The organism is Pseudomonas sp. LSJ-87 (assembly GCF_032971465.1).
Classification (GTDB): domain Bacteria; phylum Pseudomonadota; class Gammaproteobacteria; order Pseudomonadales; family Pseudomonadaceae; genus Aquipseudomonas; species Aquipseudomonas putida_Z.
In genome coordinates this window covers 1-57,671 of record NZ_JAWJYQ010000045.1, presented here as the reverse complement: position 1 = coordinate 57,671, position 57,671 = coordinate 1, and the positions used below count along the sequence as shown (strand labels likewise).

The 57,671-nt window shown below is 57.1% G+C and carries 49 protein-coding genes and 4 tRNA genes (1 of these 53 running past the window's edge); 14 read left to right on the top strand and 39 right to left on the bottom strand.

Annotated features, from left to right (window positions below; genetic code table 11):
* The 7 genes in view from RYH74_RS22510 to RYH74_RS22480 are tightly spaced (at most 28 nt apart) and all read left to right on the top strand, a layout consistent with a single transcriptional unit that may run on beyond the window.
* Window positions 1-41, top strand: partial view of a hypothetical protein gene (locus tag RYH74_RS22510; RefSeq protein WP_317410169.1) — the 3' end only. The gene continues 673 nt to the left of window position 1, outside the view; 41 of the gene's 714 nt are visible here — the last part of the coding sequence; the start codon falls outside the window, past its left edge; the stop codon is at window positions 39-41.
* On the top strand, window positions 38-1,159 hold the full coding sequence (dbpB, locus tag RYH74_RS22505; protein ID WP_317410168.1) for a DGQHR domain-containing protein DpdB: 1,122 nt from the start codon (window positions 38-40) through the stop codon (window positions 1,157-1,159). Before RYH74_RS22510 ends, dbpB (RYH74_RS22505) begins: the two co-directional genes overlap by 4 nt.
* On the top strand, window positions 1,156-2,454 hold the full coding sequence (gene dpdA, locus RYH74_RS22500; protein ID WP_317410167.1) for a tRNA-guanine transglycosylase DpdA: 1,299 nt from the start codon (window positions 1,156-1,158) through the stop codon (window positions 2,452-2,454). Before dbpB (RYH74_RS22505) ends, dpdA begins: the two co-directional genes overlap by 4 nt.
* Window positions 2,451-3,506 carry a DGQHR domain-containing protein DpdB gene (gene dbpB, locus RYH74_RS22495; protein ID WP_317410166.1) on the top strand — a complete coding sequence of 352 codons (1,056 nt, stop codon included), beginning with the start codon at window positions 2,451-2,453 and terminating at the stop codon, window positions 3,504-3,506. Before dpdA ends, dbpB (RYH74_RS22495) begins: the two co-directional genes overlap by 4 nt.
* A 28-nt stretch (window positions 3,507-3,534) precedes the next feature.
* On the top strand, window positions 3,535-4,239 hold the full coding sequence (gene queC, locus RYH74_RS22490) for a 7-cyano-7-deazaguanine synthase QueC (protein WP_317410165.1): 705 nt from the start codon (window positions 3,535-3,537) through the stop codon (window positions 4,237-4,239).
* Window positions 4,236-4,868, top strand: coding sequence for a 7-carboxy-7-deazaguanine synthase (gene queE, locus RYH74_RS22485; RefSeq protein ID WP_317410164.1), 633 nt, complete (start codon window positions 4,236-4,238; stop codon window positions 4,866-4,868). The genes queC and queE overlap by 4 nt, the downstream gene beginning before the upstream one ends.
* A complete protein-coding gene (locus RYH74_RS22480; protein ID WP_317410163.1) occupies window positions 4,868-5,308 on the top strand; it encodes a 6-carboxytetrahydropterin synthase in 441 nt (146 codons plus the stop codon). The genes queE and RYH74_RS22480 overlap by 1 nt, the downstream gene beginning before the upstream one ends.
* 41 nt (window positions 5,309-5,349) lie before the next feature.
* Here the strand turns inward: RYH74_RS22480 and dpdD are convergent, their stop codons facing one another.
* From dpdD to thrS, 17 genes are all read right to left on the bottom strand, one after another.
* Window positions 5,350-7,527, bottom strand: coding sequence for a protein DpdD (dpdD, locus tag RYH74_RS22475; protein WP_317410162.1), 2,178 nt, complete (start codon window positions 7,525-7,527; stop codon window positions 5,350-5,352).
* Window positions 7,524-8,051 carry a phospholipase D-like domain-containing protein DpdK gene (gene dpdK, locus RYH74_RS22470; RefSeq protein ID WP_317410161.1) on the bottom strand — a complete coding sequence of 176 codons (528 nt, stop codon included), beginning with the start codon at window positions 8,049-8,051 and terminating at the stop codon, window positions 7,524-7,526. Before dpdK ends, dpdD begins: the two co-directional genes overlap by 4 nt.
* Before the next feature lie 10 nt (window positions 8,052-8,061).
* Window positions 8,062-12,522: a protein DpdJ gene (gene dpdJ / locus RYH74_RS22465; RefSeq protein ID WP_317410160.1), complete on the bottom strand. Its 4,461-nt coding sequence runs from the start codon at window positions 12,520-12,522 to the stop codon at window positions 8,062-8,064.
* Entirely contained in the window at window positions 12,522-13,274 is a 753-nt protein-coding gene (locus RYH74_RS22460; protein ID WP_317410159.1) for a hypothetical protein, read from the bottom strand. The genes dpdJ and RYH74_RS22460 overlap by 1 nt, the downstream gene beginning before the upstream one ends.
* The gene (gene dpdH / locus RYH74_RS22455) at window positions 13,261-16,344 is read right to left on the bottom strand and encodes a protein DpdH (protein WP_317410158.1); all 3,084 of its coding nucleotides are present in this window, start codon (window positions 16,342-16,344) and stop codon (window positions 13,261-13,263) included. The genes RYH74_RS22460 and dpdH overlap by 14 nt, the downstream gene beginning before the upstream one ends.
* The gene (gene dpdG, locus RYH74_RS22450) at window positions 16,341-17,243 is read right to left on the bottom strand and encodes a protein DpdG (protein WP_317410157.1); all 903 of its coding nucleotides are present in this window, start codon (window positions 17,241-17,243) and stop codon (window positions 16,341-16,343) included. Before dpdG ends, dpdH begins: the two co-directional genes overlap by 4 nt.
* Window positions 17,243-19,720: a protein DpdF gene (gene dpdF, locus RYH74_RS22445; RefSeq protein ID WP_317410156.1), complete on the bottom strand. Its 2,478-nt coding sequence runs from the start codon at window positions 19,718-19,720 to the stop codon at window positions 17,243-17,245. Before dpdF ends, dpdG begins: the two co-directional genes overlap by 1 nt.
* Window positions 19,720-22,809: a protein DpdE gene (gene dpdE, locus RYH74_RS22440; RefSeq protein ID WP_317410155.1), complete on the bottom strand. Its 3,090-nt coding sequence runs from the start codon at window positions 22,807-22,809 to the stop codon at window positions 19,720-19,722. The genes dpdF and dpdE overlap by 1 nt, the downstream gene beginning before the upstream one ends.
* A gap of 1,040 nt (window positions 22,810-23,849) precedes the next feature.
* A tRNA-Pro gene (locus RYH74_RS22435) sits at window positions 23,850-23,926 on the bottom strand.
* 112 nt (window positions 23,927-24,038) lie between these two features.
* Window positions 24,039-24,395 (bottom strand): MerR family transcriptional regulator, encoded by a 357-nt coding sequence (locus RYH74_RS22430; RefSeq protein WP_003250681.1) that lies wholly within the window; start codon window positions 24,393-24,395, stop codon window positions 24,039-24,041.
* Window positions 24,376-24,678, bottom strand: coding sequence for an integration host factor subunit alpha (ihfA, locus tag RYH74_RS22425; RefSeq protein ID WP_003250679.1), 303 nt, complete (start codon window positions 24,676-24,678; stop codon window positions 24,376-24,378). The genes RYH74_RS22430 and ihfA overlap by 20 nt, the downstream gene beginning before the upstream one ends.
* Window positions 24,679-24,682: 4 nt before the next feature.
* Window positions 24,683-27,064: a phenylalanine--tRNA ligase subunit beta gene (gene pheT, locus RYH74_RS22420; RefSeq protein ID WP_317410154.1), complete on the bottom strand. Its 2,382-nt coding sequence runs from the start codon at window positions 27,062-27,064 to the stop codon at window positions 24,683-24,685.
* A 31-nt stretch (window positions 27,065-27,095) separates the two neighbouring features.
* Complete coding sequence (pheS, locus tag RYH74_RS22415; RefSeq protein ID WP_025338541.1) at window positions 27,096-28,112, bottom strand: phenylalanine--tRNA ligase subunit alpha; 1,017 nt, start codon at window positions 28,110-28,112, stop codon at window positions 27,096-27,098.
* Between the two features lie 109 nt (window positions 28,113-28,221).
* Window positions 28,222-28,578 carry a 50S ribosomal protein L20 gene (gene rplT / locus RYH74_RS22410; protein ID WP_003250671.1) on the bottom strand — a complete coding sequence of 119 codons (357 nt, stop codon included), beginning with the start codon at window positions 28,576-28,578 and terminating at the stop codon, window positions 28,222-28,224.
* A gap of 27 nt (window positions 28,579-28,605) precedes the next feature.
* Window positions 28,606-28,800: a 50S ribosomal protein L35 gene (gene rpmI, locus RYH74_RS22405; protein WP_003250667.1), complete on the bottom strand. Its 195-nt coding sequence runs from the start codon at window positions 28,798-28,800 to the stop codon at window positions 28,606-28,608.
* Between the two features lie 61 nt (window positions 28,801-28,861).
* A complete protein-coding gene (gene infC / locus RYH74_RS22400) occupies window positions 28,862-29,413 on the bottom strand; it encodes a translation initiation factor IF-3 (protein WP_013972005.1) in 552 nt (183 codons plus the stop codon).
* Window positions 29,413-31,335: a threonine--tRNA ligase gene (gene thrS, locus RYH74_RS22395; protein ID WP_013972004.1), complete on the bottom strand. Its 1,923-nt coding sequence runs from the start codon at window positions 31,333-31,335 to the stop codon at window positions 29,413-29,415. The genes infC and thrS overlap by 1 nt, the downstream gene beginning before the upstream one ends.
* Before the next feature lie 338 nt (window positions 31,336-31,673).
* Between thrS and RYH74_RS22390 the strand changes: the two genes are divergently transcribed.
* Both RYH74_RS22390 and RYH74_RS22385 read left to right on the top strand, forming a co-directional pair.
* Window positions 31,674-31,979, top strand: coding sequence for a hypothetical protein (locus RYH74_RS22390; protein WP_075044741.1), 306 nt, complete (start codon window positions 31,674-31,676; stop codon window positions 31,977-31,979).
* Window positions 31,980-32,141: 162 nt separating this feature from the next.
* The gene (locus tag RYH74_RS22385) at window positions 32,142-32,354 is read left to right on the top strand and encodes a cold-shock protein (protein ID WP_003250656.1); all 213 of its coding nucleotides are present in this window, start codon (window positions 32,142-32,144) and stop codon (window positions 32,352-32,354) included.
* Between the two features lie 222 nt (window positions 32,355-32,576).
* Here the strand turns inward: RYH74_RS22385 and RYH74_RS22380 are convergent, their stop codons facing one another.
* On the bottom strand, window positions 32,577-32,897 hold the full coding sequence (locus RYH74_RS22380) for an I78 family peptidase inhibitor (protein WP_003260961.1): 321 nt from the start codon (window positions 32,895-32,897) through the stop codon (window positions 32,577-32,579).
* A 276-nt stretch (window positions 32,898-33,173) separates the two neighbouring features.
* Between RYH74_RS22380 and RYH74_RS22375 the strand changes: the two genes are divergently transcribed.
* A complete protein-coding gene (locus RYH74_RS22375) occupies window positions 33,174-33,386 on the top strand; it encodes a hypothetical protein (protein WP_003260960.1) in 213 nt (70 codons plus the stop codon).
* Here RYH74_RS22375 and RYH74_RS22370 read toward each other — a convergent pair.
* The 7 genes from RYH74_RS22370 to RYH74_RS22340 form a co-directional block, all read right to left on the bottom strand.
* Window positions 33,358-34,359 (bottom strand): nucleoside hydrolase, encoded by a 1,002-nt coding sequence (locus RYH74_RS22370; RefSeq protein WP_317410153.1) that lies wholly within the window; start codon window positions 34,357-34,359, stop codon window positions 33,358-33,360. The two genes, RYH74_RS22375 and RYH74_RS22370, sit on opposite strands and share 29 nt — an antisense overlap.
* A 156-nt stretch (window positions 34,360-34,515) precedes the next feature.
* On the bottom strand, window positions 34,516-34,914 hold the full coding sequence (gene rbsD, locus RYH74_RS22365) for a D-ribose pyranase (RefSeq protein ID WP_317410152.1): 399 nt from the start codon (window positions 34,912-34,914) through the stop codon (window positions 34,516-34,518).
* Entirely contained in the window at window positions 34,911-35,819 is a 909-nt protein-coding gene (gene rbsK, locus RYH74_RS22360; RefSeq protein ID WP_075044737.1) for a ribokinase, read from the bottom strand. Before rbsK ends, rbsD begins: the two co-directional genes overlap by 4 nt.
* Before the next feature lie 15 nt (window positions 35,820-35,834).
* On the bottom strand, window positions 35,835-36,857 hold the full coding sequence (locus RYH74_RS22355) for a LacI family DNA-binding transcriptional regulator (RefSeq protein ID WP_317410151.1): 1,023 nt from the start codon (window positions 36,855-36,857) through the stop codon (window positions 35,835-35,837).
* A 4-nt stretch (window positions 36,858-36,861) separates the two neighbouring features.
* Window positions 36,862-37,857, bottom strand: a complete 996-nt coding sequence (locus RYH74_RS22350; RefSeq protein ID WP_015269786.1) for an ABC transporter permease — start codon at window positions 37,855-37,857, stop codon at window positions 36,862-36,864.
* On the bottom strand, window positions 37,854-39,407 hold the full coding sequence (locus tag RYH74_RS22345) for a sugar ABC transporter ATP-binding protein (protein ID WP_317410150.1): 1,554 nt from the start codon (window positions 39,405-39,407) through the stop codon (window positions 37,854-37,856). The genes RYH74_RS22350 and RYH74_RS22345 overlap by 4 nt, the downstream gene beginning before the upstream one ends.
* Window positions 39,408-39,428: 21 nt before the next feature.
* Window positions 39,429-40,385, bottom strand: coding sequence for a sugar ABC transporter substrate-binding protein (locus RYH74_RS22340; RefSeq protein WP_075044734.1), 957 nt, complete (start codon window positions 40,383-40,385; stop codon window positions 39,429-39,431).
* A gap of 407 nt (window positions 40,386-40,792) precedes the next feature.
* Here RYH74_RS22340 and RYH74_RS22335 point away from each other — a divergent pair, with 407 nt between their 5' ends.
* Window positions 40,793-41,881 (top strand): asparaginase, encoded by a 1,089-nt coding sequence (locus tag RYH74_RS22335; protein ID WP_075044731.1) that lies wholly within the window; start codon window positions 40,793-40,795, stop codon window positions 41,879-41,881.
* 74 nt (window positions 41,882-41,955) lie between these two features.
* Here the strand turns inward: RYH74_RS22335 and RYH74_RS22330 are convergent, their stop codons facing one another.
* The 5 genes from RYH74_RS22330 to RYH74_RS22310 form a co-directional block, all read right to left on the bottom strand.
* Window positions 41,956-43,467 carry a CoA-acylating methylmalonate-semialdehyde dehydrogenase gene (locus RYH74_RS22330; protein ID WP_317410149.1) on the bottom strand — a complete coding sequence of 504 codons (1,512 nt, stop codon included), beginning with the start codon at window positions 43,465-43,467 and terminating at the stop codon, window positions 41,956-41,958.
* Window positions 43,468-43,623: 156 nt separating this feature from the next.
* Window positions 43,624-43,974, bottom strand: a complete 351-nt coding sequence (locus RYH74_RS22325) for a cupin domain-containing protein (protein ID WP_025338531.1) — start codon at window positions 43,972-43,974, stop codon at window positions 43,624-43,626.
* A 14-nt stretch (window positions 43,975-43,988) separates the two neighbouring features.
* Window positions 43,989-45,371: an NAD(P)/FAD-dependent oxidoreductase gene (locus RYH74_RS22320; protein ID WP_075044729.1), complete on the bottom strand. Its 1,383-nt coding sequence runs from the start codon at window positions 45,369-45,371 to the stop codon at window positions 43,989-43,991.
* A gap of 455 nt (window positions 45,372-45,826) precedes the next feature.
* Window positions 45,827-47,299, bottom strand: a complete 1,473-nt coding sequence (locus tag RYH74_RS22315; protein WP_286101437.1) for an aspartate/glutamate racemase family protein — start codon at window positions 47,297-47,299, stop codon at window positions 45,827-45,829.
* A gap of 11 nt (window positions 47,300-47,310) precedes the next feature.
* Entirely contained in the window at window positions 47,311-48,597 is a 1,287-nt protein-coding gene (locus tag RYH74_RS22310) for a dicarboxylate/amino acid:cation symporter (RefSeq protein ID WP_317410148.1), read from the bottom strand.
* A 226-nt stretch (window positions 48,598-48,823) separates the two neighbouring features.
* On the opposite strand from RYH74_RS22310, the gene RYH74_RS22305 reads away from it, so the two are divergent.
* Together RYH74_RS22305 and RYH74_RS22300 are read left to right on the top strand one after the other, a co-directional pair.
* On the top strand, window positions 48,824-49,741 hold the full coding sequence (locus RYH74_RS22305) for a LysR substrate-binding domain-containing protein (RefSeq protein ID WP_075044725.1): 918 nt from the start codon (window positions 48,824-48,826) through the stop codon (window positions 49,739-49,741).
* Window positions 49,742-49,825: 84 nt separating this feature from the next.
* Window positions 49,826-50,068 (top strand): DUF1654 domain-containing protein, encoded by a 243-nt coding sequence (locus RYH74_RS22300; protein ID WP_075044724.1) that lies wholly within the window; start codon window positions 49,826-49,828, stop codon window positions 50,066-50,068.
* Window positions 50,069-50,082: 14 nt separating this feature from the next.
* On the opposite strand, the gene RYH74_RS22295 is transcribed toward RYH74_RS22300, so the two are convergent.
* The 9 genes from RYH74_RS22295 to RYH74_RS22260 form a co-directional block, all read right to left on the bottom strand.
* Window positions 50,083-50,508: an HD domain-containing protein gene (locus tag RYH74_RS22295; RefSeq protein WP_003260953.1), complete on the bottom strand. Its 426-nt coding sequence runs from the start codon at window positions 50,506-50,508 to the stop codon at window positions 50,083-50,085.
* Window positions 50,509-50,765: 257 nt separating this feature from the next.
* Window positions 50,766-51,335: an SPOR domain-containing protein gene (locus tag RYH74_RS22290; protein ID WP_025338525.1), complete on the bottom strand. Its 570-nt coding sequence runs from the start codon at window positions 51,333-51,335 to the stop codon at window positions 50,766-50,768.
* A gap of 126 nt (window positions 51,336-51,461) precedes the next feature.
* Window positions 51,462-52,577, bottom strand: a complete 1,116-nt coding sequence (locus RYH74_RS22285; protein ID WP_317410147.1) for a glycosyltransferase family 61 protein — start codon at window positions 52,575-52,577, stop codon at window positions 51,462-51,464.
* 33 nt (window positions 52,578-52,610) lie between these two features.
* The gene (locus tag RYH74_RS22280) at window positions 52,611-53,570 is read right to left on the bottom strand and encodes a hypothetical protein (protein ID WP_410903181.1); all 960 of its coding nucleotides are present in this window, start codon (window positions 53,568-53,570) and stop codon (window positions 52,611-52,613) included.
* Between the two features lie 43 nt (window positions 53,571-53,613).
* Window positions 53,614-53,688 (bottom strand): hypothetical protein, encoded by a 75-nt coding sequence (locus tag RYH74_RS26585; RefSeq protein WP_350059728.1) that lies wholly within the window; start codon window positions 53,686-53,688, stop codon window positions 53,614-53,616.
* Between the two features lie 421 nt (window positions 53,689-54,109).
* Window positions 54,110-55,480 (bottom strand): oligosaccharide flippase family protein, encoded by a 1,371-nt coding sequence (locus RYH74_RS22275; RefSeq protein ID WP_274120234.1) that lies wholly within the window; start codon window positions 55,478-55,480, stop codon window positions 54,110-54,112.
* A gap of 168 nt (window positions 55,481-55,648) precedes the next feature.
* Window positions 55,649-55,725: transfer RNA gene (locus RYH74_RS22270), tRNA-Val, on the bottom strand.
* A 202-nt stretch (window positions 55,726-55,927) separates the two neighbouring features.
* A tRNA-Val gene (locus RYH74_RS22265) sits at window positions 55,928-56,004 on the bottom strand.
* 202 nt (window positions 56,005-56,206) lie between these two features.
* Window positions 56,207-56,283 (bottom strand) — tRNA-Val (locus RYH74_RS22260).
* A gap of 203 nt (window positions 56,284-56,486) precedes the next feature.
* On the opposite strand from RYH74_RS22260, the gene RYH74_RS22255 reads away from it, so the two are divergent.
* Window positions 56,487-57,671: FAD-binding oxidoreductase (locus tag RYH74_RS22255; RefSeq protein WP_317410145.1), on the top strand; the 1,185-nt coding region annotated here is incomplete at its 3' end.

The window sequence follows — 57,671 nt, the reverse complement described above, 5'->3', positions numbered from 1 at the left end:
GCGACATCAAATGCCAGGACAGCATAGAGAGCAAAGCATGACGAGCGAAAATGCGATTGTGGTGCGTGCACTACGCACCACTCAAGGCGACAACCTTGATGTGTACGCATTATTCATCAAAGGATCTGACCTGGTCCGGATTGCTGACATCACCCGCCTTTCTCGCGAAGATAGTAGCCCCCTCAAGGGCTTCCAGCGCCCCGAGATTAAAAACCATGTCAAAGGGATTACCGAGTACCTCAATCAGGGAAACGTGCTCTTCCCCAACGCAATCATCCTGGCGCTGTCACCGGACCTACGCTTCGTTGCCGCACGCGGAAGCAAGCCGACCGGCGACGCGGGGCTTTCGCAAGCGGGTACCCTGACGATCCCTATTAGAGAGGAAGGCTCGAGATCTGCCTGGATCGTGGACGGGCAACAGCGCTCGATAGCGCTAGCGAAAGCAGCCAATTCAGATCTACCAGTTCCAGTGATCGGTTTCGTATCTGACAGCCTGACCACCCAGCGCGAGCAGTTCATTCTGGTCAACAAAGCGAAGCCGTTGCCTACTCGACTGATCAATGAACTACTGCCAGAGACGGGCGGTATTCTTTTGCCCCGCGAACTGAGTGCTCGCAAAGCTCCAGCTGAGTTATGCGGGCTTCTTAGCCGTGATCCTAACTCTCCTTTCTATAAACTCATAAAGCGCTCGTCCGAGCACAATTGCAAAGCAGTTATCACTGACACTGCTGTCATCACGATGATCCGGAACAGCATTAGTAATCCGCTGGGGGCATTGGCTCCGTACACCTCTAGCAGAGACGGTGCAGCTAACGTTGAGTCCATGTACCACCTGCTGACGACTTTCTGGCGAGCAGTCCGCGATACGTTCCCAGGGGCGTGGGCACTTGAATCTAAGAACAGTCGCCTCATGCATTCAGCAGGGGTAATTGCCATGGGCGTTCTTATGGATCGGATCTACGCCAAAATCGGAGGGCAGCGCGAGACCTACGATGCCATACTAAATGAACTGAGCAGAGTAGCCCCCTACTGCGCATGGACATCAGGTCAGTGGCCGATTATTAATGCCCAGTGGAATGAAATCCAAAGCACCCCCCAAGATATCAAGGTACTGCAAGAAACCTTGATCCGCCTCTATATGACCAGCGCTCAACAATGAAATTCTTATACGCCGACACCCAAGACTATGTAGACCCGGACTACGACTTCATCAACGATCGAAATGCGCCAGGCCGTAAGAGATACTGGGATGACCGCTATGCGCACGAAATGATGTCTCCTATCCCTTATGACGGACTATTGGTTTCGATGAGCGCTGTGCGGCCCGCAAACGGGGTCGCTAACTCAAAGGTTCGGTATTCAACTTCCGAACAGCAGCGTTTCTTGAGAGAGGGTGTGCGCAAATTTCTACGACTCGATGGCGTCCAGTTCAAAGACACTATGGTTTTGGGCGACTGTGGGGCTTTCGCCTATGTAGAGCATCCGACCCCTGCGTATAGCCCAAGCGAGGTAGTAGAGTTCTACTCAGATGCAGGATTCACCCACGGTTGCTCGCCGGACCACATCATATTCGACTGCGACTCCAGCAATCCTCCAGCGGAGAGTCAGTCGGAAGATGTGCTGTTCCGGTACGAAATCACACTAAAAAATGCGCAAGAATTTCTGCGCCTGGTGAAAGAGGCAGGATGGCCCTTTGAGCCTCTAGGGGCAGTGCAGGGTTGGTCTCCACAGAGCATGGCGAGCGCTGCCAAACAACTAGAAGAGATGGGATATCGCTACTTGGCAATCGGGGGGTTAGTTCCTCTAAAGGTCGATCAAATTCACGAAGTTCTGAAAGCGCTTCGTGCGACCCTTAAGCCAGAAACAAACATTCATCTCCTGGGCTTTGCCAAAGCTGAAAACATACATGAATTCACTGGATATGGCATTACCAGCTTTGACTCAACGTCCCCCCTCATACGCGCATTCAAAGATGCAAAATGCAACTATTACATGGGCACCACAACAAGCAAACTGGATTATTACACCGCCATCCGCATCCCTCAGGCGATTGAAAACCCACGCCTTATGCAGGGAATAAAAAAAGGGACGCTGAGCGCAGAAGAACTACAAGAAAAAGAAAAATCGGCATTGTTAGCAATCCGTGAGTACGACAAGGGCCTGCTCGACTTCGACTCAACCCTAGGAGTGCTAGTCGACTATCTCCGGCTAACACTGTCGGGATCGATATCATCACCAGCGGAAATGGAAAAAGAAATAGCAAAACATATCCGACTGATCTCACCCACACTGAGAGATAAGCCGTGGCAAAAATGCCAGTGCTCGATTTGCCAGTCAACTGGCATCGAAACCATTATATTTAGAGCAAGTAACAGAAACAAAAGACGCGGGTTTCACAACCTGGGCGTTTATCACCGCCACCTTCAGAAAACTCTGGAATCTTCGAAACAATGATCTATCGATTCAAGGGTGTGCGCGCCCAACAGGCATCCGGGCATGACGTATTTTCTTTCGCGGCCACTCCAAATGACATTTTAGAATTTTCTGAAATTGAGAGAGTCGGACGCAATGAAGACGGTCATCTTAAGGGTTTTCAGCGCCATCAGGTTGCCTCGCACATTAGAGATATTCGGGACTACCTTCAACGCGATGATGCATTGCTCCCTAACGCGATCATCTTAGCCTTTCTAGATGGAGTCACGATTAAAGACCTCGGCGAAGGCATCGTAGAAATCGTAATTGAGACTACTGATTCCAAGCCAGGCTTTGTGGTTGATGGCCAACAACGACTCAGTGCCCTTGCGACGATGGAAAAGCCTGGGTTCCAGGTGTTCGTATCTGCATTGATTTGTAAAGACTACAACGAATTACGACAACAGTTTGTGCTCGTTAACAATACGCGACCGCTTCCAAAGTCACTGATTTATGAACTTCTACCAACTGTTGACGGCTTGCCCGAACGATTCACCAGTCGCAAATTTGCAGCTCACATTATTGATTTGTTGAACTTCTTACCAAACTCCTCTCTGTTCGGCGAGATCAAGCAACATACAAACCCCAAGGGAGTTTTAAGCGACATGGCGATGCAGAAATTCGTAATGAACTCTGCTAACGACGGCGCCATTCGTAGCTTTATGAAATTCGATGACTTTGAGGGACGCAGCATCGAACTCATCAACAATTTCTTTCACGCAGTGCGCGTGGTTTTCAGATCGGAGTGGGAAGGACTAGCGCCCAGAAACTCACGCTTGAAGCACGGGGCGGGCCTAGTATCGTTGAGTTTCGTTATGGAAATGCTTTACTCCGATCAAGGTTCGGCCAGCAAAGAAGAGTTCATCAAAGGCCTCAAACTTTTGAAACCTCACACCGCATGGACAAGTGGTGAATGGCATATTTCAGAAACTGACCAACGCCCCTGGAACGGTATCCAAAACACTCCTACCGATATCGGACTACTTACGAAGTACCTGACCGAAAAGCTTAAGCACGAACTGAAGCGTCGCTAAGTACACGCCCAGTTCCGAGGATGGGAATATGCATAAAAAAGCCTTAGTTTTATTTTCAGGCGGGCAAGACTCCACAACCTGCCTTGCCTGGGCGCTAGAGCGCTACGAGTACGTTGAGACTATTGGCTTTGATTATGGCCAGAGGCACGAAATAGAACTCCAGTGCCGGATAAACATCTTGCTGGAAATACGTAACAGGTTCCCAAACTGGGCTAAGCGACTTGGTGATGATCACGTAATTGATATCAAATTACTCGGCCAGATCAGCGATACAGCGATGACAGCCGAGAAGAAAATAGAATTTGAGAAGAACGGGCTTCCCAACACTTTTGTCCCTGGGCGAAATCTGCTGTTCTTCACCTTTGCTGCCGCCATCGCGTATCGACGAGGACTTAGCGTACTAGTAGGCGGAATGTGTGAAACGGACTACTCAGGGTATCCAGATTGTCGAGACAACACGCTAAAGTCGCTGCAGGTGTCTCTCGGCCTTGGCATGGATTTACCGTTGGTTATCGAGACACCCTTGATGTGGCTGGATAAGAAACAAACATGGGACTTGGCCAAAGACCTTGGCGGGCTTGGCTTTGTCGAGTTTGTTCAGGAGGAAACCCACACCTGTTACCTAGGCGATCGTCAGCGTCGACATGAGTGGGGATATGGGTGCAATGACTGCCCAGCTTGCGAATTGCGCCGAAACGGCTTCGAGGCATTCCAGCGGGATAACGACGTATGACCTACAGCGTTAAGGAAATTTTCTACACCCTGCAAGGAGAAGGACTTCGAGCGGGCCGGCCAGCAGTATTCTGTCGCTTTGCTGGGTGCAATCTCTGGAGCGGCCGGGAAGCCGACCGCTCCCAAGCGGTATGCCAGTTCTGTGACACCGATTTTGTGGGTACAAACGGAACCTTGGGAGGTAAGTACCTGAGCGCGGAGGCCTTGGTCGAGCGGATTAGCTCGCAGTGGCCAGTTGGCCAAGCGCACCGTTATGTCGTGCTCACAGGAGGTGAACCGTTGCTACAGGTCGATGAGGACCTGATCAATGCACTTCATAGCCAAGATTTCGAGGTAGCGGTTGAGACAAATGGGACCATCGCAGCGCCTGCCGGTATCGACTGGATCTGTGTGAGTCCCAAGGCTGGCACTGAATGGGTACAGCAAAGCGGTGACGAATTGAAACTCGTCTACCCACAACCGGGACTGCTGCCCGACACCATTACCGCCAATGACTTCAAGTACTACCTATTACAACCAATGGATGGTCCATTGCAACGGCAAAACACTCGATCCGCAATTGCCTATTGTCAAGCCAATACCAAGTGGCGACTGTCCGTGCAAACACACAAAATATTGGAGATCCGCTGATGTCCACGCCTCCGGTTGCTCTTCCCTCCCCTTCGCCCGCCGCTGAATCCATGCTCAACTCGAATAGCAACACGGTCTGCGAATTGTCGCAGCGGTTCTACTTTGAGGCTGCCCATACATTGAATCGCGGCATAGAGACCGAAAGTAGCCGCCGCATCCATGGGCATACCTATGAAGCGGAGGTAACCGTCGCAGGCCAACCAGATGTCAGCTCCGGCATGCTACTTGACCTAGGCTACCTAAGAAGCGAGATTGCACGTGTTCGCGAGATGCTTGATCACCGGCTACTTGACGAGGTGCAAGATCTGGGGCCGGCCACAATCGAAAACCTGTGTGCTTTTATCCGTAAGCAACTCGAAGATTCAGTACCCAGCCTCTGCGCCGTGATGGTGGAGCGCCGCCTCAGTGGTGACCGCTGCGTTTTGCGCTGGAGGAAATGATGACCTTTTTCAAAATCATTAAGTCCATAATACTCCAACATCTAAATATACTTCCGCTCCACCCCCTCTATAAACTCACGAATGATGCTTGAGGCCCCCTTACCATGCGGATAGATAATATCTCTTCTTGCACTAATCACAGGATAGAACGCCTGATGTTTTGAACTGCGAGATGAGAATACAAAATAATCTGCGGTTTTAGCTAGATGGCACAAGGCTGGCGTAGATGTATGATCGCTGTTGATCTCAACCTTGAGCCCTTTAAAAATAATTTCCAGTACATCCCTGGCGCGGCGCGCGGCCCCCTCAGTGAGGGTGTAGATAGCCAACAATTTGCCTTGTAAGTTAGGGACTGATCTTATCGCTGAGTCGGTATCTGAGTTAGAGTCTTTGTTATCGGTAAAGTCTGGAACTGACTCACCGACCTCAAGAATTTCTCGCATTAGCACAAAGGTCAACTGGCGTACCGCTGGATCCTTAATTTGCCTCCAATGTTTTGCCGCGTAATCCTGTAGCGCTTGCCAGACCTGGCGACGCAATGGCTCAACTGGGCAGGGCGCATCCAGTAGCACATCCACCGACTCCAGCATTTTGGAATACGCTTCAGGCCCTTTATTGACCTCCCATAGCATTAATATCGCGTCGATCAACCTCGTATATTCATTGACGGTGAACGGCTGCGCTAACATCAACTGTGTCAGTTGCGCGGCCAGTGACAGCAATGCTGGATTGACTATGGAATCAAGGGCTAGCAACTCTAACAGTTCTAACCAGAGAACTCCTTGGCAAGTCAAGTCCCGCTCCTCCAACCAATCCAGGAGCAGCGGCAGCGTGTTACGAAGAACCGCCTGCCCAGTAGGCGATCCGGCCTGGATACAGTGAAGCAACTTTTCCGCGCTAAAGGATTCAACTGTCCAATTTTCGCAGTACTCTTGTGCCTCACGCTCCACTCCACCATCTAGCGATTCAGCATCATCCAAGCGCTGAAACCAACTATTCCAACCGCCTAACTGTTCTTTAGAAAAGCGCTTCTGCATATCTTGCCAAATTGCAGTCATCATAGGAAATGATTGCAGCGGTTCAAACCAAGACACAGGCATGGCCTGCAACTGTTGCCACAATTGCTGCAATTCACCTAATGACACATCCAGCGATCGCTGCAGTAACGCTTGTACCGCTCCAGGCCCCTCCTCCTGAGCTTTCGACTCACCGACCACCGTCTGTATATCAACCTCAGGTTGAACTACCTGAACTGATCCTGCCCAATGTAGTAGTTTTCTTAACCAGTCCGAATCGACAAAAACGGGCGCATGCTGCTGAATCTGCACATTCCCCAACACAGCGGCACCAGCAACCCACAACTGCCAGTCTTGCTTAAAGCTTTCGTGAACCTCAAACAGCGGAACTGACATGAATAGCGGGTTTAACGGGTAGCACAAATCAGCCAACTCATCCCTGCTTTCCCCGGCTATCACATCAGTAATAAGCAGCCGATTGAGTCCCAGATGCCCCAGCGCTCGAAGCATTATGCGAACTAGCCGTAACGGTATACGACCGCCGAGTAGACTGGGCAAGCGTGGATGGTTAATAATGTCCTGCCAACGGTCTGCTGAAGCCAATGCCTGCAACTCTAACGATAGCAGGTTAGGCGGACTGAAACCTCCCGAGTTCTTAAGTTCGCCGTAAAAGCGCCAAGCATTTTCGCCATCATGTAGTCGGTAGGCCAACATGAAATCACGCAGAACTCGACCTATTGGCCGTTTAGCCAATGACATAAGTGCGGGACGTTGACGATACAACTGCAGCACATTAGCGAGCACTGTAAATATCCGGTGCCTCTGCTGCTCACCTACCCCGTCCAGCAAGTCAATACGCAACAACCCTGCGGGTGAACGCGCTAGCAATGCACTTTGTCCCTCATTATTTGGAGTGCTGATTAGACCATAACCAGGAGCGGTACCCGCCGTTCCTAAGAACGCCGAAAGTACCTGACGTAACTCCTCCAGCGCTCGGCCGTCCTCAGCCGCTGCGTAGAAACATAATTCCGGAGGTCGACTGTACGGCAACAATAGCGGCCACTGCCCGGCACAAGCACTTTTCAGCAATGGTTCCAACAAACGCTGATGCGGTTGCGGGTATTTTCCGGCAATTACTTTTTCTGGATCGATCTTATTATCGACCGAGAAAAACGGTTGCAACCAGGCCGGCACTTCGCTCATAAACACGCCTCGAAGCGGTAATAATCTTCAAACTCCAGTAGCGCTTCGGAAATTATCTGAGGGTTATTTGTCAACATGACGTGCTCGTCGTTGCGATTTGTACCGCTCCAAGTGTAGTTCATTGAACCCTTCAAAAAACAATTTTTAGTAAGCAGGCCTTTGGTATGAACCTGATCACTGTACTGGTAACAAAAATCTTGATCGGCAACCAAGCGACCGCTCAGTTGTTGGACAAACCGACGACTGTGAACGTCGTCTCTGGTTACAATCCGCAACCGGCAACCACCGTTAACTGCTCGCGCCAATACCTCATTAAAACCAACCTCTCTACTGCCCCAACCAGGTTCAAGTGCGTCCCACTGCCCGGAACAGTTGTCCAGAACAGGAAAGTCACTCAGCCAGGGTGACACTAGCCATATAGGCTCTGGACGGAGTAATAGACCCGCCATTAACCCGCCAAGTACTTCACGAAACTGTCTACGCCCCAGAGGGCCGTGTAAAAAAATTTGCCGCTGATCAGTCATGCTAAATCTCTTATTGAATGGCCTCAGCCAGTTCGATTCGCAGTACCACACTATCCTGCAACCGAGCCATAGCCCCGATGCGCGGATACAACCAAAGCCCTAAGTGATCAACCGGTTGCAACTGAATCTCAGCAATCAGTTGCGAAATATTGGTGATCTGCGTACGCGGAAGTAGCAGGTCCGCACGCCCTGCTCGGCATAACACTCCGTGCAACTCAGCCAAGTAGCCAGGGGAGAGTTGAACAAGCGGTTCTTGCTCTGCAAACAGAAAACTGCCAAGTAAGCGTTCAGTGGTGGCAACACCGTTTTGGAACGGGTTGTAGTAACTCATCTCAGACTGACGAATGGCATTGCCACGTGGCCACAACAACCCCTGATTGCGGCACAGCCCTTGGAACACCTCAACAGGGGTTGCCTGCTTACCCAGATCTTTGGACGCAAGTGCATGAGCTGCGATATTTAGGGCCCATTCAAGGCCGCTATCAGCCTCCAACGCTCGCCAGGCGCTCAGTAATTCAAACAAGGCTGCGTCAGTGGAGTCATTGCTGCCAGGTCTTAGAGCTCTCGAATACAGCACACTCAAGAAACTGTGACTCAGGGCAAAGCCTTCGCTGAGCAGAAGTCGGTGCAGTTCTGCATTGGCTTCACGGCGGTGCTGCAAATCACCGGCCCCTCGCACCGAGGCTAATGCATCAGCCAGATTACCTCCTGGGACTACTAGCTCCAGCAATTGGTACAGATCAAAATCAATCTGTTCATAGTCACTTGGCTGTAGGCTACGTGCGAGAGTATTAAGAACGCGAAGCGGATCCTCGAAATATACTTGCTCCAAGCGACTTATAATCCCGTTACCCCCAGCCTCCGACTCACTCAACCAGATCTCCAGGCAGTCCTCCAGCCATACCGCATCGGCCAATACCGCCCGCTCATCAACATCCGGCAGCAGTACGCACATTGTTCGCTGGGCTGCGGCAGCGAGAGTGTTGGCTAACAATGTGCGACTCCAGAGAGGCAATTCAGGTAGCAAATCTACATCCACCCACAGTGCACGGGCGCACTCCTGTAGGCAGATGAGCAGATCATCCCGCGCCAGTAACTCACGCAGATCCGCTTGCAACTTTTGCTCTTGCACAGATTCCAACTGTTCATCGGGCTGAAACAAACTCTGTGGAATTTTGCGCAAGCGCTCAATACCGGCAGTCGTGTGCAACCGAGTTAGCGCACTGGTTAATGGTTTAACCTCTGTAGGATCTAGATCAAACAACTCTCCGGCCAAAGCGGCTAAGTAACACTCGGCAATCCAATTTGCCTTGAATGGATCACCACCAAGAATATCTAGTTGATCAACAAGATGACGGAAGAATAACGGGCGGAGTCCACGTAAAACCTGTGGGCTTGCCAACATATCGCCAATCACTTGATCACTAATCTGAAAGCGCAAACGCATGCCATCGACCCACTGCCGCGCACCGATAGCTACAGGTTCACCGCTGCGCTGCCAGTCAAATCTCACCCGGGTATTTTCCCCGTTGGTAAACCGCAAACTGGCATTCGCTGCGGTGCTGAATCGCACCACCTCCAGAGGAGTCATTTGCTGGTGCAAACAGAAGGTCACATCGGTCAGATGTCTTCCCCAACTTCCGACTGGAGGTTCATGCACCTCAGTCAATGACGGCACACGAAACTCGGCTTGCCACACAAATCGCGCGTTGCTTTTCTCAGTTAGATTTAACTTCGGCTCGAGACGACGGGTATAGACGACGCTTGGGCGCAGTACTGTCAACGGGTGAGCAGCGCTACTGCCAACCAGGCCCTCATCACGTAACTGCTCGCCAAAAGCCTCACAAACCTCAAACTCGGACTGCTGGTCGACGCCAGGTTCAGGAACGAAACTTGCTGGAATTAGCCAGTCAGCATCAAAGTTGCTGTCAATGGCATAGCGCTTGGAAATCCGCCCAGGGGCAAACTCGCGTAGAGCTTGGAAAATCGGCAAATCTGTCCACTCGACGCTCGCATCCACACTGCGCACCAAGGCAATAAACAGACTGGGTAAACTCAACTCGGCAAACAGCGCTTCAGGGATAAACTCCGGTAGTGGTGAACTTCCTTTAGCCAAATCTTCCCAGAGTTGGCCATTGGCGCACCAGTCGGTAACCAGTTTGCGCTGCAGAGCAGGTAACAACTCAAGCATAACCGAACGCGGCGGAGTCCAAAGAATACGCAGCAGAGCATCGTTGTCGACATGCAGGGCATCTTTCAAATAAGCAGTAAACTCATCTTGCAGGCTGCCTGGTTGCAGTAGTTGCTCAACTAAAACCAATAATCTCTTGCAACCACTCTTATTAGCCTGAGGCTTTCGCAGTATCGTCCAAACGGCGCCACTGCCTATTTGCTCACTTAGCCAGTCGAGTAGCGCCATAGCTGCTTGCATTTTCTGAATATGGCTGTTGTGTAACGGCAGACCTTGCCGCTTAATTTCTGGGCTAAGCAACTCTTCGTAGCGTTGAAATGCAACTCGATCGCGACCAAACTCGGAAAGGACTACCAACATCCAAGGGCGCATGGTACGAGAGCGACCTGCTCGGCCCTTGCGCTGCAAATATGACGCAACATCACGCGGCGCCTTGTGCTGCAGTACTGCCCCCACTGCAGGGTCGTTGAAGCCCACCTCAAGTGAGGCCGTGGCAACGACAATCTCAGCGTCAGCATCGACTCCTACATCTTGGCTTGATGTACGACCGATTACCGCGCGATCATCCTCACTAAGCAAATGGCCTATGTCAGTGCCCACCCTCCAGTCTTGCCCTAGACGAACACGTTCTAGAGGATGCACCGCTTCCTGCTCATCTACACCCCGCTCATTCTTCGGACCGCGCAAGCTAGCCAGTGTGGGGTGGTGAGGTTTTAGCCCCCACTTATTCGTACGCCATCCTTCGGCATCTGCTAGTTGGTGATAAAGACGATTATTGGCGTCCAAGTCGTCGGTAAAGACGAAGGTTTTACTCCCCCACGTTCCCTTAGAACAGCCCTTGCGGGCATCCAGAATACGCCTAGTTAGCATGCTGGCCTGAATGGTGGTCGATAGCAAAGCAGTCTGTGAGACAGGATCACCACGCAGCACCATCAGGTACTCCGCCCCCTCATCAAACATTTCATCAGGCAACGGTTCAACCAGTTCAACACGCTTTTGGCGCGCCCCGACCAGTTCGGCAAAGAACCGTGCGGCATCGGTCAAGGTTGCAGATAACCCCACAAAATGAGGCCGGCATTGAGCGCGCTTCATCCAACGCCGGAGTAAATACGCCGTCTGAGCCCCACTGCTACCGCCGTAGGTGTGCACCTCATCAAGTAACACTAGCGTCGGCCCCGCTTGCGGGCCGACACCAAAAAGATGGTTACAACTATAATCCCCAAGTTTGCGATTGAGCATCTCAGTGGTGGTAAACAAAATATCCGGCGGGAAATCTGCCTGGCAACGGCGAGTCAACGCCACTTCGTCATCGGCCACTCGGTGCCCGCAGCGATTGCATTTAACCTCTTGCAGGCTGGCAATCCATTCCATCTTTCCGCCGCAACTACTGCTGGAGCAACGCAGCAAGTCAAATGCCAGCCTTGGTTTCTTCGTTTTAAAATCTACCCCAGCCCATTGCCACTCAGTAGGAGTATCACCGTAGAGCGCGCCAATGCGAATCTTGCGCCCAATTCCAGCCTGCATCAGGCCATCGAGCTTACGGCACTGGGTCCATGCCTCCATAAACTGGTCTTTGAGCAGTTCATTTCGCGGATAGATGGCTAGAATCCGCACCCTGGGTGTGTGATTGCCCAACAGGTCTTCAGCGAGCGCCGCTAGTCCTGGCAAATAGAACGACAGCGTCTTTCCACTACCTGTACCGGCACAAACAATGGTGCCGGAGGCATGGGTCTGTCCGTTGCGATGCGCACTGAAAGCCTGCAAAATTCTCGATGTGGCGCGGGTCTGAAAACCGGCCAAATCTAGTGGGTTTCTGGCCGACCCGAGTAATGACTCAATGGCTGCTTTTAAATGTTCAGGGGCATGCATCCCTGACCACTGCAACCACTCAGGCAACAGTTGCGCCGGATCCTGATTGCGTTTGGGGTAACTACGAGGTCGCCGTAAAAAGCGGAAATCCGACACTAGTGTACGAGAGCGATCTATCGGTTGCTTAAGAAACCATTGTCGAAGATTGCGATATAGGTGCGCCGCCTCGCCCATTCTCGTCCGGTAAACATTTGTTAGGCCTTCAGGATGGGGCACCTCGATGAGCATCGCATGCTTACTTAACTCAATCAGCACATCATAGGGATCGTGATCGGGCAGTACCTCCTCCAGGATTGTCAACACCTCATCTTCACTGAAGAAACCACCGGTATCACCCCAAACCAATATATTGGTTTCCAGTTCTTCTAACTTATCCAAGCAAGCGTGCAACTGCCCTAGATTAATCACCATCAGAAAGCTTTCCGACTAACTGTGAACTTTCCCAACAGATCGTGTTCTTGAAGCCACTGAAAAGCCTCCCACGTCATGATGGAAAGTGGTACCTGACCAAGGCTTCCAGGTTGATTAAGCTGGTTAAAAAAAAGACCAACATCTGCCGGAAGATCGAAATTCATCTGATCCCGCAACTCCTGCATGCGTACTGCAAGTTTATTTAACTCTTGGATATTCCACACGGTCTCAGGAATCTGTTTGGCCTCTGCCAAGAACTTCTTACGCAGAGCGACGTATTCCGTATAGAATTTATCGACACCGGGAATACCGCGCTGGGTATCAAGCATCACCTGCTCAACTCGGGATAAGCTATCAAGCTTAGAGGTCCAGGCTTTCCAACAAGATAAGACTTTTTCTTCTAACTGCGTAGTTAGTTTCTCAAGTGCTACCTGCGCGTTATCAAGAGCATCATCCTGACGAGCTGCAGATTTCTTTTGCGACCAAACGCCAATGAATTCGTTAAGACTTCCAATTGCCTTACTGCATTGTTCTTGCAGTTCAGAACTTAACTGCATAAACTCTGGAGCATCTGCCGGCAACGCTCTGAGCACTGCCGTGTTGGCCGCCATAGCTTTGAGGCTACTAGCTACATTGTGGAACCGCTCGTAAATATGCTTACAGTCCTCGATTGACTCGCGGGATTGTCCAGCAGACTGACCTAGCAGGTATTCATTGCGCAGAGTTTTGATCTGTTGTTCAAGCGCAGTCATGACTTTCCTCCCGCAACTCAGTCACGGTTTTTGCCATATCCTCGAGCAGACGGGTAACACTGTCCTGAGACTGCTTCAGAATGTCGCCCCCCCACTTATTATTTTCAGACTCCAACCTTGGCAACACGTAATTGTAAAATTTGCTCCAATCCGTTAGAGCCTTCACTACTTGCTCCAATCGCTGACCATCAAGTTTATTGACTCGCTGCAGTCGCTTAACAACATCCGTTTCCTCACGAAGCGCAAGCAAGTCTTTCACCACCCTCCAACTCTCGCTATCTTTCAAGGCAACCAGCGAAGCCCGCATTTTCTTAGAGCTAGGGAAGTCTGACTGAACTGGATAATGCTGCCCACCAACACTGATATCACGAACTAAGTCAGCCATCTCATCCAGCAACGAACAGAAGACATCTTGTCGAGTGCAACCTTCTAGCACCTCAACAATATTAACTGAAAATCTTAGAGCCTGACTAATTATGCCCCACAACTTAGAAAGTTGAGCATCCTGATTACCCTTGGCGACTTTAAAAGCATTTAGCGCCGAATCCCCGTCCATCCCATGATCATTTGCGGAAACTAGTTTCAACCAGGCTTCACGCTGAGCATCCCAACCATCAAATGCTTGGTCGCGCGCCTGCTTTAGTTCTGGAACAACTGCCGGAACCTCAACTGCACGAACCTCCTCGGCAGTTCTAAGCAATTCATTTAAGCGTTCACGATCATTATTACTATCCGCCAGCAAACCCAGCGTCATCGCCGATTGCAACTGCTTACCTATTAAATTTGGCAAGGCTTGTCGTGCCTCAATCGCTAGTGCCTGCAAAACATCCGGTACCCAACGTGCTGCAAAACTCTGGTATAGAAGATAATCATCAAAACCGCCACGATACTGCCAACCAACGGAAGAGGATTTGCGGTTAAAATACTCATAACGTAAAAATGCAAGCGCCACACCTTGCAAAAAATCTGAAACTCCTGGACTTTCGAAATCCTTTTGAGTGCAGAACTTTATTGTCCAACCCGCTAGGTTACCCATTGCATTAGGCAACTCAATAGGAATCAACCTATTTTTGAGTGCAGGCCTAACAGCAATTCCAATCCACTCACTCCTGGCGTAAAGCTGGTACATCTGCTCTAGGGATTTACGTATATCCGCTGACTCATACTGCCCTAACTTTTGCTTACCCTGAAACCATAACGTTACTGCTTCTTCCAACTGATGTAGCGCTTCATTATCTGGATCTACGTCCAAATCCGCAACTACGCTAACATCTGATTTTCCAACTATTTTTGATGGACTGTATGGTTCAACCGCACCTTGACTTGGAGCAACTATTCCATCCTTAAGAATAGTAACCAAGCCATCCAGGCCAAAAACTTTTGCAATCCGTCGATCAATCTTACTTTGCAAATCTTCAACAGAACGGCACCCGTATCCCCAGATCGCTGCCAATGTTTTGCAACGTTCTGGATTTTCAAGCTTCTGCAAAGTTCCTAACAATCTAGCATTGACCTTAATTCCCGCAAAATCCGCAGGAGGAAACGCATTTGACAAGCATGTTCCGCGATAATCGCTAAGGGTCCGCAAGAGAATCTCGTTCAACACCTGCCGGGGATTAAACTTTAGTTCTTCATCACCTTTACGACAAAAATTATCAGCCAGTGCTTCAATCGCATTACGATTGAAAGGGAAAAGAGGTATCCCACTGGACGCATAACCGAACGCTTTTAAGTCATCGCCACCATCATCGGAATCTGACCAAACTGGAGGCCACGATTCAGACTCTCGAACCAGCCATGAAGATTTCAACGCCTCGCCTCCATAACGGGCGGCATTCAGATAACGTCCGCAAAAATCGATAATCCGCTCTAAGGTCAACTCACGGTCCTGCCCCTGCTCGCGGATATGCCACTCATACTGGGCACGAGTTTTAATTGTATCCTGCCGACGTAGATAACCTTGGTAGCCGTCGGTTACCGCAATAGCCGAACGCAGCGTGCATAATTCCTGCTCACCATCACGTACCGACTCCTCCAGCAGACTATCAATCAGTACGTCCTCGATAGCAGAGATGGCCGCCATATCCTCTACCAATACCACCAGCGTACGATTTTGTTTTCTCAGTGAGCGACGAATCTCCTTGAATAGATCTTGAAAACTGCCACCATTGAATTGAAAAAGATATCCAAAGACAGTACGTGTAGACTCCCCAAGAACCTCGTTAAGTACCCGAGCAGCCCCCTCTCTGGCAACTTGATTAGTGTTCAACTGCGTAGTACTGACACACTGCCGAGCGCTTAGAGACAGATCATCAAGGTTAAAGCTAAAATCAAGATCACCGTCTTTGATCTGGTAATCGTTGCGAATCAGTTCATGATCAGTTGCCCCATGGGTAAGACGACTAGCAAACTGATAAATGCAATGTTCCGGGTTAAGCAGGTTTTTTTTGAAGTTAGAGTCGGTTATTAATTCTGAAAGCCCTCGCCCAGGCAAGGTATAGGTTTGAATATCTCGCAAGCGCCGTTTCTCTTCATCACTCAACTGCGCCCGATACTCTGGGTGCTCACGATAATACTCCATCATCTGAGTCGCATCCTGGTGCAGTTCTTTCAGTTGCTGAGACATGAATGTCAGCAGCAGATCCGCAACTATCCCCGTCTTCAATTGCTCACCAACAGTACTAATACGGTCACGCGCTTGCTCAAACTCCTCCCCCTCAAGCCCTGCCAATAATAGTTCCAGCACCTGACGCAGACTGGCATTTTTTGGAATGCGCACGACATGCCAACTCTGGTAATCAGAGTGCAATTTTAATTTTGCATCCATCCAGCGAATCAGATGGGACTTACCAACCCCTGAGCGTCCAATGATAGGCAACGGTCGCTCTATCGACAGAAAGTGATCAAGCAGATTCTGCTCGTCACAAAGTTCGTCCACCCCTGCGCCGATACGCAACAACTGCATTGGCTCATGCACTGCCAGAAGCACATGTTCTGCCAGTTCTTCAGCCTCTGTACGGATGCACTGGGTGACATATTCAGATTGAGGCCAGTAATTAATCAAACTCATGCCATCACCACTGGAACGTAAATAACATCACTCACAAATCGAGGCACTCCGCCAGGAAGTTGCAATTCCATGCTAGAGGCGTCATCGGAGGCCTTCTCAAAACGCAAACGGAAAGAACTCTCCAAACGAACTAATGCGTGGCTTAATGCTGGACTGACGTGATGATCCTCTCTTGGATGCCAACCTAACTCTTGCATGAGAGGTTCGAGCAAACAACGAAAATGACCACCGTCCAATAGTGGTATTTTCTTGGCCAAGCGTTCAATAAAAACTTTCAATGGTAATTTATTTTCAACTGCAAATAGTGACTCTAAAAACGGCTCGATCGCTCGAGTAGGATCAACAATGTAGCCCGCATCGAAAGGCTCAAGAAATCCCAAAAAATCGCCGTACTGTAAAAAAGTAGATAGCTCGTTGGTGAGATTGAGAGCTTTCTCACCAGGTAACCAGCGATTTACTGCTTCTTGCGCATTACCATTTGTACCAGGCAACACCACTTCTCCACCCATGAAGGTATAGGCCTGCTGCGCCAGCAGACAGGTCATAGCCCGAAAAAAAGGCTCAACCCGCTTGCCATCTAAAAGGGCCTGGTCAGTATTTTTCCTAGCATTACTGATTATTACCTTCAACACTCTGTGCGCTAAATTTCGGTCTGTCGCGTCTTCGGGTACAGAGATCGTGCCACCTTCATCTTGCAACCAAAGCCCTTCCCTCAGCCAAAAATCCAAATTCGACTCAAATCGTTTTCTAGCATTTTCAGACTTAGGTAAAGATTCAGGACGAAAAACCTCCAAAACGTCAATGCGAGATATAGCTTTACCTTTTCGCACCAGTGCTCGATCAATTAGGTTAAGCAACACCAAACTGCCACCTGGGTTGGCATTGTTTACCATCGACATTACTGAGACTCCTGTACAAAACTTTCCAAAAGCTTGCTACCGGGACGGCATTCCCACCACGTGCGATAGGGTGAAGACGGGTCAGCCAATTTTTCAGGCGCAACAATAACTCTTGGGGGATCATAAAAACTCGAAGGCGGTAAATGGGTTTCTCCGGGCATCAGTAGCACCAACTCAACCCATCCCCCCGCACTGTCTTGTGGTTCAAGGGCACACCAGAACGGTAACGCTTTCAAGGCGTCGTCTTGGTACATTTCATCCAGCACTACCCGACTGGCGCGCACAGCCTGAACTTGCCTAGTACGCAGTAAATTCTGCAACCAGAAACGCCAGTTGTGCAGCAACGCCTTAGAGGTAACCCTGGCGTACGACTCAGGTCGATAACGGACCCGAAGCAACTGCGAAGATGGCATCCAACTAGGCATACGTGATGGTTCTAAATCACGTAGATGAAATATATTCCCCAGTGTTGGAGTAAAACTTCCTCGTCCCTGACTGCGACAACCAGGACATCCACCACAACTGCGTTCAGGGGCAATTCCGCTCGGGCGATAAAATTCATCCAACATCCAGCATAGCGGTTGCTGAATGTCTTTTAGCCATCCGGTTAAACGATCAAAACCATCAGCCCTGGCCCTTTTTTCTTGATCACGACGCGGGGCTATCTGCTGTTGCCAAACCTCTGGCGCCAAGTGGGAATCGATAAGAATCTGAACGCCGATACGGCTAAAATAATCCTCAAAATACTCTGTTACAGCCTGCTTATTCTCGGGTGTTAACTCACCCTCGAACTGTGGCGGTTCGGGTGGAGAAAAAAACAGACGTATCACCCCCGCACGCTGCATCAACTGCAAGGTACGCAAATTCCACATTTCGTTACGCTTGCTATGCCGAGGCAGGCCGCGGTGCAGTGCAGATCTAGAAATTGTGAAATCTTCACCACTGACTTCCCTGCTCCCCAACAACATTTTCCAGCGCTCCACCCCCAATTCCGCAGAGATCAACTTCTCTCGCGATAGCCTTCCCGCAATATTCAACTGCCCTGGATGGTAGATAAGCCAAGACCAGCAGGCCTTACCGTCTCGCCCTCCCCGTCCCGCCTCCTGGTAGAACCGATCTAGACTCTCCGGTACCGTTGCATGCAACACCGTCCTCACCCCGGACTTATCCATGCCCACTCCGAACGCGGAAGTAGCAACCATGATATCCAGTTCGTCATTCCGCCACTTGCGGATTAAGTCGTCACGTTCATCTGCAGCGGTTGATCCATAGAACAGACCGACTCTATTAAACCCCTCCACAAGCAGTAAATTCTTCCAGTTTTCAGCCTCTTTTTTCTTAGTGGTATACAGAATAAGTGGCCGAGGTGAATTCCGGAGCACCTCCAGTACAGCAAGTTGATGCTCTGCAGGGTCAGCAGTTTTCAGTACATTGAAATTCGGCTCTGGACGTAAGAAGCCACCATGGATTTCAATCGCTTGCTTGCCTTCCTGGACAAACAGATCCTTAAGCAACTGCAAAGTCGAATCACTGAAGGTTGCCGACATCAGAACTGTACGTAAACCTTTCGGCGAGTGGTCCCTTAACGAGCGAAACAAAGGTGCCAGCAACTGGAATTCTGGACGGAATCCAGCCCCCCAGTGGTCAATCATATGTGCCTCATCGACAACCAGAGCCTCTAGTCGTCCTTCCTGTGCCAACCGAAAAAGCGCCGGCCGGAGTTTGCCAATAGCCAACTCCGGAGAACAAAACAAAATACGCTGATCTCCGTCTTTTAGACGCTCAAGGACTTGCTGATGCTCAGCATCCGCCTGACCTCCATACAAGGCGTAACTTCCTCCATGACCACAATCCGCGCGGTTAAGTACCTCAGCGACTCGAGCAGCCTGCTCCAGCGCTAACCCCACGGTTGGCACAATGGCTAGCACAAGTTTCTGCTTGCCCGCAAACAGGCTCAGTGCATGAATGACGAGAGTCTTCCCGCTACCAGTGGGCAGATTAATGATCAGCGTGCTGTCGGGAGGGGATGTCAAAACTGTGCGTACGGCTGCTTGCTGTCCAAGCCCTTGGTATGAAAGGAACTGCTCATTTTTGAGCCTCTGCCGCAAAGCTACGTCCATTGGCACGGCCTTCAGATAACGACGTTGTCGATGTCCATAAACAGCAAGAGCATCATCTCTCGGAACATCCATCATCCGCACGTAACCGGTCATGGCATCCCGGACTACCCCTGCGCGAGCAAGATATATATTTGCAACAGCATCAGTAGGTAGTCGTAACACAGGATCGATGATGCCGTGCGCCAATGCGCATCCCAAAGCATCCCGACACACCGTCGCGCGATCCGCCGGACCTGATTGAGAATCCTGAAATACCTTTAGTAACCGAATAAAAAACGGTTCAGACAGCACGCTGGCCTCGCCCAGCACGCCCTGGTTCAATAGTGCTGCTTGTAGCGCATTCCACTGTGCTTGCATCACGCCCCCTGCAGCATTTTTTTCGTGCACACTACTACTGCACGCATCGATAGCAGATGCAGTTGCGGCTCAAACGAAAAGATCTTCATTTGAGGCAAATCCGCCAAAGTCTGTTGGCGACTCAAAGACATGATCTCCAAGACCATTCGCTTCCAATGCTCTTCCGGTAACAAGGACTCCAGTTCAGGCCAGACGTCACTGCGTAAATTGATATCTTGAAAACCAGGACTTGATTTGTCGTAAGGCCATTCCAAAGACCTCAACATACTCTCAGAAACTACCAGACTACCATCCTCCGCCAGCCAATGGCTCCGCACTGAAGGCGGCATCATCTCATCGCCACGGAGTTGCTCCAGGCGACTAGCCCCAAGCCTCGTAGCGGCAACCAACCAATTAAGGCGGAAGAATATTTTCGGTGCGATCAAGTTGCTTTTTTTGAGCACGCGCAAAAAAGCACTGGTTGCTCCGCGCGAATCACCAGCGGCCAGTTGATATATGGAATCCACGAACGGCTGACCGTAACGGAAGGGATACACGCCCGTTTTAGCTGAAACCTGCTGCCGCGAAAAACTCATGGGAGCGGTGTATGGCGGGTTACCACTTTCCGGATCAATACCCGTGATGCAACCTTCAATAAAGGTCTTTACGTCCACCAGAGTACGACCGCCACGCTCTGCGGGGTCCAAGCCGAAGCCCAACCTGAACTGCTGCTGCAGATCCCCCTCTAGCCTGAAGTTCAAGCCGCGCGTCATCCAGGCACACATGCGACCAATCTGCTCCTCGGCTACTTCGTCCGCCTCAGAAATTGTTTCAGCGAAGTCCCGTGCCTTGGCGACATCCTCGTCCAGTGCAAGCAATTCTTCCTGTACTTTCACCCGACGACGCTCGCGGTCAAGCAGGCCGCCCTCGCCGCTTAATTGCTTGGCGCAGTCAAGCAATTCTTCATCGCCGGATCGCGCGACGGCCTGCCAAGTCGATTGGAGATACTCCTCCAGTACGTACTGCAAACTGGCCACCGTCTGATTGAACACACCTACCGATGTGTCGAGCAGATCTATCCACCGTCTGAATAAACCATCATGGTCAGACATCAAAACCAAGCTTTCCACAGGTCTGATGCCACGCAAATTAGCGCTGTAACGGTTCAATCGTCCCAGACGTTGTTCAACGCGACTGAACGATCTCGGTAGGCTGTAATGCACGGCGAGTTTCTGCCCCCCATGCAGGTTAAGACCATCTTCACCACCTTGATCGCAAACCAATACCCGTACAGAACCATCCGACAGCAAGAACTGCAAGTCGCGGTCGGAAGCATTGCGCTCGATACCTACAGCCAGAGAGTCAGCAAGCTTAGCGGCAACATGATCCGCGACTACTTCGTCACCGCAGAACACAACCACTTTGCCCTTAGGGTTGTCGGCCAACCATTCTTCCAGACTCGCGATCAAACTCCGATCTTTACACGCCTGCTCGATTGAGGCTTGCTTGGATATTTCGGCAAGAAACTCCCGCTCGGTTGCTTCAAGCGTCGCCGCCAACTCACCGTCGAGCCTATCAGCTCGCTGCTTGACCAGAATTGGGCTGCCCAACAAGTCGTCAACCCAACTCAGGTAATCTCCAGTACTCATTGCCTGGAACTCATCCGGATCCCGACAGGCCTGGCTGCGGTACTCTTCCAGCAACAGATCCAATGGCATGCTGCGTGGTTGTATCGGCCAGCGTTGACGGCGCAAACCAGCCAATCCTGGGAACAACTGCGCGAGATGCCCCATTTCACGGCGATTACGGAGCATGCGCTGATGCAGGCGGTAGTGTTCTCCGAGGTAATGCCGCAAGCCTATGATTTGTTGCTCGCGTTGCTCGCCGCTCTCCTCAGCGAAGAGATCCACCAACGGCATCAAACTGCCGATTCGCTCATGCAACTCCTGATCCTCAGGGAATTTCCCCCGCAGGTCCTGTAGTGCTTGTTCCAATGCGGCGTTCGAGTTACCCGGGGTCAGTGCGCTATACAACCCGCCAAGCCACTCACGCTCCTTGACTCGAGCGATGAAACGCTGAACCCCCGCTTCCGAGATCTCATAAGCTTCGGGACTCAAGCAGTGCAGCAGCGCCAGGAAATTTCTTTCGTTCCCATTCAATGGGGTTCCCGACAACAACAGAGTCACCTCAGCTGCCTGGCAGGCCTCCGCGAGCGCCAAAAATCGGTCATTTGAGTGTTGCTCAGAGGACCAAGCCAACGGCGCCAATTGATGCATCTCGTCTACGACCAACAAGCTAGGCTGGCCACCCTCCCGCAAAGCCGTCACCAACTGTTCATGACTACATACTCGAATCAGCTGTGCCGATCGATGCTTTGTAGACATCAACTCGCCAAGATGAAATCGGCCCTTTAACTCCTCATGCCACTGAGTGACAAGAGAGGCCGGCGCCGCAATTAAAACGTTGGCGTCGAACTTCTTCTGAAGCACGTGCTCACGGATGATCAGTCCAGCCTCGATCGTCTTGCCCAAGCCCACTTCATCCGCTAGCAAGTACTTAGGACATGGGTCCTTAAGGATGCGTCTAACTACGGCAATTTGATGCGGCTCCAACTCTACGCTGCTGCTGGTAATCGCACCGATGGAACGGCAAGCCGCCCGCTGCTCAATATAGGCCTCGAGGAAATTCTGGCGCAGCGGGAAGAAAAAAGGCGCGTCGTTAGCCCTAGCCGCCAGGAACGCCGAAGGATCGAGCAAACCCTGCGCTCCGAGGTTCAGGCAGTAGATTTCATCGATATCGACCACCGCTTGATCGTTATCGTCAGTGCGAAAGATCACCAAGTGCCGATTGAGTGGCCGCGAACCACCGTACCGGCCACGTCGCCAGATGCCTGTCAATTGATCTCGACAATAAACGATTGCTTCCTCATAAAGTTGAGTCTTCCTAACGTCGGCTAGATCAACCTTGAGCCTCCTCGCCTCAGGGTTCAAAGGGGATTCGAAGAAGGTGACCTCGCACTCGCCTCTCTCACGATCCAACCCCGACAGTTTACCAATGCCGGGGAAAGCACTAGACAAAACCAACTCACCGACGTATAAAATCTGGTTCACTTCGTCCCTCTACCAGTATTATTCCCACTTCTATCCGTTTTCTCACCGACGACGTGAATGAGGCCTTGGCCTCTGACCCCTCAAACGTTAATAGGCGCCACTTCTGAGGCCAACTCTTCCGATGGCTCTCACCCTATCCGCTCGCCACACCTGGGTAAAGCCATGTACGGTGTTTTTTTGCCATCATAGCTAGCACACGCCTGCAACCATCACCTGAGCCCCGCAAAAAGGGACGAACAGCCACACTTCTAATCGCCGGACAGGTACACCCTGCCTTGCCTGATCCTTGAATACCGCCAATGTATTAGCAGTATATCCATGGCGCGATTCGCTGCAGGAATCAACAAAATGTAATCCTTTAGGACCTATCCGTATGCGCCTGGCCGTGCGGGTAAACTTTTCGAACAGGTCGAACCACGCTAAAGATGCGCTACTGAAAAGCGGCAGCACGATATGAAATATCTATCACGCCATGAAAGACGGCGCTCCAATGGAAGTTAGTACCGTGAGCGATACTGTGCGTGACGTCAGCGATGCATTGGCATATGGTCAACCAAGCTTTCCATGCTCACACAAAGCTCTGGTAGTGGAATTCAAAAAATCTGCCAAGCCAATCTCAGGTTTAAAATTCGGGGATAGGTATTCCAAATGGTATTCCAATTTGTTCACAGAAAAAATTTCCACTTAATTTTCAGATGGATATAGATCCATTTCAACTCTCCCCGGCAATGAGAACGGCCAGTGGCGCTGCCACCCCATCCGACCTAGACAGCACTCCGGAGTTAAGCGCCTAGGTTCTGTATGAAAAGTCTTGAGACGAAGGTCAGGCAAGGCGAAAACAGCCGAGGAAGCGGAGTTTACGGGTTGTAAATGAGCATTCCGAGGCTGTTTTCAACGCAGCATCACCGAGTATCAAGGCTTTTCGTACAGAGCCTAGTACTCAGGCCATCAGAGCCAAGCTGACTGCACCACCTCGAAGACTGCAGCTTCTACCGCGGAAACAAAAAAGCCACCCGAAGGTGGCTTAGTTGTTTAAATAATGGTCGGGACGGAGTGATTCGAACACTCGACCCCTTGCACCCCATGCAAGTGCGCTACCGGGCTGCGCTACGCCCCGACTGGGCTTTGAAGCATGCTCTCAATACTACCGAGAACGTTGAAGAATGTACCCTAACCTCCTGATAAATGAAAGCTTTTTCTCAAAAAATTTCACTCATCAAAAACCCAAGTCACTTCTTCAACACCACCAACACATCCTCCAACTCGACAATCATCTGCCGAATCAGCTGCTTGTACTGGCTAGACTCATCCTTGGCCTCATCACTGGAAAGCCTCAACCGAGCCCCACCAATAGTGAACCCCTGGTCATAAAGCAGCGCACGAATCTGGCGAATCATCAGCACATCCTGCCGCTGATAATACCGCCGGTTCCCGCGCCGCTTCACGGGATTGAGCTGATCGAACTCCTGCTCCCAATACCGCAGCACGTGTGGTTTTACCGCACATAGCTCACTCACTTCACCAATGGTGAAGTACCTTTTGCCCGGTATGGGGGGCAGTTCGTCGTTATGGCTTGGTTCCAGCATAGGCCTCAACCCGGGCCTTCAACTTCTGCCCTGGACGAAAGGTGACGACGCGCCGTGCGGTGATCGGGATTTCTTCCCCTGTCTTGGGGTTGCGGCCCGGCCGCTGGCGTTTGTCGCGAAGGTCGAAGTTGCCGAAACCGGACAGCTTGACCTGCTCGTTCTCTTCAAGTGCGTGCCGAATTTCTTCAAAAAACAGCTCGACCAGCTCCTTGGCCTCACGCTTGTTAAGCCCCAGCTCCTCGTACAGCCTTTCGGCCATCTCAGCTTTCGTCAGAGCACCCATGCCGTTATTTCCTTAACGTGGTGTTCAACCTTTGTTCGAGCGAGGTGAGGATGTTTTGCAGGGTAGTGTTCACCTCATCGTCGTTAAGAGTGCGCGATGGATGCTGCCAGGTCAAGCCGACGGCAAGGCTTTTTCTATCAGGATCAATGCCTTTACCTTGGTAGACATCAAACAGCCTGAGGTCTGTGAGCCATTCGCCTGCATTGTCACGAATTACTTCAAGCACCGAGCTAGAAGCTACATCACGTCCTGCGATCAAAGCCAGGTCACGGCGGGTTTCCGGGAACTTGGACAGCTCGCTGAATTTCGGCAGGCGGCCTTCGACCACGTCGCCCAGCACCAGCTCGAACAGGAACACCGGGCGGTCCAGGTCCAGGGCTTTTGCCAGCTCTGGGTGGATGGCGCCGAGGTAGCCGACCAGCTTGCCGTCACGCTCGATGGCGGCGGTCTGGCCTGGGTGCAGGGCTGGGTGCTTGCCGGCGCTGAAGGTGAAGTCGCTCAGGGCGCCGGAGTAGCCCAGCAGGGCTTCCACGTCGGCCTTCACGTCGAAGAAGTCGACGCCGTCGCGGCCGTTGGCCCAGCCTTCTGGCAGGCGGCTACCGGTTACAACGCCGGCGATCATCGGCTGCTGCTTCAGGTCGCCGAGCTGGCCGACGAAACGCAGGCCGCTTTCGAACAGGCGCACGCGGTCTTGCTGGCGGTTCAGGTTGTGCTGCAGCGCCTTGACCAGGCCCGGCCACAGGGACGCGCGCATGGCGGCCATGTCGCTGGAGATGGGGTTGGCCAGCAGCAGCGGCTCTACGCCCGGGCTGAACAGTTCGAACAGTTTCGGGTCGATGAAGCTGTAGGTGATGGCTTCCTGGTAGCCGCGGGCAACCAGCAGGCGGCGCAGGGTCGGCAGGTCACCGCGGGTTTCCGGCTTGCCCTGGGGGGCCAGACGGGCTTGCGGGTAGCGAACCGGCAGGTTGTTGTAGCCGTACAGGCGGGCCAGCTCTTCGATCAGGTCCACTTCCAGGCTGATGTCGAAGCGGTGGCTTGGGACATTGACGATCCACTGCCCTTCCCCGTTTTTAGTCGTGGTCAGCTCCAGAGCGTTGAGCAGTTGCTCGACCTGGGCTGGGTCCATTTGCATGCCGAGCATCTGGGTGATGCGTTCGGCGCGCAGGGTAACCGGGGCTACTTGCGGCAGGTGCTGTTCGCTGACGGCTTCGACGACCGGGCCGGCTTCGCCGCCGACGATGTCCAGCAGCAGCTGGGTGGCGCGTTCGATGGCTTCGCGGGCCAGCTGCGAGTCTACGCCGCGCTCGTAGCGGTGCGAGGCGTCGGTGTGCAGGCCGTAGGAACGGGCTTTACCGGCGACGGAGATCGGCTCGAAGAAGGCGCTTTCGAGGAACAGGTCGCGGGTTTTTTCGGTGTTCACACCGCTGTGCTCGCCACCCATGACGCCGGCGATGGCCAGGGCGCGGGTGTGGTCGGCGATTACCAGGGTGTCGGCGCGCAGGGCAACTTCCTGGCCGTCGAGCAGGACGAGCTTCTCGCCCTCTTCGGCCATGCGTACGCGGATGCCGCCGTTGATTTCTGCCAGGTCGAAGGCGTGCATCGGCTGGCCGAGTTCGAGCATCACGTAGTTGGTGATGTCGACGGCGGCGTCGATGCTGCGCACGTCGCTGCGGCGCAGGCGTTCGACCATCCACAGCGGGGTCGGCTTGCTCAGGTCGACGTTGCGGATGACGCGGCCCAGGTAACGTGGGCAGGCAGCCGGGGCGCTGACTTCGACCGGGCGCACTTCGTCGTGGGCAGCCGGTACGGCTGGCACTACCGGGCGGGTGACCGGGGTGTCGTACAGGGCGCTGACGTCGCGGGCCAGGCCTGCGATGGACAGGCAGTCGCCGCGGTTGGGGGTGAGGCCGATTTCGATGCTGGCGTCGTCCAGGCTCAGGTACTGGCGAATGTCTTCGCCAACCGGGGCGTCGGCAGCCAGTTCCAGCAGGCCGTCGTTCTCTTCGCTGATCTGCAACTCGGCAGCCGAGCACAGCATGCCGAAGGACTCGACGCCGCGCAGCTTGGCCTTCTTGATCTTGAAGTCGCCTGGCAGTTCGGCGCCGATCATGGCGAACGGGATCTTGATGCCTGGGCGGGCGTTAGGGGCGCCGCACACGACCTGGAAGGTCTCCTGGCCGTTGCTTACCTGGCACACGCGCAGCTTGTCGGCGTCCGGGTGTTGTTCGGTGGCGAGGATTTCGCCCACGACGATGCCGCTGAACTGGCCGGCAGCGGGGGTAACGCTGTCGACTTCGAGGCCGGCCATGGACAGGCGGGCGACCAGTTCGTCACGGGAGACTTGCGGGTTTACCCAACCGCGCAGCCACTGTTCACTGAATTTCATGCTGTTCTCCTAGAATGTGCGTCGATTGGGCCTAGCGGAATTGGGCAAGGAACCGCAGGTCGTTATCGAAGAACAGACGCAAATCGTTGACACCGTAGCGCAGCATGGCCAGGCGCTCGGCGCCCATGCCGAAGGCGAAGCCCTGGAACTCTTCAGGGTCGATGCCGGACATGCGCAGCACGTTCGGGTGCACCATGCCGCAGCCCATCACTTCCAGCCAGCCGGTCTGCTTGCACACGCGGCAGCCGTTGCCGGAACACATCACGCACTGGATGTCGACTTCGGCGGACGGCTCGGTGAAGGGGAAGAACGATGGGCGGAAACGTACCGCCAGTTCTTTTTCGAAGAACACGCGCAGGAATTCTTCGATGGTGCCCTTGAGGTCGGCGAAGTTGATATCGCGATCGATCAGCAGGCCTTCGACCTGGTGGAACATCGGCGAGTGGGTGATATCCGAGTCGCAGCGGTACACGCGGCCCGGGCAGACAATGCGGATTGGCGGCTGGGTGGACTCCATGGTCCGCACCTGCACCGGCGAGGTGTGGGTACGCAGCAGCATGTTGGCATTGAAGTAGAAGGTGTCGTGCATCGCCCGGGCCGGGTGGTGGCCAGGGATGTTGAGCGCTTCGAAGTTGTGGTAGTCGTCTTCCACCTCTGGGCCTTCGGCAATGCCGTAGCCGATGTGGGTGAAGAACTGCTCGATGCGCTCGAGTGTACGGGTGATCGGGTGCAGGCCACCGGTGGCCTGGCCGCGGCCTGGCAGGGTGACGTCAATGCATTCGGCAGCCAGGCGAGCGCTGAGCTCGGCTTCTTCGAAGGCGGCCTTGCGGGCATTGAGCACAACGGTGACGCGCTCTTTGGCGTCGTTGATCAGCGCGCCGACTTTCGGCCGCTCTTCGGCTGGCAGGTTGCCCAGGGTCTTCATCACCTGGGTCAGCTCGCCTTTCTTGCCGAGATAATTCACCCGGATCTGTTCCAGGGTATTGATGTCTTCAGCGCGCTCCACGGCCTCTAGGGCTTGGGAGACCAACGCATCCAGGTTTTCCATGTACAGACTCCAGATACGAAAATAGGGGAAGAGCTTTGAAGGCTCTTCCCCTATCGATGACGTTCAATGCCCGACGGCGCTAGCGCCGCCGGGTGATTGTCGCGGGTACTTAAGCCAGAACGGCTTTAGCTTTCTCGACAATCGCAGCAAACGCCGCTTTTTCGTTCACTGCCAGATCGGCCAGAACCTTACGGTCGATTTCGATCGAAGCCTTTTTCAGGCCAGCAATCAGACGGCTGTAGGACAGACCGTTGGTGCGGGCACCGGCGTTGATACGAGCGATCCACAGTGCGCGGAACTGACGCTTCTTCTGACGACGGTCACGGTAGGCATATTGACCTGCCTTGATGACAGCCTGCTTGGCAACGCGGAATACGCGCGAGCGTGCACCGTAGTAGCCTTTAGCCAGTTTCAGAATTTTCTTGTGACGCTTACGAGCGATGACGCCACGCTTAACACGAGCCATGAGTAACTTCCTCTATCTAAACCAGAATTAACGTACGCGCAGCATGCGCTCGACTTTTGCCACGTCAGACGGGTGCAGCAGGCTGGCACCGCGCAGTTGACGCTTACGCTTGGTCGACATTTTGGTCAGGATGTGGCTCTTGAAAGCGTGCTTGTGCTTGAAGCCGGAAGCGGTCTTCAGGAAGCGCTTCGCAGCACCGCTCTTGGTTTTCATTTTTGGCATGTTGGAACTCCGCATTCGATAAAATTACACAATAATCATCAGGCCTGCCGTGCCCGGGAGATTACTTCTTCTTTTTGGGGGCGATGACCATCATAAGCTGGCGTCCTTCCATCTTCGGATGCTGCTCAACGGAGCCGTATTCGGCGAGGTCGGCTTCGACCCGCTTCAACAGCTCCATGCCCAGCTCCTGGTGGGCCATCTCACGGCCACGGAATCTCAGAGAGATCTTGGCCTTGTCCCCATCGGTAAGGAAACGTACCAGGTTGCGTAGTTTTACCTGGTAATCCCCTTCTTCCGTCCCTGGACGAAACTTGATTTCTTTGATCTGGATCTGCTTCTGGTTTTTCTTGGCTTCGTTGGCCTGCTTCTTCTTCTCGAAGAGGTGCTTGCCGTAGTCCATCACCTTGCAGACGGGCGGTTGCGCGTCTGCAGAGATTTCCACCAGATCCAGCTTCGCTTCATCAGCGATACGAAGCGCTTCATCAATCGAGACGATGCCAATCTGCTCGCCGTCAGCGCCAATTAACCGAACCTCGCGTGCCGAGATATTCTCGTTGATCGGGGCTTTCGGTGCAGTTCGTTTATCGTTTCTCATTTCACGCTTAATAGTCATTACTCCGATTCTAGGCGACCGCGCTGGGCAACAGCGCTGTTGAGCAGCTGCGTGAATTCAGCCACCGGCATGGAGCCGAGGTCTTTGCCTTCACGGGTGCGTACGGCGACGGTCTGCGTTTCGACTTCGCGATCCCCTATAACCAAAAGGTACGGGACCTTGAGCAAAGTATGCTCGCGGATTTTAAAGCCGATCTTCTCATTTCTCAAGTCCGACTTGGCACGGAAACCGCTACCGTTCAGGGTATTTTCCACCTCGAGGGCGAAATCGGCCTGCTTGTCGGTGATGTTCATGATCACGGCCTGGGTGGGTGCCAGCCAGGCCGGGAACACGCCAGCGTAGTGCTCGATCAGCATGCCGATGAAGCGCTCGAACGAACCAAGGATGGCGCGGTGCAGCATGACCGGGCGAACTCGGCTGTTATCTTCGGCGATATAGCTGGCATCCAGGCGTTCCGGCAGGTTCGGGTCGTACTGCAGGGTACCGCACTGCCAGTTACGGCCGAGGCAGTCGCGCAGGGTGAACTCGATCTTCGGGCCGTAGAAGGCGCCCTCGCCCGGCTGGTATTCCCACTCCAGGCCCGATTCGTTCAAGGCGTCGGCCAGTGCGCCTTCGGCACGGTCCCACAGCTCTTCGGAACCCACGCGCTTGGCCGGGCGGGTCGACAGCTTCATGGCGATGTCGGTGAAGCCGAAGTCCTTGTACACGTCCAGGGTCAGCTTGATGAAGTCGGCGGCTTCTTTCTTCACCTGTTCTTCGGTGCAGAAGATGTGCGCGTCGTCCTGCACGAAGCCACGCACGCGCATGATGCCGTGCAGGGCGCCGGACGGCTCGTTACGGTGGCAGGCACCGAACTCGGCCAGGCGCAGCGGCAGGTCGCGGTAGCTCTTCAGGCCCTGGTTGAACACCTGCACGTGGCACGGGCAGTTCATCGGCTTGACCGCGTAGTCACGGCTTTCCGACGAAGTGGTGAACATGTTCTCGGCGTAGTTGGACCAGTGGCCGGAACGCTCCCAGAGAATGCGGTCGACAACCTGCGGGGTCTTGATTTCCTGGTAGCCGTTGACGCGCTGGACCTGGCGCATGTACTGCTCGAGTACCTGGTAAACGGTCCAGCCGTTGGCGTGCCAGAACACCATGCCCGGGGCTTCTTCCTGCAGGTGGAACAGGTCGAGCTGCTTGCCGATCTTGCGGTGGTCGCGTTTTTCGGCTTCTTCGATGCGCTGGATGTACGCAGCCAGCTGCTTCTTGTCGGCCCAGGCGGTGCCGTACACGCGTTGCAGCTGCTCGTTCTTGGCATCACCGCGCCAGTAGGCGCCGGACAGCTTGGTCAGCTTGAATGCCTTGAGGAAGCGGGTGTTCGGCACGTGCGGGCCGCGGCACATGTCGACGTATTCTTCGTGGTAGTACAGGCCCATGGCCTGCTCGTCCGGCATGTCTTCGACCAGGCGCAGCTTGTAGTCTTCGCCACGGGCCTTGAACACGTCGATGACTTCGGCGCGCGGGGTCACCTTCTTGATGACGTCGTAGTCCTTGTCGATCAGCTCCATCATGCGCTTTTCGATGGCGGCCATGTCTTCAGGGGTGAAGGGGCGCTCGTAGGCGATGTCGTAGTAGAAGCCTTCGTCGATGACCGGGCCGATCACCATCTTGGCGGTCGGGTACAGCTGTTTCACCGCGTGGCCGACCAGGTGGGCGCACGAGTGACGGATGATCTCCAGTCCCTCTTCATCTTTAGGGGTGATGATCTGCAGGGTGGCGTCGTTGCTGATCAGGTCGCAGGCGTCGACCAGTTTGCCGTCGACCTTGCCGGCCACGGTGGCCTTGGCCAGGCCGGCGCCGATGGAAGCGGCGACTTCGGCTACGGATACGGCATGATCGAACGAACGTTGACTGCCATCGGGAAGAGTAATAACGGGCATGGCGCCTCCTCTCCTAGTGGTGACCCCTACCAAAGGTCACGTGGGTTGGGATGAGCCAGTACAAGATCCGACCTGCCTTCCCGCAACGGGAAGCCTGCCTCACAGTGGCAGAAGCCTTTCGGCTTGCCAGGGACGAACCAGAGTGACTGGAAAGAAAAAAGATAGCTGCAGGCTGCAAGTTGTCAGCTGCAAGCCGGGCATGCTAGCACGCGGGTTGCATGCCAGGCAGAAATATTTGGAAATTACGCCGCAGCGGTGAACTAACGCGGAAAAATTCCTATCAGACCTTGGGAAGCAACCTACTCTTGATGAGACCTTAACCCAAGGAGTAACTGGTTATGCGAGTTCCGTCTCTTCTGGCCCTGGCGGCTGCTGGGGCCCTGCTGCTGCCCATGGCTGCGAACGCCGGCAACTTCCCGCCCGGAAAGGAGGCTGGCTACATGGCCCAGTGCACGCAGGTGGCCAGCGGCCAGGGCGTTGATGCTGCAACCGCGAAAAAACACTGCGACTGTGGCGCCCAAGCCATCAAAAAGAATTTCACCGACGCGGAGATTGCCGACCTCGACAGCAACGATGGCGTGGACGCCAAGCTGATGCAGAAGGCCCAGACAGTCGTGAAACAGGCCTGCGCACCGAAGAGCTGAAACCTTAAAGCCAGAGCAGACCAGCCATTCTTTGAGCTGGATCAATATCCTGCGAAGGTAAAAGGCGCTAGATGCGCAGAATTAGACTATGATGTGTTCCGTGCTCCGTAGCCTCGGCCGCATTGCACCACTGAAAAAACTAAATGTTCTGGAGATTCACCCATGTCCAATCGCCAACAAGGCACCGTCAAATGGTTCAATGATGAGAAAGGCTACGGCTTCATCACCCCAGCAGGCGGCGGCGACGACCTGTTCGTTCACTTCAAGGCCATCGAATCTGACGGCTTCAAGAGCCTGAAAGAAGGCCAGACTGTTTCCTTCGTCGCCGAGCGCGGCCAGAAGGGCATGCAGGCTGCACAGGTTCGTCCGGAGTAATTCGGATAGCTGTAAAAAAACCCGCCCTTGTGGCGGGTTTTTTTATGGGTGCTGCATGGGCTGAAGGGGTTGGCCCATGCGGGCGCGGCTTTTTTGTGGGAGCGGCCTTGTGTCGCGAAAGGGGCGCGTAGCGGCCCCAGGGTTTCAGCTTCGCAGCATCAATGGCCGGGGCCGCTTTGCGGCCCTTTCGCGACACAAGGCCGCTCCCACAAGGACCGCGTATCAGCCGCAGTTGACGCGAACCACCTTGCCCTGCTCGTCCACATTCAGGTTCAAGCGCTCGGAGCGGTACTCAAGGGTAACCACATCATGCGGCTTGAGAATGCGGGCCATCTGCGAGCCACTGGCCTTGCGCGCCTGCTCCAGCAGCTCGGCGCTGGCTGGCTTGCCAATGGCGAAATCGGCGCCGCTGGCTTCGCAGCGGCCATCGTTGCCTGCCGGCGTGGCTGGTGCAGCGCCACCAGCAGAATTGCCACCAGTGCTGCAACCAGCCAGGACAGCAGCCACCGCCAGGGTTGCCAGGTAAGCACGGGTACGGAACATGAAGCCTCCTAAATCGGTCCGGGAACTGTCTGATCCGACAGTTCCGCTCATCTTTTGTTGCAAAACCGGTCAAGTCTGCCTGAACTCGCCAGCCGAGGCGAAAACGCAATCGTGACCGGATTTTGCACAACCTGCTGCGTTTGCCATATGCTTAAGCCGCAAGGTCACTGACGCAAAGTCATGATTTAGTGCAAGAAGTGGAGCGCACCCCGCCTCCATCGAACACCAGGGTCAGGTGTTCGCCCCTTCGTCCCGGGCCCCAAGCGAGAGCCTTTCATGAGCAGCCACAGCATCGAAGCCGATATCAAGGTCAAATGGGCCGAAGGCCAGAGCGCGTACAGCCCTGGCACGCCGGAGGAGTTGCTGCTGATTGCCATCGACCTGCTGGTGCGCGATCGCGGCGCCGAGGCGGCACGCAGCTTCTTCGACCAGGTGTTCGAGCGCTACGCGCCGCACACGGCTATTCCAATCGCGCCAAACGGGCGCTGAGCAGGTCGAACAGGCCCTGGGCATCGCCCTCCTCCACCCACATCACGTTGGCTGGCTGCTTGAGCACGCCGTACCAGTCGGCAAGGGTCTGGCCGAAGCTGGGGCCTTCGCGGCTGTCGATGCTCATATGGATGCGCCGGCCGCTGAACAGCTCGGGCTTGAGCAGGTAGGCGATGACGCTGGCGTCGTGGACCGGGCCGCCGGGCATGCCGTACAGGTCCATGTCGTGGGTGATGTAGGCGTTGAGGATATCCACCACCCGTTTGCTGGCCTGGTTGTTCACCGCCGCCAGTTGCTTGAGGCGGGCGTCGCTGGTCAGCAGCTTGTGGGTGACGTCCAGCGGCAGGTAGGTCAGTTGCACGCCGCTGGCCAGCACCACTTCGGCGGCATGCGGGTCGGCATAGAGGTTGAATTCCGCCGCTGGGGTGATGTTGCCGCCGTTGAAATGGGCACCGCCCATGACCACCACCTGCTTGATGCCTTTGGCGATGTCCGGGCGCTGGATCAGCGCCAGGGCCAGGTTGGTTTGTGGGCCGAGCATGGCGATGGTGATGCTGTGGGGCTTGGCGGCGCCCAGGGTGTCGACTAGGTATTGCACGGCATTGCCCTTGGCCAGCGGCGCTTTCGGTTCGTGGACCTGGATGCCGGTGAGGCCTTCTTCGCCGTGCACGTCGGCGGCGTAGATCGGCTTGCGCACCAGCGGGCGAGCGGCGCCGGCGTACACGGGGATGTCTTCGCGGCCGGCCCATTCGCGGGCCAGGCGTGCGTTGCGCGAGGTTTTTTCCAGGCGCACGTTGCCGGCCACGGTGGTGATGGCGCGGATGTTGAGCTCGTCGGGCGAGGCCATGGCCAGGAACAGCGCGACCACATCGTCGGCGCCGGGGTCGGTGTCGATGATCAGGTCGATGGGGGCGGCCTGGAGGGTGGTGGCTGCGGCCATGAGGGCGATTCCTTGTAACAAGGGTTTGAGCATGGGTGGCACTCCTGTTGCCTGGGTGGTGGTTTCTGGGGCCGCTTTGCGGCCCAATCGCCGGCAAGCCAGCTCCCACAGGTACTGCACAATGCTTGAGGCCGATGCAGTACCTGTGGGAGCTGGCTTGCCGGCGATTCGGGGGCGCAGCCCCCGCCTTCAGAAAGTCACGCCGGAAATCAGCACGATGTTGCTGTAGGGCTGACACTCGCCAGTGCGCACTACCGCACGGGCACTGCGTGACAATTCCTTGAAATCTTCATGGCTCAGCCATTCGCGCTTGCCCAGCTTGCCCTTCAGCCGCTCGATCTCGACCAGCGCCGGTGGCACCACTTTCTGCATCTCTTCGGCCAGCACGTGGCGCTCTACCTGCAACTCGCTCAGCACAACCCGCAACACGCTGGCGAAATCCGGCAGGCCGGGCGTGACGGCCAGGTCGATCAGTTCGACACCCGGCGGCACCGGCAGCCCGGCATCGCCGATCACCAGGATGTCACCGTGCCCCATGCCGGCGATGGTCCGCGACAGGGCGATGTTCAGCAATGGGGTTTTCTTCATGGCGCAAGCTCCGCCAGGTAGGGAATCGACGGCTGGGCACCGGCGCGGGTAACCGACAGGGCCGCGGCGCGTTGGCCGAAGGCGATGGCTTCGCCCTCCTCCAGGCCGCGCACCAGGCCAGCGGCAAAGCCGCCGATGAAGGTATCGCCGGCGGCCGTGGTGTCCAGCGGCTGCACCAGCGGCGCGGGGAAGTGCTGGTGGCCCTGAGGGGTGACCAGCAAGGCCCCTTGCGCGCCCAGGGTGATGATCACTTTGCCCGCACCCAGTTGCAGCAAGCGCTCGCCGGCGCGCCGAGCACTGTCCAGATCAGCCACCGCCACGCCGGTCAGGGCTTCGGCCTCGCTTTCGTTGGGCGTCAGGTAGTCGATGTGGGCGAACCAGCCCGCCGGCAAGGGGCCGGTCGCCGGCGCCGGGTTCAGGATCACCCGCTTGCCCAGTTCACGCCCCCTGGCCAGGGTCCAGGCCACGGTGTCGGCCGGTACTTCCAGCTGGCAGATGATCACCTCGGCCGCCTGCAGCAGCGCATCGAACCGCTGCACCGACTGCGGCGTCAGCAGGCCGTTGCCACCGGGGATGATGACGATGCAGTTCTGGCTGGCGGCATCCACGGTGATCAGCGCCACACCGCTGGACACGCCCTGGCAGGTGCTGACGCCCTGGCAGTCGATGCCTTCCACATACAAAGCCCGGTGCAGTTGCCGGCCATAATCGTCGTCGCCGACGTTGCCGATCATCGCCACGCTGCCGCCCAGGCGCGCCACGGCCACCGCCTGGTTGGCCCCCTTGCCGCCCGGCACGGTGAAAAAGCTTTCGCCGGGGAGTGTTTCGCCGGCCCGGGGCAGGCGCTGGGCGCGGGCCACCAGGTCCATGTTGAGGCTACCGACTACCACGACCTTGGCACTCATGACATTTCCTTAGCGTTAGCGGTAATCGTTGAACAGGTCCGGGCGCGGCCCGGTGGACTCGCGCAGGACAATGCGCGGGGCGACGATGCGTTGCTCCGCCGCGCCCTGCCGGGGCGTGCCGATACGCGCCAGCAACAGCGACGCGGCGCTCTCGCCCAACTCGCGGATCGACTGGCCCACCGTGGTCAACGGCGGGTACACATAGCGGCTGAGCTCAATGTCGTCGAAGCCGATCACCGACAGCTCGCCGGGTACGTTGATATTGCGTTCGGCCGCGGCGCGCAGCACGCCGAAGCCGATCATGTCGTTGCCGGCGAAGATCGCCGTGGGCCGCTTGCCCTCCAGCAACCGGGTTGCCACCGCATGGCCCCCCGGGCTGGTGAAGTCGCAGTGCAGCACGCGGTCGCCCAGCACCGCTGCGCCGGCCTCGGCCATGGCGCGACGGAAGCCGCTCAGGCGCAGCTGGGTGACCCCGGTCTCGGCAGGGCCGCCGATGTATGCGATGTCGCGGTGGCCAAGCTCCAACAGGTGGCGGGTGGCCAGGTAGGCGCCCTGCTCGTGATCGATGCGCACCAGGTCGGCATCGACGCCATCCAGTTCGCGGTCGACGATCACCATGGGCGTACGCACGCCAGCCAGGCTTTGCAGCAGGTCGCTGTCCTGGCCTACCGAAGCCACCACCAGGCCATCGATGCGCTTTTCCAGCAGTACACGCAGATAGCTGCGCTGCTTCTGCGGGTTGTCGTCGGAGTTGCACAGGATCACGCAGTAGCCGTTGCGCTCGCAGGCGTCTTCGATGCCCCGCGCCAGTTCGGCGAAGTACGGGTTGACGCTGTTGGGCACCAGCAAGCCGATGGTGGCCGTGCTGCGCGCTTTCAGCGAGCGGGCCACGGCGCTGGGCACGTAGTCGAGCTCGGCGATGGCGGCTTCGACTTTCAGCCGCACCTGCTCGCTGACCGGCCGGGTCTTGTTCAGCACATGGGACACTGTGGTGTAGGAAATGCCCGCCAGTGCCGCGACGTCTTTGATGGTTGCCATGTTTTCAGTTCCGCCGGCCTGCACGCCGGCTACGGTAAGTGTCGAGCACCACGGCGATGACGATCACCGCCCCGGTGATGATGCGTTTGGTCGGTTCGCTGGCACCGATCTGCGCCAGCCCTGCAGCCAGCACCGAAATGATCAGCACGCCAAAGAAGGTGCTGATGACCGAGCCACGCCCGCCCATCAGGCTGGTGCCGCCAATCACCACGGCGGCGATCACCTGCAGCTCCAGGCCGGAGCCGGCATTGGGGTCTGCCGCTTCCAGGCGCGAGATCTGGAACAGCGCAGCCAGGCCGGCAAGCAAGCCCATCAGGGCGAACACCAGCACCTTGTACGGGCGCGGGTCGATACCGGCCAGGCGCACGGCCTCTTCGTTGGTGCCGATGCCGATCAGGTAGCGGCCGAACACCGTGCGGGTCAGCACCAACTGGGCCAGCACGATCACCAGCAAGGCGATGATGAACGCCGGCGAGATGCCGAATGCGATGGGGTTGGAGAACCAGGCATAAGCATCGCCGATATAGGCGGTGCGCGAGTCGGTGAACTGGTAGGCCAGGCCACGGGCCATTTCCAGCACCCCGAGCGAGACGATGAACGACGGAATGCGCCAGGCCACGGTAACCCCGCCGGTGATGCTGCCGGCCAGCGCGGCCACGGCCATGCCCAGCAAGGCCGAAGGCAACACGCCCCAACCCCAGCCGAGGATCGCCACGCTGACCGTGGAGGCCGCCAGCGCCAGCACCGAGCCCACCGACAGGTCGATGCCGCCGATGATCAGCACGAAGGTCATGCCCACCGCCAGCACCATCAGGTCGGGGATCTGGTTGGCCAGGGTACTGAAGGTGTTGTACGACCAGAAGTGGCTGCTGAGGAACGAGAACAGCACGATCATCGCCAGCAAGGCGCCGGCCAAGCCCAGGTAGGTACCCAGGCCAAGATAGGTGCCACTGCGGCGCACCGGTGCGGCGCCTTGGCTGTCGAGCGGGGTGGTTTTCATGCATCCATCCTGGGAGCTGCGTCATGCAGCAGTGCGTCACGTTTCTGATAACCGGCAAAGGCCGCGGCCAGCAGCTGGTCCTGGCTCCAATGGTCACGCTCGAAGGTGTCGATCAGGCGACCGGCCGACAGCACGGCGATGCGGTCGCAGATCAGCATCAGCTCGCGCAGGTCGCTGGACACCACCACCAAGGCCTTGCCCTGGCGCGCCAGCTCGGCCAGCAGGCCATAGATGTCGAACTTGGCGCCGACGTCGATGCCACGGGTGGGCTCGTCGAACAGCAGCACCTGGCACTCGCGTTCCAGCCAGCGGCCGATCACCACCTTCTGCTGGTTGCCGCCAGACAGCTCGCCCACCACCTGCTGCGGGCCGGCACTGCGAATGCGCATGGCCTGGATCTGGCGCTCGGCCAAGGCCGCTTCGGCTTCGCCATCGAGCACCCCGGCCCGTGATACCGCGCCGAGGTTGCCCAGGGCAATATTGGCGCTGATCGACTGCGTCAGCAGCAGGCCCTCGCCTTTGCGGTCTTCGGTGATCAGCGCGATACCGGCCTGCACCGCAGCCTTGGGCGAGTCGATGGTGACCACCTGCGGTGGCTGGCCGAGGGCAATGCTGCCGCTGTCGGCACGGTCGGCGCCGTAGATCAGGCGCAACAGTTCGGTACGGCCGGCACCGATCAGGCCGGAGATGCCGAAGATCTCCCCTGCCCTGACCTCGAACGACACTTCACGCACCTTGTCGGCACGGCTGAGCTTGTCGACCTTGAGCAGCGGCGCGCCGATCTGCCGGCGGCCCAGGTCGATATGCTCGCCGAGCTCGCGGCCGACCATCAGGTTGACCAGCTCGGCGCTGCTGTAGCGCTGTATCGGCTCGTCGCACACCAGCTTGCCGTCGCGCAGCACGACGATGCGCTGGGCCACGCGCTGCAGTTCTTCCAGGCGATGTGAGATATAGACGATGGCCACGCCACGTTGGCGCAGGCGCTCGATCTGGGTGAACAGCAGCTCCACCTCGCGCACGGTGAGCATGGCGGTGGGTTCATCGAAGATCAGCACATGGCAATCGCCGATCAGGTTGCGGGCGATCTCGACCATCTGCTGGTGGCCGATGCCCAGCTCGCCGACCGGGGTGTCCGGGTCGATGGCGTCGAGGCCGACCTGGGCCATGGCGGCCGTGGCCAGTTGGCGCAGGCGCTTTTGGCTGATCCAGCCGAAGCGCCCGGGCAGGTTGTCGAGGAACAGGTTTTCCGCCACGGTCAGCGTGGGCAGCAGGTTCAGCTCCTGCATGACCATGCGCACGCCGAGGCGCTCGGCCTCGCTGCGGCTGCCAGGCGCGTAGGCTTGGCCGCGGTAGTGCATGTGCCCGGTGGTGGGGGTTTCCAGGCCACTGATGAGCTTGGACAGGGTGCTCTTGCCGGCGCCGTTCTCACCGGTCAGCGCCAGCACTTCACCGGCACGCAGGTTCAGGCTGACCTCGCCGAGCACGGGCTGGGCGTAGGTCTTGCCCAGGCCGCTGGCGGAGAGCACCACTTCATTGGCCGATGCAGGCATGGCCGTTTCTCCTGCCAGCGATCAGGGCTTGGTGATGAGTTGGACCGGGGTCTGGATGACGTTGTCGGCATCCACGTCGGGTTTCTCGCCCTTGACCATTTTCAGTGCCGCCTGGATGCCATACACCGCCTGCTGGCTGGCCGCCTGGTCGAGGGTGGCGAGCACGCGGCCATCGGCGAGCATCGGCTTGATGGCGTTGATGTTGTCGTAGCCCACCACTTGCACCTGGCCGGCTTTGCCAGCAGCACGCACGGCCGACACGGCGCCCAGGGCCATGCTGTCGTTACCGGCCAGCAGGGCTTTCAGGTCGGGGTATTCGTTGAGCATGGAAGCGGCGACGGCGTTGCCTTTGTCGATTTCCCAATTGCCGCTCTGCACCGAGACAATCTTGATCTGCGCGGCCTCCATGGCGTCCTTGAAGCCGGCGGTACGCTGCTGGGCGTTGGTGGTGGTCGGCACGCCTTCGATGATGCCGACCTGGTCGCCGGCCTTGAGCTTCTCGTTGGCCAGGTAGTCGCCGACCAGGCGCGCGCCCTTGCGGTTGTCGGGGCCCACGAAGGGTACGCTGATGCCTTTGCTCTTGAGCAGCGCCGGGTCCAGGCGGTTGTCGATGTTGATCACCACCACGCCCTGGTCCATGGCCTTCTTCACCGCCGATACCAGCGCCTTGGAGTCGGCCGGGGCAATGACCAGAGCCTTGGCGCCCGCGTTGACCATCTGCTCGACGATGCGGATCTGCTCGCCGGTGTCGGTCTCGTTCTTGATGCCGTTGGCGATCAGCTCGAATTCGTCGGCGTGGGCTTTCTGGTAGTCCTTGGCGCCGTCTTCCATGGTGCGGAAGAACTCGTTGGCCAGCGACTTCATGACCAGGGCGACCTTGGGCTTGTCTTCGGCGTGGGCGGCCGAAAACGGCAGGGCCAGGGACAGCGAGGAAATGACCGCGAGGGCCAGCAGACGACCGGGGAACGGCAGTTTCATGGACGATGACTCCGGATCTTGTGTTTTTTGTCGGATCGCAAACGTTTGCGTTGCCTAACTATGGAAACAGGACCGGGGTTTGTCAAATCCGTTTGGCTGTGGGAGGTCAAGTCGAGCCTGGGGCAGTTTATCCGGATTTTTTCCGAAAAGCCGAACGTCTTTTCCTGCGTTTGTTCGGAATCTCGAATGGCACACCCCCGCATGTGGGAGCGGCCTCGTGTCGCGAAAGGGCCGCAAGGCGGCCCCGGCAATGTGTGCTGTCGCGCCGGGATCCGGGGCCGCTGCGCGCCCCTTTCGCGACACAAGGCCGCTCCCACAAGGCCCGTGCGCGCAACTGGTACGAAACCTGCCTTGCACCCTGTGCGACAAAAACAACCATCTCATTAGGAAGAGAGAGAACAATAACGATGAATGCCGCACTGAAAACCTTCGCCCCCAGCGCACTCGCCCTGCTGCTGGTGCTGCCAACCACCGTTTCGGCCAAAGAAGCCGAAACCCAGCAGAAGCTGGCCAACGTGGTCATTCTCGCCACCGGCGGCACCATTGCCGGTGCTGGCGCCAGCGCCGCCAACAGCGCCACCTACCAGGCCGCCAAGGTGGGCGTCGACAAGCTGATCGCCGGCGTACCGGAACTGGCCAACGTGGCCAACGTGCGCGGCGAGCAGGTCATGCAGATCGCCTCTGAGAGCATCTCCAACGACGACCTGCTCAAGTTGGGCAAACGCGTTGCCGAACTTGCCGAAAGCAAGGACGTGGACGGTATCGTCATCACCCACGGCACCGACACCCTGGAAGAAACCGCCTACTTCCTCAACCTGGTGGAAAAGACCGACAAGCCGATCGTGGTCGTCGGTTCGATGCGCCCGGGCACCGCCATGTCCGCCGACGGCATGCTCAACCTGTACAACGCCGTGGCCGTGGCCAGCGACAAGCAGTCGCGCGGCAAGGGCGTGCTGGTGACCATGAATGACGAGATCCAGTCCGGCCGCGATGTGAGCAAGGCGCTCAACATCAAGACCGAAGCCTTCAAGAGCGCCTGGGGCCCGATGGGCATGGTGGTGGAAGGCAAGTCCTACTGGTTCCGCCTGCCGGCCAAGCGCCACACGGTCAACTCCGAGTTCGACATCAAGCAGATCAGCAGCCTGCCGCAGGTGGACATCGCCTATGGCTATGGCAATGTCACCGACACCGCCTACAAGGCGCTGGCGCAGAATGGGGCCAAGGCACTGATCCATGCCGGTACCGGCAACGGTTCGGTGTCGTCGCGGGTAGTGCCGGCGCTGCAGGAACTGCGCAAGAACGGAGTGCAGATCATTCGCTCGTCGCATGTCAACCAAGGTGGTTTCGTGCTGCGCAATGCCGAACAGCCGGACGACAAGAACGACTGGGTCGTGGCTCATGACCTGAACCCGCAAAAGGCGCGGATCCTGGCGATGGTGGCGATGACCAAGACCCAGGACAGCAAGGAGCTGCAGCGGATCTTCTGGGAGTACTGATCACTAGTACCCCCTGAAATGCAAACAGCCCCGCTGCGTGGGCGGGGCCGTTTGCTGTCAGCTAGCCGAAGGCCTCAGTGGCTGGTCGGCATCGCGAACTCCGCCCCCTTGGCAATCGCCTGCGGCCAGCGCTGCATGATGCTCTTCTGCTTGGTGTAGAAGCGCACCCCTTCCTCACCGTAGGCATGCATGTCGCCGAACAGGCTCTTCTTCCAGCCACCAAAGCCATGCCAGGCCATCGGCACCGGGATCGGTACGTTGATACCGATCATGCCCACCTGGATACGGCGGCCGAACTCGCGGGCGATGTGGCCGTCGCGGGTGTACAGGCTCACGCCATTGCCAAACTCGTGGGCGTTGATCAGGTCGACCGCTTCGGCAAAGTCCTTCACCCGCAGGCAGGCCAGTACCGGGCCGAAGATCTCTTCCTTGTAGATGCGCATGTCCGGGGTGACGTTGTCGAACAGCGTGCCGCCCAGCCAGAAACCGTCACCACAACCTTCGCCAGCCGTCTGGCCGTTGAAGTTGCGGCCATCGACCAGCAGCTTCGCGCCCTCCTTCACGCCTTGCTCGATGTAGCCGGTGATGCGCTCCAGCGCCGCGCGGGTGACGATCGGGCCCATCTCGGCTTCGAGGTTGGTACCGTTCAGCACTTTCAGCTCGCGGGTACGCTCGATCAGCTTGGGCATGACCTTCTCGGCAGTATCGTCACCGACAAACACCGCCACGCTGATAGCCATGCAACGCTCGCCAGCCGAGCCATAGGCGGCACCGATCAGGGCATCGACCACCTGATCGATGTCGGCGTCGGGCATCACCACCAGGTGGTTCTTCGCCCCGCCCAGCGCCTGCACGCGCTTGCCGTGGCGGGCACCGGTTTCGTAGATGTGGTTGGCGATCGGCGTGGAGCCGACGAACGACACCGCCTGCACATCCGGGTGCTCGATCAGCGCGTTGACCGCGTCCTTGTCGCCCTGCACCACGTTGAACACGCCGTCCGGCAGGCCGGCCTGCTTCAGCAGCTCGGCGATGAACAGGCTCGGGCTCGGGTCCAGCGGGCTGGGCTTGAGCACGAAGGTGTTGCCGGTGGCCAGGGCGACCGGGAACATCCACATCGGCACCATCACCGGGAAGTTGAACGGGGTGATGCCGGTGACCACGCCCAGCGGCTGGCGCAGGGTCCAGTTGTCGATGTTGGTGCTGACCTGGTCGGTGAAGTCGGTTTTCAGCAGCTGCGGCGCGCCGCAGGCGAACTCGACGATCTCGATGCCGCGCATCACCTCGCCCTGGGCATCGGTGAACACCTTGCCGTGCTCGGCGGTGATCATGCGGGCCAGGTCGTCGCGGTGCTCGTTGAGCAACGCCAGGAACTTGTTCAGCACCCGCGAACGGCGCAGTGGCGAGAGGTTGCTCCAGGCCGGGAAAGCGGCCTTGGCCGACGCGACGGCGGTGTCCACGTCCTTTTGTGCAGACAGCTGCACCTGGCCGGTGACCACGCCGGTGGCCGGGTTGTAGACCGGCAGTTGCTGGCCGCTGGTGGTCTCGGCCTGAGCGCCGGAGATCCAGTTCATGATGGTTTGGGTCATTGTGGTTATCCGAAAATGGTTGATGGATGCGGCGGCCATGTGGGAGCGGGTTCACCCGCGAAGAAGGCAACTCGGTGCATGGCACCGGCTGCGCCAGTGTTCGCGGCTGAAGCCGCTCCCACAAGGATCGGGGCAGGCTTCCAGCTCTGGCGGAAATCAGTAGATGGCATAGACCTTGCGTACGGTTTCCAGCACGTCCCAGCGGCCAGTCCAGCCTGGTGGCAGGATGATCAGGTCGCCGCCGGTCACTTCCACCACCTCCCGGGTGCTGTCGTCGGTGAGCAGCGCCTTGCCGGAGATGATGTAGGTGAACTCGGTGTCAGGGCGGTCGACCACCGGCCAGCCGCCCGGCTGGCACTCCCACACACCGAGGTTGCCGACCGCTTCCGGGGCCTGCTTGCTGATGGCGATCTGTGGGTCCCCCTTGTCGGCGCCGGCACGCTGACCGGCAGGGTTCAGTGGCAGGGCCTTGATGTCGGCGTGCTTGATGATGGTGAACGAAGGCATGGGGTTTCTCCTTGTCAATGGGCGCCGGTGAGCTTTTCCAGCAGCATCGCGGTACGTGAAGGTTTGTGGGTGTAGCGCTCTTCCAGATCACTGAGCGACGCGGCAGCCAGGCCGCTGTTGATGCCGAACCAGCGCAGCGGTTCTGGCTCCCAGGATGGCGAGCGGTGGTTGACCAGGGGCAGCGTGTTGATGTCTTCATCACGCTCGAGAATCAGGTTGCGCAGAATGCGCCCGGCCAGGTTGCTGGTGGCCACGCCGTCACCGACGTAGTTGCCGGCCCAGGCCATGCGCTGGTTGCGGTCGATGCTGACGGTCGGGCACCAGTCGCGGGAAACACCCAGCGCGCCACCCCAGCGGTGGGTGATGCGGGCGTCGCGCAGGGCCGGGAAGAATTCGAGCAGGGTGTCGTGGATCTTGCCGTGGATGCTGTCCACCAGGTCGGCCTGTTCGGGCATGCTCGAACCCCATTTGTAGGGCGCGCCCCGGCCGCCGAACACCAGCCGGCCTTCGGCGGTGACCTGGCCGTATACGCGCAGGTGGCGCATGTCGTTGAACGCCAGGCGGTGGTCGAGGTTGAGCCGGGCCAGCAGTTCACGCGGCAACGGCTCGGTGGCCAGCACCAGCGAATACAGCGGGATGACGAAACGCGACTTGCCCGGCTGTTGCGAAGTGAATGCCTCGGTGGCCCGCACGGTCATACCGGCACGTACCGAACCATGTTCGGTGTGCACCACGCCCGGGGTCATCTGGGTGACCGCCGACTGCTCGTAGATTGTCGCGCCCAGGCTTTCGACCAGCTTGGCCAGGCCACGCACCAGCTTGCCGGGGTGGATGAGCGCGCAGTGTTCGGTGTAGAGGCCGCCAAGGGTGCCTTGGGCACCGGTCCGGGCCTGGGCTTCGGCTGCCTCCAGCACTCGCCACTGGTCGGGCAGCCCGAAGCGCGCCGAAGATTCCACGGCCGCACGCGCCCGCGCCATCTGCGGGGCGCTGCGGGCCAGAGAGAGGAAGCCCTGCTTGGCATAGTCGGCATCGACCCCTTCCAGCGCCAGCACCCGGCCGATCTCGTCGACCGTTGCGTTCATCGCAGCCTGCAGGTGCAAGGCCGCATGGTGGGAATACAGTTGCTCCACCCGGTGCAGGGAAATCGGGAAGATCGCCGAGGCCCAACCGCCGTTGCGGCCCGAGGCGCCGAAGCCGACGGCGTTCTTTTCCAGCAGTACCACGCGCAGCGACGGGTCGCTCTTGAGCAGGTAGTAGGCGGTCCATAACCCCGTGTACCCGGCACCGACGATCACCACATCGGCATCGGCCACGCCGTCCAGCCGGGCCCGTGGCGCGCTCGGGGCAAACCATAGCGGTTTGTTGGGTAACAGGGACAAATCGGATTTCGCTGACATGCTGGTGGCTTCCCGTTGGCGTTTGCGACTGGTGTAGAGGGCTTCGTCTTGTCAGTAGTGACCAGTGCGTGTTGGCCTGAGGTTATGCGGGGTTGGCGGGGGGTGGTATCGACCATTTTCAATAGACGGAGCCATCAGCCATACAAATGTATGAACGATCATCAGCATTTGCAGTTGCGCGGTACCTGTGGGAGCGGGCATGCCCGCGAACACCGGCAAAGCCGGTGCCATCCACCGCGTCGCCTGCTTCGCGGGCGCGCCCGCTCCCACAGGGACGGCGCGGGCTTCGAGTTGGCGCTGAACCTGTGGGAGCGGGTTCACCCGCGAAGAGGCCCTCGAGCTCAATCACGGCTGCCGCTTCATTTAAACAAAGCCCAGGTACCCGCCAGACACCCGGCACCGACCCATTCGCGGGTGAAACCCACACAGGGAATGTGCAACGTATGAGTATGCTGCTAACTACCTGCCCCCCCAGCCAACGCGACACATCTGCGTGCCAAAATCATGGTGGGGTCCACCAGGGCAACCGTCCTGCCACTCAGCTCATAAGCATCACAGTGGCTGAGCACCAGCGGCAGTTCCGTACAGCCCAGAATCAGCACCGTCGCCCCCACTTCCGAGAGATGCTCGGCCGCAATCAGCAACTGGTCCCGACACAGTCCTTCAGTGAAGCCAGCCTTGATGCCCCGCTCACCGTAAATGGCCTCCATGACCAGCTTCTGGTAATCCGGCGCCGGCACAACAATCTCAAGCCCGGCGCGGCTCGCTGCCTGGTGATAGACCTGGCTGGCGACGGTGCCTGACGTCGCCAGCAGGCCGACCGACTTGTCGCGGCCGTATGTTTGCCTTATCCAGTCGATCGTCTCGGTAAGCATGTTGACGATTGGCACGCGCAGGTGCTCCTGGATGCGTTCAACAAACGCGTGAGCGGTATTGCACGGGATTGCAATTGCGTTGGCACCGGCGCTTTCCAGGCGCTTGCAGGTCGCGTACATGGCCATCGTCGGGTCGGTTTCATCATTCAGCAGGCTGGCCGTGCGGTCCGGAATTTGCGGGTTCTGCTCGACCACCATCTTGATATGGTCCTGATCCCGGCCCGCAGGCGTACCGGCAACCACCTTGCCCATGAAATCCACCGTCGCTGCAGGGCCGACACCACCCACGATACCCAGCTTGAAAGGCAGTTCACGGGGCGCACTTGAGCCTTGGGTCGCAAACGTGGCGTAGAGCTCATTGATATCCAGTGCGGCAATGCCACGGCGCTGCAGGTCGGCGCACACCAGCGAAAGCTCGGTCATACCCGGCACGACCAAGGTGGCACCCTGTGCCTGCACTGACAGGCATGCCTGGTACACGGACTCCAGAGGCACGCCATTCAGGTGCCCATCCTTGATGCCGTTGACGCCATACATGGCCTCCATCAGCGCGACCTGCGCTTGCGCGTCGGGGTACACCACATCGTACTGGCGGCCCAACGCTTGTTCGAAGAGCCCGGAATGGCGCACATAATCCGAAGCAAGCACACCGAGTGTACTGCCTGGCTCCGCGACCTGACGGATGTGTCGCACCAAGGCTTCCATCATGTCCAGTACCGGAATCCCCAGCTCTTCCTGGATCTGTGCGCGGAACGTCTGGCTGGCAAAGCAAGGCAGCATGATCGCATCCACACCGCTCGCTTCGAATGACCTGCACACCTCGAAAACGTAGAACTTTCGCGAGGTCATGCTTGCGCTTGCGTCCAGAGGCAGCAGCACATCCTTGAAGGGATGTTGCTCGAGCAGGAAATGAAAACGCCCCTGGTCCTCCAGCACCGCCCGCGACTTCACAAGCTTGTAGAAAAGGTCGCCCCCCGCGAGCGAACCAAGCCCGCCGACAATCCCGATCGTGTGGGCAAAAGCTTGTGGACCGGCTGCCTTCTTCGACTTCATGAGCAAACTCCTCAGGCGGCCGATACCGGGCGGTCGAGGGTGGACGCCTCGCTTGCCGCTTCCGGCTCGGTCTGTGGCTCTGATTTGGCGATCACTGCCGTGGCAATGCTGTTGCCCACGACGTTGGTAGCGGTACGCGCCATGTCGAGGAACTGATCGATACCGATGATCAACAGCAGGCCAGCTTCAGGCAGGTTGAACATCGGCAAGGTCGCAGCGACCACCACCACCGACGCCCGCGCCACGCCCGCCATGCCCTTGCTGGTAATCATCAGTGTCAAAAGGATCAACACCTGCTGGGTGAAACTGAGGTCGATGTTGTATGCCTGGGCGATGAACATGATGGCGAACGCCTGGTACATCATCGAACCGTCGAGGTTGAACGAGTAGCCCAACGGCAGGACGAAGCTGGACACGCGTTTCGGCGCACCGAACTTCTCGAGCGCTTCCATCGTTTTCGGGTAGGCCGCCTCGCTGCTGGCCGTGGAGAACGCCAGCAGCACAGGCTCGCGAATCAGTTTGCCGAGCGTGAAAACAGACTTGCCCAGGCACAAGTAACCCGCACCGAACAGCACTGCCCACAGCAGCAGGATGCCCAGGTAGAACTCGACAATGAGCTTGCCATAGTCGACCAGCAGCCCCAGGCCTTGAGTAGTGATTGCCGAAGCGATCGCTGCAAAAACCCCGATCGGTGCAAATGCCATGACATAGTCAGTGATGCGAAACATCACTTTCGCAAGTTCATCGATGCAGTCCACAATCTTTGTATGGCCGGCTCGATTGACGCCAGCCAGAGCGAAGCCGAAGAACAAAGAGAAGACCACAATTTGAAGTATTTCATTATTAGCCATGGCCTCGGCAATACTGCGAGGGAATACATGACTGATAAATACCTTGAGGCTGAAGTCACCCGTATTCACCGGGGCTGTAACGACATCAGCGTGCTGCGCGACCTGCAAGTTGATGCCAGCGCCTGGTTCGAACAGGTTGACCAGCGCCATGCCGATCGCCAGTGAAATGGCCGAAGCGCAGACGAACCAGGCCATGGCACGAAAGCCGATGCGGCCGACCGAACGCGAATTGCCCATGCTTGCGATCCCGCCGACAAGTGTGGCGAACACCAGCGGCGCAATGATCATTTTGATCAGACGCAGAAAGATTTCCGTCACCATGGAGAAGTAGGCTGCCATCTGCCTGGCGTCCTGTTCGCTGCCTGCGAAATGATGACATGCCCAGCCGACGACTACGCCCAAGGCGATACCTATCGCAATTCGGCGCGGAAGCTTATTGTTTTTCACGATGTTTTCCTCAAGTTATTTTCTATTTTTTCTACTTGGCAGGATTGGAATAAAGACAGGAACAGCAACTCGCCAGGAGAGTGCTGGAGACAAGTTTATCGCCGCAAAAAAACAAGTTGATGAGTAATAGGGCTGACCCTATGCGTTTTCGGAATAGTTTATAGGCATCGCTGTCGAGGCTTGTGCGAACACGCTTACACTGAGCGCCTGGCGAAGGAGATCAGCAATGCAAATCAAGTGGCTGGACGACCTCATGGCGATCGCCGAGTGGAAGAATTTTTCTCGCGCCGCCGAGGTGCGATGCGTTACACAGTCCGCGCTCTCCAGGAGAATCCGCTCGCTCGAAGAGTGGGTGGGTGTCGAGCTGGTTGATCGTGCCACCTACCCGGTACAGCTCACGCCCGCCGGCCAGACCTTCTGCGCTGAAGCCCGCCAGGCGCTCGCCGCCTTGATGGCACTGCGCGCCGACCTGAGGGACGTGAAACGGATGCCAGGGCGCTCGATCCAGATCACGGCAGCCCACAGCCTGTCCATGACGTTCTTGCCGAAATGGCTCAGCCAGTTCCAGCAGCAAAACGAGCGCTTCAATGCCCGGGTAGTGGCGGCCAACATCAATGACGCCGTCATCGCCCTTGAAGAAGGCAGCTGCGACCTGATGATTGTCTACCATCATCCGCTTACCCCCATCTCCCTGGACCCTGAGCGCTTCGGTAGCCTGGCACTCGGCCATGATGCATTTATCCCCGTGTGTGCGCCCGACGCGCAGGGCAAGCCGATGTTCCGGCTTTGCGCAGGCAAGAAGCCTATTCCGCACCTGGCGTACACCGCCACGACATTCCTGGGGAAAGTGGCAGACGTCGTCATTCGCAACGCACCTGAAGTCGCCCCTCTGGAACGCTGCTATGAGGCCGATATGGCGATGCTGCTGGTTCGCATGGCTGTCGAGGGCTATGGGGTAGCCTGGCTGCCCCACAGTGCTGTGAATGACGAGCTGGAAAGAGGGTTGCTCGTGCAGGCTGGAGGCGCCGAATGGAGCACGCGCCTGGAGATCCGCTCGTACTGCTCGCTGTTGAATCAGAACCCTACGATGAGAAGCCTGTGGAATACCTTGGATAACGCTGCGCACGGATCGGCCCAGGCTTGAGCACAGTTTTCGCCTGACAAGCTGTTGCGAAATTACTTACAGTGAAATACTGTATGTGCATACAGCAAAAACAAGGAAACACTTGTGTCCAGCACCGCCTCCGCCACCCCGAGCAGCTATGAACAACTGGGTATGCGCATCCAGAAGATCATCAACAGCCCCACTGCCCAGCGCAGCCGCGCGGCGCTGATCTTTCGCCTGGAACAGGAAGCCCCGGAAGACTGGGAAACCCTGCTCGAGGAAATCGCCGAAAACGATAACGTCACCCTCGCCCACCGCGACGATGGCGGCGTGCAGATTTTCTGGACTGTGCCGAAGGAAGACTGACCGCGTATTCAACCTCAGGCCAACGCCTGCAGGTAGGCGCTGGCTTCGCGGTAACGCGCCAGCCGCGCCAGGTCGGTGGGGCCTGGGCAGGGGATGCGCGAAAGGTCGCTGTTGTCGGCCAGGTCGGCCAGCTTGACGGTGCGCGCCAGCGGGTCACCGCCCAGGCGCACCACGAAGTCCTGGTAGGCCTCGCCCTCACGGCGGCTGAGCGCCAGCAAGGCGGCAAGGATTTTCAGCGCGAAACCCTCGCGCGCCAGGTCGGACAGGGTCAGCGGGGTGTCTTCGATCACATCGTGAAGCACCGCGACAATCCGTTGTTCGGTTGTGGAAACCCGCATCATCACGCGTAGCGGGTGGAGGATATAAGCAGCCCCACCCTTGTCGTATTGCCCTTCATGCGCCCTGGCGGCCACGGCAATGGCCCGCTCCAGTGTAGACATGAGGCCCTCCCCGTTCGACTTCTTCCTGCCAAGCATAGCCAAAACTGTGCGGACAATGTCTAGCGCGCGTTTGACTGTGCCGCGCCGACCTTGCACAAGCGGACTTGTGGAAGCCGTGTGGGAGCGGCCTTGTGTCGCGAAAGGGCCGCATAGCGGCCCCGGCAATATGTGCAGGGTTCAAGATTCTGGGGCCGCTGCGCAGCCCTTTCGCGACACAAGGCCGCTCCCACAAAAGTCCGCGCCTGCAGAAACCGGGTTTAGCGCGCTGCGCCGTGCTGGATCACCACCGAATCGGTACCCAGCTTGGCCATTACCTCGGCCTTGCGTGCTTCGGCTTCCTCACGGCTGGGGAACGGCCCCATCAGCACCACCGGCTTGCCGTCGCGGTACTCCACCGAGGACGGGATGCCCTTTTCGATCAGGCGTGCGGTCATGTCGCTGAGCGCGCCCATGTTGGCGCCCTGGATCACTTCCACATCCCAGCCTTGCGGGGCCGGCTGGCCAGCCAGGGCTTCGGCGCGACGCTGCAGCTCGGCGCCGCCACACATCTCGCGGATGCGCAGGTTGTTGCCGCTGTCGTCGACGATGATTTCGTATTGGCCATCGCGCTTGATCGCCACGTAGCTGCGGTAGGCTTCGTACTGCCCGGCATCATCCTTGCCGCGGACCTGGCCGCAGATGGTGCCCTGGGTGTCGATCCGCACGTTGCCGAACTTGGCGGTCTTGGGGTTGTGCAGGTGTTCGGCCACCTGTTTGTGCACGCCTTCGACCTCGTTCTCACAGCCCGCCAGGGCGAGCACTGCCATTACCACAGCCAGTTTGCGCACGCATGTACCTCCAGATTCGAAGGCGCGGATTCTAGCACGCTCTCCCCGGGCAAGGACCGCGACCATACGTTACACCGTGCAACCAGTGGCCATGCACCTCAGGCAGTCATGGCATGCCTTGCCTTGTCATGACGGCAGCAGATCCAAGGTCCGTTGGAGCTCATCGAGGTCGATGCGGAAGCCGCTGCCATCAGGTATCCCGACCACAAAGCCGAAATGCTGTTGATCGCGATCAGTCAGGTACTTGTAGAAGCAGACAAAGCGATCAGGTGGCTGCAGCGTCAGCACCGAAGCGCCGGGCGACAGCACATTCATACCGTGGATGAGCTGGCTGCCTTCGACGCCCACCACTACCCTCGCCCCGGCACAGGTTTCCACGATGGTTGCCAGGTCGCACTTCAAAGGGGCAAGGATGCGAAAGCCGCGATGTTTTTGCAGATGTTCGGCAATCTGTAGTTCGTTGTGCAGCAGGCGCGGATCCCCATCACCGCCCCGCAAGATGAAAACCCCCGGGTGGGACTGGTAATTTACCCGCGACAACAACTTTTGGCCCATGGCGCGGTATCGCTCGGACTGGTTTGTGTTGTGGCTGAAGTCATCGAACAGCACCAACTCTCGAAAAAAGGCCGTGTGCAGCCGAAGCGGATGCATGCCAAGCCATTCTTCGTACTGCGCAGCCTGGGAAAAAAGGGGGAACCTGCCCGAAGGTGCCGTGGTGACCGGCACGCCTTCGTTACGGGCCAAAGCATATGTGACGCAATCCTCGGCCAGCCACGTTCCAAACCAGCGGTTGCCGTAACGTGAACAATAAGCGGCCCCACGCTCGATCTCTTGCTCCACGACGATTCGCGGCAACCCGTTGGGCCGATCAGACAGCCAGAAGCTGGCATTGTCCTTGTAGAGTGCGCCATCGATCAGAATGACGTCCTTGATCAGATAGCCCTTGGTAGGGGCCTGTGCGACGCTGCCCAGCCCCTCCATGGTCCGCCGCGGATGCTCGAAAGGAAAGAAACGTTTCGCTTCCCAGCCGGTCACTCGCTCCAACTGATTCGGCAGAAAGAAAGCGGGAGGCGCTGGGGTGACCTCGGCCGGGGCGATATCCCAAGTCCTGACCGCAAGGTTCTTCAGGTTCTCCGACGGCTTTCGTACCAGCCGCTTTCTTGCGAGGTACATGTATGCGGCCAAGCTCCAGCTTTTATGGTCGGATCCCTTCGTGTCTATACCCGAAATGTCGTTCATCATGCAGCGCTCTCATTGAAAGGCTATCTTTCACGCTCAGTTGCACACTACTTTTTCCAGAATGGGAGGGGACTGGAAGTGAGCATATCGATCGCGCAAGTTCTCCAGCAGCAGTTCGCCAGGCGCTTTCGCACAGTAAATGTATATCTTGAATAATCCACCGAAGACCATTTCACGATAGCGGTCGACAACTTCCTCGTCACTTGCCCCATCCGGCAAACCCAGATGCAGTGTGAGCCTGCTGTTCTCGACGGCAAATAACGGGAATTCCCAGAGAAACTTGGCGATGCCGGTCTTCGGCAGCCGGACGAACATATAAGCCTGGTTGCCCAAGGTATCCACATCACCGCCGCGCCGGCGCTTCCATTTCAAAAGCCCATCGTCCGGACGTGCCAGACATTGGCCGATATCGTAATAATCGAAACCCTGCTCGATGGCCCATTCCAGGGCCATGAAGGTAGTGATCGAGTTGACCTCGCGCAGTCGTTTTGGGTCGTTGAAGACGGCCTCCGGGTAGCCAAAGCGAAGCGTGCTCCAATAGCGCTTGCCGGCCCGGGTTATTACACAACCGAAATGACAGGCTACAACCTCGTCGCCTTTCATCACGAGGTCGAGCCGGCCAACGGTCTTGGCGATGCGCAACACTTCCTGGGAGTCGAATTGTTTGGCATGCAGGCCATGCCGCGCCTGGGCATAAGGCTGCAACATTTCCCGGTCGGCCTTGCCAATCTCCTCGTCGGTCAGCACCTGCTGCATGCGGTACAGTGGCCGACACTTGCGGATGTTGCGGCGCAGTTCACCGTCGTAGCGGGCGATGATCTCTTCCAGCGGACGCCCCAAGGGGATGATGGCACTCAGGTAATGGGGCACGTACAGGGCACCTGCACTGGGCATCTCGCTAATCAACACCCTATGGGACGCGGCGCCAGGCTGTTGCGTGCCATCGCCGGATTTGGTGTCGGCCTCGGGTTTACCGCCGATGAGCAACTTGGCCATCTCCTTGCGGCTCTTTCGACCCACATATAAGACTTCGTAGTCGTTACTTGTCTGCAGCCGAAACCTGGTAATTTCCCAGCGCCACAAACACGCGCGCCCCATTATATCCTGGGCCCAAGTCAAGAACTTTCTTATTTCGAAGCGCATCGACGGCGTTATGAGCTTTCGTATGTGCTCTCTCATTTCATGTCCTTGGAGCTTATCCAGTTAACAGGTGATAAGCGCTGCCAAATAAACACGCAATAACCTTTGGCAGTTAAACGCCTCAAGCTGCCATATACCAAAAGATTAAAGATCTGCGAAAAAGATCTGTCAAGACACGCTTAACCATTGATTATTCAATGATTAGCCAGTGGAAACTGTATGTTTTATGGCGCCATTTTTTCTACTTGTGAATATGGCGAAAGATAACAACGGCATACCTGACCGTGCGGCCTCAGGGGCCGCCTGATGCAGCCTCCCCTCCCAGGCGCTGGAACCTTTTGCAGCCCATGTGTCTACCGACCACACGCTCACCTGCCTGCGCCTTCACGGCCCAATCAGGTGAACAGGCTGGTTATCATTTCACCGAAAAAGACGCCGATCAGCAGGGCAGGCAGTACTACAACCTCGCGCTTCAGGTCCAGCAGACCCAGTTTGCGGTTGACAGGAAAAATCAGGAAAAGCGTGAAGAAGGTATGCAGCGCCACACCCCAGATGGCATAGCTCACGCCACCGATGGCCATGAGGACCGGCAGTAGGATAAACAGCGAAACGACCCGGATGATGTTGTCCATCGCCACGTATTTGGTCAGCCCCAGGGCCAACCAGAGCTGGTGTGCCAGCGTGAAGCGCAAGGTGAAAAGAGAGAGCGAGAGAATGGCCATGGTATTGCCGGCGCCGGCATAACGGTCGTCGTACAGCCAACTGATCAACAGCGGGCTGGCAGTCAGCAAAAAACCGCAAGCGAACAGCGAGGTCAGGTCAAACAGCACCCTGGAACGGTAGTAAAGGCTGCGCACCCGCTCTTTGTCGCCACTTCTCGTTGCCTCACTGAAGGCCGGCAAGGCGACTGCCCCCGCCAGCCGCAGCAGGACCGACTGAATGGCCCCGAGGATGGCGACAGCGATGGAATAGACCCCTAGTTCCGCGACCGACATACTTCCGCCGAACCAGATCCGGTCACCCTGCATCGCCAGCACCCCTACGGAGGATGACAACAAGATCCAGCGCCCGTAATCGAACACCTCGCGCAGCGCGGCGGGGTCCCATCGCAGGCGGTTGCGCGGCCCCTGGAAGACCAGGTGACTGAGTACGGTGAAAACCAGTGTGCTCAGCAGCCCCGCCGCCACCAATGACCAGATGGAGCGGGTGAGATAGCCTGCCACGAGCATCACGATCAAACCGACAAACTGTGCAATCAGTTCGGCGATCACTACCTTCTTCTGCTGGAAGACACGGATGGCCACATCGACCTTGGGCGACTGGAAGCCATAGATGATCGCGGCGAACCCAGACAACGCCAGCACCATCGGTAGCTCTGGAGCGGCGTAGGTGGAATGGGCCGGCCACAGTTCGATGTACTGCGTGAATTTTGCCCCCAGGGCCAATAGCAACGTCAGAAGGAACAGCACAAACCCACGGATGACTTGCACCGTCCACACGGTATCGAGAAACAGCGGTTCGTCGCCGCGCGAGCTCTGAATGACGTTCGGCCGCAGTCCAACATCGGAAAGCAGTTGCAGCACCACTGCAACAGTGGTGGCAATGGCCATCACGCCGAACATTTCCGGCACGAGCAAGCGGGTGATAACCAGATTGCCGCCCAGCCGCATGACCTGGGAAGCAAAGACAGCGAGAAGGTTCAACGCACTGGCCAACATGGCTCGTTTGCGCAGGCTCAACGGAAGCGACACATCAATCGAAGGCATAGCCGCATCTCTGACCCCATCGCTAGAGACTCACTATAGTCGCAATTCGCTATGCGGTTATCCGACGAGGCTGTAGCGCGCGAAGTCGCCCTTCGTTGGGCACGACAAAAACAAAAGGGCGACCCCTTGGGGTCGCCCTTTTGATGCCCGGAAACCGGGACTTTTGTTTGGTAGGCACAATTGGACTCGAACCAACGACCCCCACCATGTCAAGGTGGTGCTCTAACCAACTGAGCTATGTGCCTGTCGTGTTGTGCGCATATTAGTGATCGAATGCGTACCTGTAAAGCGTTTTTTTGAGAAAAATCAAAAACTTTCGAGTTTTCTACACATGGGGCCGCCTTGCCGGAGCACGGCACTGGTCGGATGGGCTGCGCACCAGCCCCTGGCCGCATAAAATCACAATGAAAAAAGGGGTGACCCTTTCGGATCACCCCTTCTTCGATTTGGTAGGCACAATTGGACTCGAACCAACGACCCCCACCATGTCAAGGTGGTGCTCTAACCAACTGAGCTATGTGCCTGTCGTGTTGTGCGCATATTAGTGATCGAATGCGTACCTGTAAAGCGTTTTTTTGAGAAAAATCAAAAACTTTCGAGTTTTCTACACATGGGGCCGCCTTGCCGGAGCACGGCACTGGTCGGATGGGCTGCGCACCAGCCCCTGGCCGCATAAAATCACAATGAAAAAAGGGGTGACCCTTTCGGATCACCCCTTCTTCGATTTGGTAGGCACAATTGGACTCGAACCAACGACCCCCACCATGTCAAGGTGGTGCTCTAACCAACTGAGCTATGTGCCTGTCGTGTGGTGCGCATTCTACCCATTCCAAAGACCATGTCAATACTTTTTTTCGCGCTAACCTACTGAATCTTAAACTCTTTATAGAAAGGCGCGCTGACGGGGACCGAGTAAAGGTTTTTCAACGGACGACTAGCGGGTGTTTATTATTATTGATAGCATCGGTACATTCGTTAAAAATATAAAACACGAGGTTCCTGCAGCATGGCTAACACCCCCTACCCCCAGTCCTACTACGCCGCCTCGGCCAACCCGGTGCCGCCACGTCCGGCGCTGCAGGGTGAGGTGGAAACCGATGTGTGCATCATCGGCGCCGGCTACACCGGCCTGTCCAGCGCCCTGTTCCTGCTGGAGAACGGCTTCAAGGTGAGCATCGTCGAAGCGGCCAAGGTCGGCTTCGGCGCATCGGGCCGCAACGGTGGCCAGATCGTCAACAGCTACAGCCGCGACATCGACGTCATCGAACGCACCGTCGGCCCCAAGCAGGCTCAGCTGCTGGGCCAGATGGCCTTCGAAGGCGGGCGCATCATTCGTGAGCGCGTGGCCAAGTACAACATCCAGTGCGACCTGAAGGACGGTGGCGTGTTCGCTGCCCTCACCAGCAAGCAGATGGGCCACCTTGAGTCGCAAAAGCGCCTGTGGGAACGCTTCGGTCACAACCAGCTGGAGCTGATGGACCAGAAGCGCATCCGCGAAGTGGTCGCCTGCGACAACTATGTGGGCGGCATGCTGGACATGAGCGGCGGCCACATCCACCCGCTGAACCTGGCCCTGGGCGAAGCCGCCGCGGTCGAATCGCTGGGCGGCATCATCTATGAACAAACCCCGGCCGTACGCATCGAGCGTGGCGCCAACCCGGTGGTGCATACCCCGCAGGGCAAGGTCCGCGCCAAGTTCATCATCGTCGCCGGCAACGCCTACCTGGGCAACCTGGTGCCGGAACTGGCCAGCAAGTCCATGCCATGCGGCACCCAGGTGATCACCACCGAGCCGCTGGGCGACGAACTGGCGCGCACTCTGCTGCCACAGGACTACTGCGTCGAGGACTGCAACTACCTGCTCGACTACTACCGCCTGACCAGCGACAAGCGCCTGATCTTCGGTGGCGGCGTGGTGTACGGCGCGCGTGACCCGGCCAACATCGAGGCGATCATCCGTCCGAAGATGCTCAAGGCCTTCCCGCAGCTGCAGAACGTGAAGATCGACTACGCCTGGACCGGCAACTTCCTGCTGACCCTGTCGCGCCTGCCGCAGGTTGGCCGTATCGGCGACAACATCTACTACTCCCAGGGCTGCTCGGGTCACGGCGTGACCTACACCCACCTGGCGGGCAAGGTGCTGGCCGAGGCCATGCGCGGCCAGGCCGAGCGCTTCGACGCCTTCGCCGGC

Coding starts and splice junctions, on each gene's coding strand:
- RYH74_RS22430 (WP_003250681.1), bottom strand. CDS start 24,395: ATGCTGGAACCAAGCCATAACGACGAACTGCCCCCCATACCGGGCAAA.
- RYH74_RS22315 (WP_286101437.1), bottom strand. CDS start 47,299: ATGAAGTCGAAGAAGGCAGCCGGTCCACAAGCTTTTGCCCACACGATC.
- RYH74_RS22295 (WP_003260953.1), bottom strand. CDS start 50,508: ATGTCTACACTGGAGCGGGCCATTGCCGTGGCCGCCAGGGCGCATGAA.
- thrS (WP_013972004.1), bottom strand. CDS start 31,335: ATGCCCGTTATTACTCTTCCCGATGGCAGTCAACGTTCGTTCGATCAT.
- rbsD (WP_317410152.1), bottom strand. CDS start 34,914: ATGAAGAAAACCCCATTGCTGAACATCGCCCTGTCGCGGACCATCGCC.
- dpdH (WP_317410158.1), bottom strand. CDS start 16,344: ATGAGTTTGATTAATTACTGGCCTCAATCTGAATATGTCACCCAGTGC.
- RYH74_RS22380 (WP_003260961.1), bottom strand. CDS start 32,897: ATGTTCCGTACCCGTGCTTACCTGGCAACCCTGGCGGTGGCTGCTGTC.
- RYH74_RS22345 (WP_317410150.1), bottom strand. CDS start 39,407: ATGCCTGCATCGGCCAATGAAGTGGTGCTCTCCGCCAGCGGCCTGGGC.
- RYH74_RS22325 (WP_025338531.1), bottom strand. CDS start 43,974: ATGCCTTCGTTCACCATCATCAAGCACGCCGACATCAAGGCCCTGCCA.
- dpdF (WP_317410156.1), bottom strand. CDS start 19,720: ATGCAAGCACAGTGGAATGCGCTACAAGCAGCACTATTGAACCAGGGC.
- RYH74_RS22350 (WP_015269786.1), bottom strand. CDS start 37,857: ATGAAAACCACCCCGCTCGACAGCCAAGGCGCCGCACCGGTGCGCCGC.
- dpdA (WP_317410167.1), top strand. CDS start 1,156: ATGAAATTCTTATACGCCGACACCCAAGACTATGTAGACCCGGACTAC.
- RYH74_RS22340 (WP_075044734.1), bottom strand. CDS start 40,385: ATGAAACTGCCGTTCCCCGGTCGTCTGCTGGCCCTCGCGGTCATTTCC.
- ihfA (WP_003250679.1), bottom strand. CDS start 24,678: ATGGGTGCTCTGACGAAAGCTGAGATGGCCGAAAGGCTGTACGAGGAG.
- pheS (WP_025338541.1), bottom strand. CDS start 28,112: ATGGAAAACCTGGATGCGTTGGTCTCCCAAGCCCTAGAGGCCGTGGAG.
- queE (WP_317410164.1), top strand. CDS start 4,236: ATGACCTACAGCGTTAAGGAAATTTTCTACACCCTGCAAGGAGAAGGA.
- dbpB (WP_317410166.1), top strand. CDS start 2,451: ATGATCTATCGATTCAAGGGTGTGCGCGCCCAACAGGCATCCGGGCAT.
- dpdD (WP_317410162.1), bottom strand. CDS start 7,527: ATGAGCGAAGTGCCGGCCTGGTTGCAACCGTTTTTCTCGGTCGATAAT.
- RYH74_RS22335 (WP_075044731.1), top strand. CDS start 40,793: ATGAATGCCGCACTGAAAACCTTCGCCCCCAGCGCACTCGCCCTGCTG.
- RYH74_RS22285 (WP_317410147.1), bottom strand. CDS start 52,577: ATGATGAACGACATTTCGGGTATAGACACGAAGGGATCCGACCATAAA.
- RYH74_RS22385 (WP_003250656.1), top strand. CDS start 32,142: ATGTCCAATCGCCAACAAGGCACCGTCAAATGGTTCAATGATGAGAAA.
- RYH74_RS22460 (WP_317410159.1), bottom strand. CDS start 13,274: ATGACTGCGCTTGAACAACAGATCAAAACTCTGCGCAATGAATACCTG.
- RYH74_RS22275 (WP_274120234.1), bottom strand. CDS start 55,480: ATGCCTTCGATTGATGTGTCGCTTCCGTTGAGCCTGCGCAAACGAGCC.
- dpdK (WP_317410161.1), bottom strand. CDS start 8,051: ATGACTGATCAGCGGCAAATTTTTTTACACGGCCCTCTGGGGCGTAGA.
- RYH74_RS22370 (WP_317410153.1), bottom strand. CDS start 34,359: ATGCTCAAACCCTTGTTACAAGGAATCGCCCTCATGGCCGCAGCCACC.
- rbsK (WP_075044737.1), bottom strand. CDS start 35,819: ATGAGTGCCAAGGTCGTGGTAGTCGGTAGCCTCAACATGGACCTGGTG.
- rpmI (WP_003250667.1), bottom strand. CDS start 28,800: ATGCCAAAAATGAAAACCAAGAGCGGTGCTGCGAAGCGCTTCCTGAAG.
- RYH74_RS22355 (WP_317410151.1), bottom strand. CDS start 36,857: ATGGCAACCATCAAAGACGTCGCGGCACTGGCGGGCATTTCCTACACC.
- RYH74_RS22375 (WP_003260960.1), top strand. CDS start 33,174: ATGAGCAGCCACAGCATCGAAGCCGATATCAAGGTCAAATGGGCCGAA.
- dpdG (WP_317410157.1), bottom strand. CDS start 17,243: ATGTCGATGGTAAACAATGCCAACCCAGGTGGCAGTTTGGTGTTGCTT.
- dpdJ (WP_317410160.1), bottom strand. CDS start 12,522: ATGGTGATTAATCTAGGGCAGTTGCACGCTTGCTTGGATAAGTTAGAA.
- dbpB (WP_317410168.1), top strand. CDS start 38: ATGACGAGCGAAAATGCGATTGTGGTGCGTGCACTACGCACCACTCAA.
- RYH74_RS22320 (WP_075044729.1), bottom strand. CDS start 45,371: ATGTCAGCGAAATCCGATTTGTCCCTGTTACCCAACAAACCGCTATGG.
- RYH74_RS22330 (WP_317410149.1), bottom strand. CDS start 43,467: ATGACCCAAACCATCATGAACTGGATCTCCGGCGCTCAGGCCGAGACC.
- RYH74_RS22280 (WP_410903181.1), bottom strand. CDS start 53,570: ATGGCCAAGTTGCTCATCGGCGGTAAACCCGAGGCCGACACCAAATCC.
- RYH74_RS22480 (WP_317410163.1), top strand. CDS start 4,868: ATGTCCACGCCTCCGGTTGCTCTTCCCTCCCCTTCGCCCGCCGCTGAA.
- rplT (WP_003250671.1), bottom strand. CDS start 28,578: ATGGCTCGTGTTAAGCGTGGCGTCATCGCTCGTAAGCGTCACAAGAAA.
- queC (WP_317410165.1), top strand. CDS start 3,535: ATGCATAAAAAAGCCTTAGTTTTATTTTCAGGCGGGCAAGACTCCACA.
- infC (WP_013972005.1), bottom strand. CDS start 29,413: ATGACTATTAAGCGTGAAATGAGAAACGATAAACGAACTGCACCGAAA.
- RYH74_RS22390 (WP_075044741.1), top strand. CDS start 31,674: ATGCGAGTTCCGTCTCTTCTGGCCCTGGCGGCTGCTGGGGCCCTGCTG.
- RYH74_RS22305 (WP_075044725.1), top strand. CDS start 48,824: ATGCAAATCAAGTGGCTGGACGACCTCATGGCGATCGCCGAGTGGAAG.
- pheT (WP_317410154.1), bottom strand. CDS start 27,064: ATGAAATTCAGTGAACAGTGGCTGCGCGGTTGGGTAAACCCGCAAGTC.